The organism is Serratia sp. J2, assembly GCF_046269175.1.
GTDB lineage: Bacteria > Pseudomonadota > Gammaproteobacteria > Enterobacterales > Enterobacteriaceae > Chania > Chania fonticola_C.
This window is the reverse complement of the sequence record NZ_JBKABN010000026.1, coordinates 1-57671: the sequence shown is the minus strand read 5'-3', so window position 1 is coordinate 57671 and position 57671 is coordinate 1. Positions and strand designations below refer to the sequence as shown.

At 55.2% G+C, this 57671-nt stretch carries 47 protein-coding genes and 1 riboswitch (1 of these 48 running past the window's edge); of the genes, 17 read left to right on the top strand and 30 right to left on the bottom strand.

Features of this window, described 5'->3' with window-relative positions:
- Positions 1-625, top strand: the 3' portion of a protein-coding gene (locus ACKWMY_RS22285; protein WP_202728323.1) for a transporter substrate-binding domain-containing protein. It extends 143 nt beyond the left edge of the window; only the last 625 of its 768 coding nucleotides appear in the window; its start codon lies off the left edge, out of view; it ends in the stop codon at positions 623-625.
- 49 nt (positions 626-674) lie between these two features.
- On the opposite strand, the gene alr is transcribed toward ACKWMY_RS22285, so the two are convergent.
- Both alr and dnaB read right to left on the bottom strand, forming a co-directional pair.
- Positions 675-1754, bottom strand: a complete 1080-nt coding sequence (alr, locus tag ACKWMY_RS22280; protein ID WP_409487052.1) for an alanine racemase — start codon at positions 1752-1754, stop codon at positions 675-677.
- Positions 1755-1771: 17 nt separating this feature from the next.
- The gene (gene dnaB, locus ACKWMY_RS22275) at positions 1772-3184 is read right to left on the bottom strand and encodes a replicative DNA helicase (RefSeq protein ID WP_024483977.1); all 1413 of its coding nucleotides are present in this window, start codon (positions 3182-3184) and stop codon (positions 1772-1774) included.
- 168 nt (positions 3185-3352) lie between these two features.
- On the opposite strand from dnaB, the gene ACKWMY_RS22270 reads away from it, so the two are divergent.
- Positions 3353-4342 (top strand): quinone oxidoreductase, encoded by a 990-nt coding sequence (locus ACKWMY_RS22270; RefSeq protein ID WP_071681596.1) that lies wholly within the window; start codon positions 3353-3355, stop codon positions 4340-4342.
- Between the two features lie 297 nt (positions 4343-4639).
- On the opposite strand, the gene pspG is transcribed toward ACKWMY_RS22270, so the two are convergent.
- The 3 genes from pspG to ACKWMY_RS22255 all read right to left on the bottom strand — a co-directional run bounded on the left by pspG (position 4640) and on the right by ACKWMY_RS22255 (position 6753).
- A complete protein-coding gene (pspG, locus tag ACKWMY_RS22265; RefSeq protein WP_024528007.1) occupies positions 4640-4858 on the bottom strand; it encodes an envelope stress response protein PspG in 219 nt (72 codons plus the stop codon).
- Between the two features lie 158 nt (positions 4859-5016).
- On the bottom strand, positions 5017-6027 hold the full coding sequence (dusA, locus tag ACKWMY_RS22260) for a tRNA dihydrouridine(20/20a) synthase DusA (protein ID WP_024528008.1): 1011 nt from the start codon (positions 6025-6027) through the stop codon (positions 5017-5019).
- 153 nt (positions 6028-6180) lie between these two features.
- Complete coding sequence (locus ACKWMY_RS22255) at positions 6181-6753, bottom strand: sugar O-acetyltransferase (protein WP_024528009.1); 573 nt, start codon at positions 6751-6753, stop codon at positions 6181-6183.
- A gap of 220 nt (positions 6754-6973) precedes the next feature.
- On the opposite strand from ACKWMY_RS22255, the gene zur reads away from it, so the two are divergent.
- Complete coding sequence (zur, locus tag ACKWMY_RS22250) at positions 6974-7483, top strand: zinc uptake transcriptional repressor Zur (RefSeq protein ID WP_065684847.1); 510 nt, start codon at positions 6974-6976, stop codon at positions 7481-7483.
- 115 nt (positions 7484-7598) lie between these two features.
- Here zur and ACKWMY_RS22245 read toward each other — a convergent pair whose 3' ends face one another.
- From ACKWMY_RS22245 to ACKWMY_RS22230, 4 genes are all read right to left on the bottom strand, one after another.
- Positions 7599-7808 (bottom strand): CsbD family protein, encoded by a 210-nt coding sequence (locus ACKWMY_RS22245; protein WP_024483982.1) that lies wholly within the window; start codon positions 7806-7808, stop codon positions 7599-7601.
- Between the two features lie 306 nt (positions 7809-8114).
- Positions 8115-9455, bottom strand: coding sequence for an MATE family efflux transporter DinF (gene dinF, locus ACKWMY_RS22240; protein WP_074031516.1), 1341 nt, complete (start codon positions 9453-9455; stop codon positions 8115-8117).
- 111 nt (positions 9456-9566) lie between these two features.
- Positions 9567-10175, bottom strand: a complete 609-nt coding sequence (gene lexA, locus ACKWMY_RS22235) for a transcriptional repressor LexA (RefSeq protein ID WP_021180815.1) — start codon at positions 10173-10175, stop codon at positions 9567-9569.
- A 123-nt stretch (positions 10176-10298) separates the two neighbouring features.
- The gene (locus ACKWMY_RS22230; protein WP_021180816.1) at positions 10299-10667 is read right to left on the bottom strand and encodes a diacylglycerol kinase; all 369 of its coding nucleotides are present in this window, start codon (positions 10665-10667) and stop codon (positions 10299-10301) included.
- 322 nt (positions 10668-10989) lie between these two features.
- On the opposite strand from ACKWMY_RS22230, the gene plsB reads away from it, so the two are divergent.
- Positions 10990-13455: a glycerol-3-phosphate 1-O-acyltransferase PlsB gene (gene plsB / locus ACKWMY_RS22225; protein WP_098929639.1), complete on the top strand. Its 2466-nt coding sequence runs from the start codon at positions 10990-10992 to the stop codon at positions 13453-13455.
- A 69-nt stretch (positions 13456-13524) separates the two neighbouring features.
- Here the strand turns inward: plsB and ubiA are convergent, their stop codons facing one another.
- The 6 genes from ubiA to ACKWMY_RS22195 form a co-directional block, all read right to left on the bottom strand.
- Complete coding sequence (ubiA, locus tag ACKWMY_RS22220) at positions 13525-14391, bottom strand: 4-hydroxybenzoate octaprenyltransferase (protein WP_024528013.1); 867 nt, start codon at positions 14389-14391, stop codon at positions 13525-13527.
- A gap of 17 nt (positions 14392-14408) precedes the next feature.
- Entirely contained in the window at positions 14409-14930 is a 522-nt protein-coding gene (gene ubiC, locus ACKWMY_RS22215; protein ID WP_021180819.1) for a chorismate lyase, read from the bottom strand.
- Positions 14931-15231: 301 nt separating this feature from the next.
- Positions 15232-16134 (bottom strand): maltose operon protein MalM, encoded by a 903-nt coding sequence (malM, locus tag ACKWMY_RS22210; protein ID WP_409487051.1) that lies wholly within the window; start codon positions 16132-16134, stop codon positions 15232-15234.
- Between the two features lie 113 nt (positions 16135-16247).
- On the bottom strand, positions 16248-17543 hold the full coding sequence (locus ACKWMY_RS22205; RefSeq protein ID WP_143182293.1) for a maltoporin: 1296 nt from the start codon (positions 17541-17543) through the stop codon (positions 16248-16250).
- Positions 17544-17572: 29 nt separating this feature from the next.
- Positions 17573-18688: a maltose/maltodextrin ABC transporter ATP-binding protein MalK gene (gene malK, locus ACKWMY_RS22200; protein ID WP_024528016.1), complete on the bottom strand. Its 1116-nt coding sequence runs from the start codon at positions 18686-18688 to the stop codon at positions 17573-17575.
- On the bottom strand, positions 18681-19655 hold the full coding sequence (locus ACKWMY_RS22195) for an alpha-amylase family glycosyl hydrolase (protein ID WP_409487050.1): 975 nt from the start codon (positions 19653-19655) through the stop codon (positions 18681-18683). The genes malK and ACKWMY_RS22195 overlap by 8 nt, the downstream gene beginning before the upstream one ends.
- A gap of 354 nt (positions 19656-20009) precedes the next feature.
- On the opposite strand from ACKWMY_RS22195, the gene malE reads away from it, so the two are divergent.
- From malE to malG, 3 genes are all read left to right on the top strand, one after another.
- Positions 20010-21206: a maltose/maltodextrin ABC transporter substrate-binding protein MalE gene (malE, locus tag ACKWMY_RS22190; RefSeq protein WP_024528018.1), complete on the top strand. Its 1197-nt coding sequence runs from the start codon at positions 20010-20012 to the stop codon at positions 21204-21206.
- A gap of 93 nt (positions 21207-21299) precedes the next feature.
- Positions 21300-22877, top strand: coding sequence for a maltose ABC transporter permease MalF (malF, locus tag ACKWMY_RS22185; RefSeq protein WP_409487049.1), 1578 nt, complete (start codon positions 21300-21302; stop codon positions 22875-22877).
- A gap of 12 nt (positions 22878-22889) precedes the next feature.
- Positions 22890-23780 carry a maltose ABC transporter permease MalG gene (gene malG / locus ACKWMY_RS22180; protein ID WP_024528020.1) on the top strand — a complete coding sequence of 297 codons (891 nt, stop codon included), beginning with the start codon at positions 22890-22892 and terminating at the stop codon, positions 23778-23780.
- An 88-nt stretch (positions 23781-23868) separates the two neighbouring features.
- Here the strand turns inward: malG and psiE are convergent, their stop codons facing one another.
- Positions 23869-24276 carry a phosphate-starvation-inducible protein PsiE gene (psiE, locus tag ACKWMY_RS22175; protein ID WP_021180827.1) on the bottom strand — a complete coding sequence of 136 codons (408 nt, stop codon included), beginning with the start codon at positions 24274-24276 and terminating at the stop codon, positions 23869-23871.
- 223 nt (positions 24277-24499) lie between these two features.
- Between psiE and ACKWMY_RS22170 the strand changes: the two genes are divergently transcribed.
- Positions 24500-25936 carry a capsule assembly Wzi family protein gene (locus ACKWMY_RS22170; RefSeq protein ID WP_409487048.1) on the top strand — a complete coding sequence of 479 codons (1437 nt, stop codon included), beginning with the start codon at positions 24500-24502 and terminating at the stop codon, positions 25934-25936.
- Between the two features lie 62 nt (positions 25937-25998).
- Here the strand turns inward: ACKWMY_RS22170 and pgi are convergent, their stop codons facing one another.
- Positions 25999-27645: a glucose-6-phosphate isomerase gene (gene pgi, locus ACKWMY_RS22165; RefSeq protein ID WP_024528022.1), complete on the bottom strand. Its 1647-nt coding sequence runs from the start codon at positions 27643-27645 to the stop codon at positions 25999-26001.
- A 337-nt stretch (positions 27646-27982) separates the two neighbouring features.
- Positions 27983-28176: riboswitch (Lysine riboswitch) on the top strand.
- 110 nt (positions 28177-28286) lie between these two features.
- Here pgi and lysC point away from each other — a divergent pair.
- On the top strand, positions 28287-29654 hold the full coding sequence (gene lysC, locus ACKWMY_RS22160; protein WP_024528023.1) for a lysine-sensitive aspartokinase 3: 1368 nt from the start codon (positions 28287-28289) through the stop codon (positions 29652-29654).
- Positions 29655-29893: 239 nt separating this feature from the next.
- Entirely contained in the window at positions 29894-30814 is a 921-nt protein-coding gene (panS, locus tag ACKWMY_RS22155; RefSeq protein ID WP_024528024.1) for a ketopantoate/pantoate/pantothenate transporter PanS, read from the top strand.
- A 90-nt stretch (positions 30815-30904) separates the two neighbouring features.
- Here panS and ACKWMY_RS22150 read toward each other — a convergent pair whose 3' ends face one another.
- Positions 30905-32554 carry a Na/Pi cotransporter family protein gene (locus ACKWMY_RS22150; RefSeq protein WP_024528025.1) on the bottom strand — a complete coding sequence of 550 codons (1650 nt, stop codon included), beginning with the start codon at positions 32552-32554 and terminating at the stop codon, positions 30905-30907.
- Positions 32555-32862: 308 nt separating this feature from the next.
- On the opposite strand from ACKWMY_RS22150, the gene ACKWMY_RS22145 reads away from it, so the two are divergent.
- Both ACKWMY_RS22145 and ACKWMY_RS22140 read left to right on the top strand, forming a co-directional pair.
- The gene (locus ACKWMY_RS22145) at positions 32863-34116 is read left to right on the top strand and encodes an FAD-dependent oxidoreductase (protein WP_409487047.1); all 1254 of its coding nucleotides are present in this window, start codon (positions 32863-32865) and stop codon (positions 34114-34116) included.
- Entirely contained in the window at positions 34113-34385 is a 273-nt protein-coding gene (locus tag ACKWMY_RS22140; RefSeq protein WP_024528027.1) for a 4Fe-4S dicluster domain-containing protein, read from the top strand. The genes ACKWMY_RS22145 and ACKWMY_RS22140 overlap by 4 nt, the downstream gene beginning before the upstream one ends.
- Here the strand turns inward: ACKWMY_RS22140 and ACKWMY_RS22135 are convergent.
- The 5 genes from ACKWMY_RS22135 to ACKWMY_RS22115 form a co-directional block, all read right to left on the bottom strand.
- A complete protein-coding gene (locus ACKWMY_RS22135; protein WP_409487046.1) occupies positions 34382-35320 on the bottom strand; it encodes an electron transfer flavoprotein subunit alpha/FixB family protein in 939 nt (312 codons plus the stop codon). The two genes, ACKWMY_RS22140 and ACKWMY_RS22135, sit on opposite strands and share 4 nt — an antisense overlap.
- On the bottom strand, positions 35317-36120 hold the full coding sequence (locus ACKWMY_RS22130; RefSeq protein WP_409487045.1) for an electron transfer flavoprotein subunit beta/FixA family protein: 804 nt from the start codon (positions 36118-36120) through the stop codon (positions 35317-35319). The genes ACKWMY_RS22135 and ACKWMY_RS22130 overlap by 4 nt, the downstream gene beginning before the upstream one ends.
- Positions 36121-36132: 12 nt before the next feature.
- Positions 36133-37467 (bottom strand): MFS transporter, encoded by a 1335-nt coding sequence (locus tag ACKWMY_RS22125; protein WP_409487044.1) that lies wholly within the window; start codon positions 37465-37467, stop codon positions 36133-36135.
- 55 nt (positions 37468-37522) lie between these two features.
- Complete coding sequence (locus ACKWMY_RS22120; protein ID WP_059199043.1) at positions 37523-38977, bottom strand: FAD-binding oxidoreductase; 1455 nt, start codon at positions 38975-38977, stop codon at positions 37523-37525.
- Positions 38978-39047: 70 nt separating this feature from the next.
- Positions 39048-39833: an SDR family oxidoreductase gene (locus ACKWMY_RS22115; protein WP_199062691.1), complete on the bottom strand. Its 786-nt coding sequence runs from the start codon at positions 39831-39833 to the stop codon at positions 39048-39050.
- A 464-nt stretch (positions 39834-40297) separates the two neighbouring features.
- On the opposite strand from ACKWMY_RS22115, the gene ACKWMY_RS22110 reads away from it, so the two are divergent.
- Positions 40298-41578, top strand: a complete 1281-nt coding sequence (locus ACKWMY_RS22110; protein ID WP_409487043.1) for an MFS transporter — start codon at positions 40298-40300, stop codon at positions 41576-41578.
- A gap of 20 nt (positions 41579-41598) precedes the next feature.
- The gene (locus ACKWMY_RS22105; protein WP_098929619.1) at positions 41599-43047 is read left to right on the top strand and encodes an FGGY-family carbohydrate kinase; all 1449 of its coding nucleotides are present in this window, start codon (positions 41599-41601) and stop codon (positions 43045-43047) included.
- Positions 43048-43081: 34 nt separating this feature from the next.
- Here the strand turns inward: ACKWMY_RS22105 and ACKWMY_RS22100 are convergent, their stop codons facing one another.
- A complete protein-coding gene (locus ACKWMY_RS22100) occupies positions 43082-43648 on the bottom strand; it encodes a glycerol-3-phosphate responsive antiterminator (RefSeq protein WP_065684828.1) in 567 nt (188 codons plus the stop codon).
- Between the two features lie 37 nt (positions 43649-43685).
- Positions 43686-47366 carry a methionine synthase gene (gene metH, locus ACKWMY_RS22095; protein ID WP_409487042.1) on the bottom strand — a complete coding sequence of 1227 codons (3681 nt, stop codon included), beginning with the start codon at positions 47364-47366 and terminating at the stop codon, positions 43686-43688.
- 275 nt (positions 47367-47641) lie between these two features.
- Here metH and iclR point away from each other — a divergent pair, with 275 nt between their 5' ends.
- The 3 genes from iclR (at position 47642) to edd (ending at position 51150) form a co-directional block, all read left to right on the top strand.
- A complete protein-coding gene (gene iclR / locus ACKWMY_RS22090; protein WP_409487041.1) occupies positions 47642-48472 on the top strand; it encodes a glyoxylate bypass operon transcriptional repressor IclR in 831 nt (276 codons plus the stop codon).
- Positions 48473-48730: 258 nt separating this feature from the next.
- Positions 48731-49270, top strand: a complete 540-nt coding sequence (gene gntK / locus ACKWMY_RS22085) for a gluconokinase (protein WP_074031488.1) — start codon at positions 48731-48733, stop codon at positions 49268-49270.
- 65 nt (positions 49271-49335) lie between these two features.
- Entirely contained in the window at positions 49336-51150 is a 1815-nt protein-coding gene (edd, locus tag ACKWMY_RS22080; protein ID WP_309048258.1) for a phosphogluconate dehydratase, read from the top strand.
- A 33-nt stretch (positions 51151-51183) separates the two neighbouring features.
- On the opposite strand, the gene aceK is transcribed toward edd, so the two are convergent.
- From aceK to ACKWMY_RS22055, 5 genes are all read right to left on the bottom strand, one after another.
- A complete protein-coding gene (gene aceK / locus ACKWMY_RS22075; RefSeq protein WP_409487040.1) occupies positions 51184-52929 on the bottom strand; it encodes a bifunctional isocitrate dehydrogenase kinase/phosphatase in 1746 nt (581 codons plus the stop codon).
- Positions 52930-52989: 60 nt separating this feature from the next.
- A complete protein-coding gene (gene aceA / locus ACKWMY_RS22070; protein ID WP_021180852.1) occupies positions 52990-54297 on the bottom strand; it encodes an isocitrate lyase in 1308 nt (435 codons plus the stop codon).
- 46 nt (positions 54298-54343) lie between these two features.
- Positions 54344-55942, bottom strand: coding sequence for a malate synthase A (aceB, locus tag ACKWMY_RS22065; protein WP_309048250.1), 1599 nt, complete (start codon positions 55940-55942; stop codon positions 54344-54346).
- A gap of 375 nt (positions 55943-56317) precedes the next feature.
- On the bottom strand, positions 56318-57247 hold the full coding sequence (metA, locus tag ACKWMY_RS22060; RefSeq protein ID WP_024528042.1) for a homoserine O-succinyltransferase: 930 nt from the start codon (positions 57245-57247) through the stop codon (positions 56318-56320).
- A gap of 104 nt (positions 57248-57351) precedes the next feature.
- The coding region (locus ACKWMY_RS22055; protein WP_409487039.1) for a hypothetical protein at positions 57352-57671 on the bottom strand (320 nt) is incomplete at its 5' end.

Below are 57671 nucleotides of genomic sequence, written 5' to 3'. Positions count from 1 at the left end.
TGGCAGCTACGAAGGCATTGATATCGCCATGGCCGAGTCGCTAGCCAACAGCCTGGGGGCCAAAGTGAAATGGGTAAAAACCACCTGGAAAACCCTGACGCCTGACTTTGTGGCCGGGAAGTGTGACATCGCCATGGGGGGGATCTCAGTGACGCTGGAGCGCCAAAAGCAGGTGTTTTTTGCCGAGCGGCTTGATACCGATGGCAAAATCCCACTGGTGCGTTGTACCGACGTGAAAAAATACCGCACCATTGAGCAGATTAACAAACCTGCGGTGCGGCTGATCGAGCCTGCCGGTGGCACCAACGAAGCCTTTGTCCGTGCCCATCTACCCAAGGCCAACCTAACGCTGTCCCACGACAATATGGGCATTTTCCAGCAGTTGGTGGACCGCAAGGCCGACGTGATGATCACCGATGCCTCCGAAGCCCTGTACCAGCAGAAACGCTATCCCAAGCTGTGTGCGGTGAACCCGGATAAGCCGATGCAATACGGTGAGAAGGCCTATATGCTGCCGCGTGATGATATGAGTTGGAAGCTGTATGTCGATCAATGGCTGCACTTGAGCAAGGCCAGCGGGGAGTACCAGAAGATTATCGGCCAGTGGCTGGCGGTGAAGAAGTAAGCTGACGAATGCCTCCTCATCTTCTCCCACAGGGAGAAGATGAGGGAAATTACTCGCCGATATATTCCATCGTGACGCGCTGGGTCAGCTTGGTGATCAGCTCATAGGCGCTGATGCCGCTAAAGGCAGCCACCCGTTCAACCGGCAGCTCATTGCCCCACAGCACCACTTCATCACCCACTTTATCGCCGGCATCCGGCCCCAGATCGACGGAAATCATATCCATAGAGACACGGCCGACAATCGGTACTTCACGCCCGTTCAACCATACCGGCGTGCCAGAAGGCGCACTGCGTGGGTAACCGTCGCCATACCCCATCGCCACTACGCCCAGGCGGGTATCTCGTTCACTCACCCATAGCCCGCCGTAGCCAACCGGCTCTCCGGCACGATGCTCACGCACGGCTATCAGACTGGATTTAAGCGTCATGGCAGGTTGCAGCCCAAAGTGATCGGCATAGGGCTCCTCCAACGGGGATACGCCATATAGGATAATCCCTGGGCGTACCCAGTCAAAATGAGCCTGTGGCCACAGCAAGATCCCGCCGGAGGCCGCGATCGACTTCATGCCCGGCTTATCGTTGGCGAAGCGCTCAAAGCAGCTGATTTGCTTTTCGGTCGCATCCACCAGCGGCTCGTCGGCACGGCTGAAGTGGCTCATGATATTGACCGGCTGCACCACGTTGCGACAGGCGCTCAAACGCTGGTAGAACGCCTCTGCCTGTTCCGGACGCACGCCCAGACGATGCATACCGCTATCCAGCTTCATCCATACCGACACCGGGTGCGCCAGTTCAATCTGCTCCAGCGCCTCGAGCTGTTCGATGCTGTGAACGGCGGTTTCGATATTATTCGCCACCAGCGCGGGCAGATCTTCAGCACAGAAGAACCCTTCCAACAGCAGGATCGGTTTAACGATGCCACCGGCACGCAGCATCAACGCTTCGCCGATACGCGCTACGCCGTAACAGTCAGCATCTTGCAAGGTGTGAGCCGTTTCCAACAGGCCATGTCCATAGGCGTTGGCTTTCACCACGGCAATAAGGCGGCTTTGCGGCGCCAGGCGACGGATCTGTTGCAGGTTATGTCGCAGAGCGCGGCGATCGATAACAGCAGTTGCCGCTTTCATTTCAATTCCTTAGCTGATTATTCATCATCATATTGTGGCCCCGCATAGTTATCGAAGCGCGACCACTGGCCGTTAAAGGTCAGGCGTACGGTACCAATAGGGCCGTTACGCTGCTTACCCAGAATAATTTCGGCAATCCCTTTCAGATCGCTGTTCTCGTGATAAACCTCATCACGGTAGATGAACATAATCAGGTCGGCATCCTGCTCGATGGAGCCAGATTCACGCAGATCGGAGTTAACCGGGCGCTTATCGGCACGCTGCTCCAAGCTACGGTTCAACTGCGACAGCGCCACCACCGGCACCTGCAGTTCTTTCGCCAAGGCTTTGAGCGAGCGGGAAATTTCGGCAATCTCCAAGGTACGGTTGTCGGAGAGTGACGGCACGCGCATCAACTGCAGGTAGTCGATCATGATCAGGCTGATCCCGTCATGTTCACGGAAAATACGCCGCGCGCGGGAGCGCACTTCGGTGGGCGTCAGGCCAGAGGAGTCGTCAATATACATATTGCGCTTCTCCAGCAGGATCCCCATGGTGCTCGAGATCCGCGCCCAATCCTCATCATCCAGTTGGCCGGTACGGATACGGGTCTGATCCACGCGCGATAGCGAGGCCAGCATACGCATCATGATCTGGTTGCAGGGCATCTCCAGGCTGAAGATCAGCACCGGTTTATCCTGCGTCATCGCAGCGTGTTCGCACAGGTTCATCGCGAAGGTGGTTTTACCCATTGCCGGACGGGCCGCGACGATGATCAGGTCAGATTTTTGCAGACCGGCGGTTTTCTTGTTGAGATCGTGATAGCCGGTGTCTACGCCGGTAACACCGTCGTGCGGCTGTTGATAGAGCTGCTCAATGCGGGCGACGGTATCTTCCAGAATACGTTCGATGCCTTTGGGGCCTTCATCTTTGCTGGCACGGTTTTCCGCGATCTGGAATACCCGTGATTCGGCCAGATCGAGCAGATCTTCACTACTACGCCCTTGCGGATCGTAACCCGCATCGGCGATTTCGTTGGCGACGGAGATCATTTCACGGACGACCGCACGCTCACGCACGATATCGGCATACGCACCAATGTTGGCCGCGCTAGGGGTGTTTTTCGATAATTCTGCCAGATAGGCAAAACCGCCCACCGTCTCCAGATCGCCCCTCTGTTCCAACGACTCGGACAGCGTGATCAGGTCGATGGGCCGGCTCATCTCCAGCAGACGCTGCATTTCGGTAAAGATCAGGCGGTGTGGGCGGCTGAAGAAGTCGTTGGCGACTACGCGCTCCGCCACGTTATCCCAGCGTTCGTTATCAAGCATCAAACCGCCCAACACGGACTGCTCCGCCTCCAGCGAATGTGGCGGCATCTTCAGCCCTTCCATCTGGCGGTCTCTGGGTTCGTACGTGTTTGTCTTGTTGGTTGGTTTTTTGCCTGCCATGAAGCCTATTCTTTATTCAGTTGCGAATGGGGGGTAGCTGACGCAAGAGTATACGTGATTTTCAGTCATGATTCCCTGCGCAAAAAAGGATTAATCACTGCGCAACGGGCTAGATAGTCTGGGCTGATAAGCGTAGGGTGAAAACAGCCATTTAAACGAGGTAGCGACATGTCAAAACGCATCCAATTCTCCGCCACCGGCGGCCCGGAAGTGCTGCAGTATGTTGATTTTACTCCTGTCGATCCCGCCGCGGGGGAGGTTCAGGTCGAGAACAAGGCGATCGGTATCAACTATATCGATACTTACGTACGCAGCGGCCTGTACCCACCGGCAAACTTCCCAAGCGGGTTAGGTACCGAAGCGGCCGGGGTGGTCATCAAGGTCGGGGCAGGTGTCAGCGCGGTCAAACCGGGCGATCGCGTGGTTTATGCCCAGTCCGCACTGGGTGCCTACAGCGAAGTTCACAACGTCCCGTTGGAAAAGGTGGCTATCTTGCCGGATAACCTCACTTTCGAACAGGGTGCAGCCTCGTTCCTCAAAGGGTTGACCGTACATTATCTGCTGCGCCAAACCTATGAGGTCAAGCCGGGCGAGGTATTCCTGTTCCATGCCGCCGCCGGGGGGGTTGGGCTGATCGCCTGCCAGTGGGCCAAAGCGTTGGGTGCCAAACTGATCGGCAGCGTGAGTTCTGACGAGAAAGCCGAGCAGGCATTGCGTGCCGGCGCCTGGGCCACCATCAATTATCGCCAGGAAAACATCGCCCAGCGCGTAGCTGAACTGACCAACGGCGAAAAGGTTAACGTGGTCTATGACTCCGTAGGGCAAAGTACCTGGCAGGACTCATTGAACAGCCTGAAGCGCCGCGGACTGATGGTGAGCTTTGGTAATGCCTCCGGCCCGGTTACCGGCGTCGATCTGGCATTGCTCAATCAGAAAGGCTCACTTTACGTCACCCGTCCTTCGCTCAATGGTTACATCACCAACCGTCAGGAATTGCAGTTTGCCAGTAACGAGCTGTTTTCGCTGATTGGCAGCGGTGCGATTAAAGTTGATGTGAAAGCGACACAGAAGTTTGCTCTGGCAGATGCCCTGCGGGCACACCAGACCCTGGAAAGCGGCCAGACCAGCGGCTCCAGCCTGCTGATCCCTGGTCTGTAACGCCAATAAAGAAAGGGCCCCATCAGGAGCCCTTTCTAGTTTACTGCGTTTTGTAGGGGTAGAGCAGAGTCCGCCAGAGATGGGGGTTGCTTTAAGCAACACTCTTGTCAGCTCTCGCGGTGATGAAAATGATTAGCATCACTGCTGCGGGAGTCATCCTAGCAGCCTCGATAAGTAAAAAATATGTTTAATGTGCCGTATTCACATTTAAAACATCAAGCTGTGATCACCACCACACTGGCAAGCAATCTGCAGGGTGAGTTTCAGCGTGACTGACTGATATTTCGGCAAAAAATATTAATAGCGCCGTATCTGTGGTTTCTGCATCGAGCGGTATATCCACACGCCAATCACCGCCAGGATCAGCCACGGCAGCAGTTTAAACACCATGGCAAACAGCCCGCCCAGCAGCATAAAAGCCGCGGCCACAAATAACGCAGCCATCACGCCCAGCAATGAAATACCGGTTACCAGCAGCATGGCGACAAAGCCGATCAGAAAGAAGAGTTCTAACATGGGTTGCTCCTTGGCAAAACAATAGGTCTATCTTGTTCTTTACAAGAAACGTGCCAACTTGAAGTTAATGATAACTTATTGAAATGATGAAAAAATAGCGCCACACCCCGTGACGCTATTAGTCAAAAAAACCAACTTTTAGTCAAGTTTTTTGTCGATTATGCCATTTCAGTACGCGGAGAACGCACCAGAGCCAAAGCCTGTTCGACGGTGCGCACATCAGCTCCTGGCTTATGGGCATTTTCACTCAGATGACGGCGCCACTGCCGCGCACCAGGGATCCCCTGGAACAAACCGAGAATATGGCGAGTGATGTGGCCCAGATAGGTGCCGTTCGCTAGCTCGCGCTCGATATACGGATACAGCGATTCGATAATCGCCACGCTGTCCATCACCTCACTCTGGCGGCCGAAAATCTCGCTGTCCACCCGCGCCAGAATACCTGGATTTTGGTACGCCTCGCGCCCCATCATCACACCGTCCAGATGTTGCAGATGCTGTTGGGCTTCTTCCAGCGTTTTCACGCCGCCGTTGATCGCAATGGTCAACGCCGGGAAGTCACGTTTCAACTGATAAACACGCGGATAGTCCAACGGAGGGACTTCGCGGTTTTCTTTCGGGCTCAGGCCGGAAAGCCAGGCTTTACGGGCATGAATGGTGAACATATCGCATTCCCCGCGCCCAGCAACGGTAGAGATAAAATCGCACAGGAACTCATAGCTGTCCTGGTCATCGATGCCAATACGGGTTTTTACCGTCACCGGGATCGACACCACGTCGCGCATCGCCTTGATACAGTCGGCCACCAAGGTCGCCTGCCCCATCAGACAAGCACCAAACATGCCGTTCTGTACTCGATCCGACGGGCAACCGACATTGAGGTTGATCTCGTCATAGCCACGCTGTTCCGCCAGTTTGGCACAGTGCGCCAATGCTGCCGGATCGCTCCCCCCTAACTGCAATGCCACGGGGTGTTCTTCCTCGCTGTATGCCAGATAGTCACCTTTACCGTGGATGATCGCACCGGTGGTCACCATTTCGGTGTACAGCAGCGTTTCCTTGCTCAGCAGACGATGGAAGTAACGGCAATGGCGATCGGTCCAGTCCAACATAGGAGCAATGGAGAAACGATTGGCGGCGTATTGGGTGTTGTTAATATCTTTCGTCATGCTGAGTTACTGGCTACCTGATAAGTCCGGGACTCGACAACCGACGCGCTGTGCCGATGCCGCAAACGGCTATTATAACGACAATCCACGCTCTTGGGAAAATCGTCGTTCATCCTGATTAGGATCTCAGAGCGGTAACGTTTTCACACAGCCCTATTCCAATTGTCGGATCACGCGGCACGGCTGCCCAAGCGCCAACACGTTAGCTGGAATATCCTCGGTCACCACGCTGCCCGCGCCGATGGTGGTACCATCACCAATGGTGACTCCAGGCAGGATCACTACGTTGCCGCCAATCCAGACGTTACTGCCAATCACCACCGGCCTGGCTGAGGTATGGAACGGAAAATCAGCATTGCCGGTAAACCGCTCACTGGCCTTGAGAGGGTGGCTTGGCGTGTAGATTTGCACGTTCGGGCCAATCAGCGTGTTATCGCCAATGGTGATGGTGTTGCAGTCAAGAAACACCGCATTGACGTTGATAAAACAGTTCCTGCCAATGCTGATATGCTGCCCGTAGTCGCACCAGAACGGTAATTCAATCCAGCTGTCATCCCCCCAGGCCGCAAGCAGCTCACGCAACAGACGCTGTTTCTCTTCAGACTGATGTGAATCCAATGCTGCGAGCTGTTTAGTCAGGCTCCGCGCCCGATGGTACATGGCAATCAGCTCATCATCACGACTGTTATAGACCTCGCCGCGCAGCAATTTCTCTCTTTCTGACATCCCAGGCTCCTGAAAGGTTTGGCTCCATATGGGTTATACCGCCATGCCCGAGTGGAACCTATGACATAAAGCGGCAAACCGTGACCCGCATCTCATTCTGCCTAGTCTTGCTGCGGAAAATCGCCCTATTAGCCGCGTTATCCAGGGAAAGCGGGGCAACTCTCGGCGATTGCGTTGAAACATGATAAAATCGGCTTCTTTGCATAGCCGGATACTTGCCATGAACTCAACCAACCAGGAAAAGCTGCTCGCGCAGGCTGAACAACTCTGTCAGCAACGCAACGTGCGACTGACCCCGCAACGGCTGGAAGTGTTACGCCTGATGGCTGAGCAACCCGGCGCCATCAGCGCTTACGATTTGCTGGATTTACTGCGTGTGGCAGAGCCGCAGGCCAAACCACCTACCGTCTATCGTGCACTGGATTTCTTGCTGGAACAGGGGTTTATCCACCGCGTTGAATCGGCAAATAGCTATGTGCTGTGCCACCACTTCGAACAACCTATGCATACCTCTGCCCTGTTTATCTGCGATCGCTGCGGACAGGTCACGGAGCGTACTACCGAAGGGGTAGAAGAAACCTTGCAGAAACTGGCTCAAGAATCAGGATTTGTGCTGCGCCACAGCGTAGTGGAAGCCCACGGTCTGTGTTCTGGCTGTGTGGTGGTAGAAAATTGTGAGAACCAACACGATTGCGATCATGACCACAGCATTGTGGTAAAGAAAAAATAAGCGGATTGGATTGCAGGAGGGAGCGGGTACATCCTTGTTCCCGTGGCCGTGGCAGGGGGGAAATCTGCCAGGCCGGATGGTGTCGTAGCGCCGCAATACTCAGCGGCTCATCGCGCTACCAACGATACTTGCTGTGTTCTTCCCAGGCTTTGACTTCTTTTTCGGCTGCCTCTTTCTGGTAGCCATAGCGTTCCTGGATTTTACCGACCAGCTGTTCGCGTTTCCCTTCGATCACGGTGATATCGTCATCGGTCAGCTTGCCCCATTTTTCCTTCACTTTACCTTTAAACTGCTTCCAGTTACCGTCGGCTTGATCTTTGTTCATAATCTCTCCGTTACTCTTGGTTGTCAGTTTTAGATAAATCTGGCTGGACTTAACTGAGTCAAATTTAAGGTTATCTAATGCGTCCGTTGCCAATTAAGCGCGGGCTTAATTCGCCAGCCACGTGATTAACTATAGTCACCCATCACGAAAAGTGCTCGAAAAGCAGCATGAAATAGGGTTAGGAAAAGTCTTAATAGCAAAAAACGCCATTAAAACAGTAAGCAAGCGAACTAAAACAGCCCCGAGCACATGTAACTAAATGTGAAAAATCATCCCATATCATCAACGAGCCTGGCCTATCCATCGCTAATGGGGGGATGAAAACCAGGTGCCCTGCACGCTATGACGATGCCATACCCAGCCCAAAGCCGCCCCGCGCAGTGCCAGGAATACCGCCAGAGCCAGCCATAAACCGTGGTTGCCCAATACCGGCAGGGTGAACAACGTCAGCCCGTAGCCCACTGCGGCTACCGCCATGCTGTTACGCATTTCTGCACCACGGGTGGCGCCGATAAACATGCCATCCAGCAGGTAGCACCAAACCCCCACCAGGGGCAGCACTACTTGCCAAGGCAGATAATGATTTGCCAGCGCACGCAATTCCGGCAGCGAGGTTAAGCCCGCCACGATCTGCTGCCCGGCAAACAGATAAATAACGGCAAAACCACAGGCAACCAGGCAAGCCTGCCGACAGGCTGCACGCCATACTTTATGCAGTTGCCGCCCGTCCCGCGCACCATAGGCGTGGCCGGAATGGGCTTCCACCGCGTAGGCAAAACCATCCAGCGCGTAGGCGGTAAAGGTCAGTAAATTCATCAGCACCGCATTCACCGCCACCACTTCTCCGCCCATACGGGCTCCCAGAATGGTTAACGAGGCGAAACACAGTTGCAGTAATAACGAGCGCAGCATAATGTCGCGGTTAAGTGCCAGCAGGCGGCGCAGATCCCCACGCCAGGCGGTACGCAGCATCGCCAGCGAAATCCCCCGCATGCGTAGTACCCGCCATGCTAACCACAAGCCCAGCAACAGCGTGGCGTATTCAGCAATCACCGTGGCAGCCGCGGCCCCCTGCACGTTCCAACCCAGCCCCATCACCAGCCAGATATCCAGCACGATGTTCAGCAGGTTACCGACGATCAGCAAGATCACCGGTGCCCGCACGTACTGAACTCCCAGCAACCAGCCGAGCAGCACCATATTGGCTAATGCCGCCGGAGCGCTGAGCCAGCGGATCTCCAAAAATAGCCTGGCCTGTACCAATACTTCCCGATCGCCCCCCACAATGTTCAGCGCCAAGGTGATCAATGGGGCTCGCAACAGCACAATTGCCAGCCCGGCCACCAGCGCCAACAATAACGGCTGCATAAAGGCGCGAGCCAGCCGGTAGGGATCTTGCGCCCCCAGCGCCTGCGCAGTCAGCCCGGTGGTGCTCATACGCAGGAACAGCAACAACATAAACAGGAAGCTGGTGGCCATTGACCCCACCGCGACCCCGCCAAGGTAGCTAGGGCTATCGAGATGGCCGATAACGGCGGTATCCACCAGGCCAAGCAAGGGCACGGTAATATTGGAGAAAATCATCGGCAACGCCAGGCGCCACAGAGCTTTGTCGGTGTCACTGGTGAAGGCAGAAAGCAGGCGCATGGCGATATGTTCCCGTACAAACATGGATTTTAGCGTAGCTTAGAAATGACATCGCCCCAGAGTTGGGGCGAGGTTGGCCGTTTTAAAGGGCTGTAATACGTGGTAAAGCGGTTAGATCCAGTCGCCGTTGCGGATCACACCCACCGCCAGGCCTTCGATGGTGAAGTTCTGCTGACGCAGATCGACCACAATCGGTTGGAATTCACTGTTTTCTGGCAGCAGTTCGACGACGTTACCGTGTTTCTTCAGGCGCTTGACCGTGACCTCGTCTTCAATACGGGCGACGACAACCTGGCCGTTGCGCACGTCTTGAGTCTTATGTACCGCCAGCAGATCGCCATCCAGGATACCGATATCGCGCATCGACATGCCGCTAACGCGCAGCAGGAAATCGGCATTAGGCTTGAACAGAGAAGGATCCACCTTATAGTGTCCTTCAATGTGCTGCTGAGCCAACAGAGGTTCACCGGCAGCCACACGGCCCACCAGAGGTAACCCCTCTTCATCTTCCATCAGCAGGCGGATACCGCGTGATGCGCCGGAGATGATCTCGATGACGCCTTTGCGAGCCAGCGCCTTCAAGTGCTCTTCTGCAGCATTTGGTGAGCGGAACCCCAGGCGCATTGCGATCTCGGCACGCGTCGGTGGCATGCCCGTTTGCGAAATATGATCGCGAATCAGGTCGTAGACCTCTTGCTGTCTGGTAGTTAGTGCTTTCATTCCGCCCCCTGTTTGTTTATACAGTCTTGCTGTGAGTATATACAGCTAAGTCTGGATTGGGAACCGAAGAATAAATAAAAATCAGCAGGTAGCGAGCGGGATCGCAACGATACCCGCAGGTTTTCACGCCAAATGCTGCCAAAGTACCGAAGCCCAAACGAACAGTGCCAGAATGATTGCCAGCGATACCGCCGCCGAGCCCATATCTTTGGCCCGCCCAGAAAGCTCGTGATATTCCGTACCCACGCGATCGACAACGGCCTCAATCGCGCTGTTGAGGATTTCGACAATCATCACCAGCAGCACCGAGCCGATCAACAAGATGCGCGCGATCGCCCCTACGTCCAGCCAAACCGCCACGATGATAGCCACTACCGTCGCCACCAGTTCCTGGCGGAAGGCGGCTTCGTTCTGCCAGGCGGCGGTTAAACCTTTATAGGAATAGCCTGCTGCTTTAATGATACGCGTCAGGCCAGTTGCTTGATTTGCCATAGTTAAGAACGCCTTTCTCCAAGATGAATCATGTACCCGCATGTCGCCAGCCGCAACGTTCCAGACAGATTTGCCAGCCCAATCACATTTTTATCGCATCGCAGTATACAGCAAGGTTGGAATACCTTAATCACCTAGCTATGTCATACCAATGCCGCGAGAGCATGAATGCGCTAGAGCGGTCAATTTGATATCCATCAGGTATAATTCAACTATGTACTTCCATTGCCGTGAACGGCCGTGGATTTCCCAACGCCACAGATCTGCTACCCGGTTTCTGGTATGCTTGCGGCGAATTGCTAACAAGAGGCTTCACGTTGTCATGTCAGGTTGGCGTAAAATCTATTATAAGATATTGAACTTACCACTAAAAATGTTGGTAAGAAGTAAGGTTATCCCTTCAGATCCGGTCACGGAGTTAGGGTTGGATCCCTCACGACCGATTTTGTATGTTTTACCTTATAATTCCAAGGCGGATTTACTCACCTTGCGCACCCAGTGTCTGGCGCAAGATCTGCCCGATCCCCTTAACCCGTTGGAAATCGATGGCACCGTACTGCCAAGCTACGTGTTTATCCACGATGGCCCACGCGTATTCCGCTATTACACCCCCAAAGAAGAATCGGTAAAACTGTTCCACGATTATCTGGATCTGCACCGCAGCAACCCGGATCTCGATATTCAGATGTTGCCGGTTTCGGTGATGTTTGGCCGCTCCCCAGGGCGCGAAGGCCACGGCACGCCGCACCTGCGCCTGCTGAACGGCGTACAGAAGTTCTTCGCCGTACTGTGGCTGGGGCGCGACAGCTTTGTCCGTTTCTCCAACACCGTGTCCCTACGCCGGATGGCGACCGAACATGGCACCGATAAGACCATCGCGCAAAAACTGGCCCGTGTCGCCCGCATGCACTTCGCTCGTCAGCGCCTGGCCGCCGTTGGGCCAAGCCTGCCTGCCCGTCAGGATCTGTTCAAAAAGCTGCTGTCCTCCAAGGCGATTGAAAAAGCGATCGAAGACGAAGCGCGCAGCAAAAAGATCTCCCACGAAAAGGCCCAGCAGAACGCAATTGCGCTGATGGAAGAGATTGCCGCCGATTTCTCCTATGAAACGGTGCGCCTGTCCGACCGCGTGTTGAGCTGGACCTGGAACCGGCTGTATCAGGGTATCAACGTCACCAACGCCGAGCGTGTGCGTCAGTTGGCGCAGGATGGCCACGAGATCGTCTATGTGCCGTGTCACCGCAGCCACATGGACTATCTGCTGTTGTCCTATGTGCTCTACCATCAAGGGCTGGTGCCACCGCATATCGCAGCGGGTATTAACCTGAACTTCTGGCCTGCCGGGCCGATATTCCGCCGCCTGGGCGCGTTCTTTATCCGCCGCACCTTCAAGGGCAACAAACTCTATTCAACCGTGTTTCGTGAATACCTCGGTGAGCTGTTCACCCGTGGTTACTCGGTAGAATACTTTGTTGAAGGTGGGCGTTCCCGTACCGGCCGCCTGCTGGAACCGAAAACCGGCACCCTGTCGATGACCATTCAGGCCATGCTGCGCGGCGGTACCCGTCCGATCACCCTGGTGCCGATTTATATCGGTTACGAGCACGTGATGGAAGTGGGTACTTACGCCAAAGAGCTGCGTGGTGCGACCAAAGAGAAAGAGAGCCTGCTGCAAATGGTGCGCGGCTTGCGCAAGCTACGCAACCTCGGCCAGGGCTACGTGAACTTTGGCGAACCGCTGCCGTTGACTACCTACCTGAACCAAAACGTCCCGCATTGGCGTGAATCTATCGACCCGATCGAAGCACAGCGCCCAAGCTGGCTGACGCCTGCGGTCAACGATCTGGCGGCTCAGATCATGGTGCGTATCAACAACGCTGCCGCCGCCAACGCCATGAACCTGTGTTCTACCGCGCTGCTGGCCTCACGCCAACGTTCGCTGACCCGTGAGCAGTTGCTTGAGCAGTTGGAATGCTACTTACAGTTAATGCGTAACGTGCCTTATGCACCGGACGCCACCGTACCAACACAAACGCCAGACCAGTTGCTGGATCACGCTTTAAACATGAACAAGTTTGAAGTGGAGAAGGACAACATCGGCGACATCATCATTCTGCCGCGCGAGCAGGCGGTGCTGATGACGTACTATCGCAACAATATCCATCATATGTTGGTACTGCCTTCACTGATCGCGTCTATCGTGATGCATCACCGACGCGTGTCGCGCGTTGAGCTGCTGCGTCAGGTCAGCCTGATCTATCCGATGCTGAAGGCCGAGCTGTTCCTGCGCTACGACAAAGAACAGCTAGCCGAAGTGCTGCAACCGCTGATCGAAGAGTTGATACGTCAGCAGCTGATTTGTAGCAAAGGCGATGAACTGGTGCTGAATCCTGCGCGCATCCGTCCGTTACAGCTGCTGGCCGCCGGGGTTCGTGAAACCCTGCAACGCTATGCCATCACCATGTCGATCCTCAGCGCCAACCCAAGTATCAACCGGGGTGCCCTGGAGAAAGAGAGCCGCATTATGGCCCAGCGTTTGTCGGTGCTGCACGGCATCAACGCGCCGGAGTTCTTCGATAAGGCGGTGTTCTCCACCCTGGTGGCGACGCTGCGTGAAGAAGGCTTTATCAATGATATTGGCGATGCGATCCGCGAGCACACCATGGAGGTTTACACCATGTTGAGCGATCTGATCACCCCGGAAATCAAACTGACCATCGAAAGCGTCAGCATGCCGGAAGAAACCAATACCCCAGCGCTGGCGGCTGAAGTAGTAAAAGAAGACGAGTAACTTGCAGGCCAGTTACCACGAAAAAGGCATCCGATAATGGATGCCTTTTTACTTTCTGCATTGGGCAAATCAAACGTAGCTAAGCGCAATACCGATGAACAACACCAAACCAACGTAGTTGTTATTCAGGAAGGCACGGAAGCAGGCATCGCGCTCGCGGCCAGCCACCTGCTTTTGCTGATGGATAAACAGCGCTCCCGCCAGCAACAGCGACCAGTAAAACGCGCCTCCCAGTTGCACTAGATAACCCACCCACAGCATCAGCAACAGCGTAGCAAACTGCAACAACCCGACGATCAACTTGTCATGGCGGCCAAACAGCACCGCGGTGGACTTGATACCAATCTTCAAATCATCATCACGATCGACCATGGCATACAAGGTATCGTAAGCCACCGTCCAGCAGATATTGGCCAGAAACAGCAGCCAGCAGCTCAGTGGCAGCGACTCGCTGACAGCAGCATAGGCCATCGGGATCGACCAGCCAAACGCCGCCCCTAGCACCACCTGTGGCAGATTGGTCACCCGCTTCATAAACGGGTAAACCCAGGCCAGCGCCAGAGCCGCCAGCGACAGCCAGATGGTCATGGCGTTCAACGTCAACACCAGCGCAAAGGAAACCAGCACCAGCGAGACAAACAGGATCTTGGCCTCTTTTTCGCTGACGCGGCCGCTCGGCATCGGGCGGCCAGCGGTGCGTTTCACATGCCCATCGAAAGCGCGATCGGCATAGTCATTTACCACGCAACCCGCAGCACGCATCAGGAAAACGCCAAGCACAAAGACCAGCAATACCGACGGCGAAGGAACTCCCCCCCCTGCCAACCACAATGCCCACAAGGTGGGCCACAGCAACAATAGCGTGCCAATCGGCTTATCGATACGCATCAGATGGCAATAGGCCTGCCATTTGCTTTGAATCACGCTCCCTTCCAAAGTTCTTTCTCCCCTAATTATGCCGGAGTGCCCTTTTCCACCGCATACAGTGGAGAGGCCGGTAGAAACAGTTCCGTCAGTAACAATGGCTTTCCCGCCAGACGGAGGCGAGAACGCCGCGCCCACAGATCCTTCTGCTGGCCAACATGGATATAATCACGAGTCAGGCTTTCACTGCTGAACAGATAACGGCCCAGTGGCAACGTCCCCAGATCGACCAACGCCAGATCCGGCCCGGTCAGTGTTTCCTGTGGGATCACCGTACGCCCCAGCAACCAAGGCTCGCCGTCACCCAGTAAGACGATCTCACGCAGCCAATAGCGCTCGCTATGTGGCAGATGAACCGCCTCTTCGGCAAGCTGGTCACGAGTGATGAAGCATTCACGCTGAGGTTCTACCTGCACGCGGCCACAATGGCGCTCAAAACGGCGGGTCATGGAACCTAACTCCATCAGCCAATCGCTAACGGCGGCAGGTATTGAGGAATGTTCAGACAGCCACTCAATAGGCGGCAGGATGGGCTCCCTAATGTCAGACATTATGCTACTCCAGGCCGGAGGCTACGTGCCGCGCCAAGCCATACAAACTGTTAACAGAAATTCATTGTAACGCAGAAATGCAAAAGCGGCAGGCAGATTCGTGACGTAACGCGCCCCCCATTATCAGGGGGTAAAACGGCAGGCTGCCGTAGTGGAAGATATCATAACGCGAGGGAGTTCGCGCTGTTGGCGCCAAGCTTGAGCAAGAAAGCCCCCGCCTGCTGGATGTAAGTGACTTGCAGATGAAAAAAGGTGCGCCAAAGCGCACCAATCATCAAGCCAGCATCAGTAGCGTGGGGGATTACCCCTTGCCTTTCACGCTGCCAATAAACGTTTCACGAGCGGTGGTGGAACCCAGTTTTTCGGCCTCATTCATCAGTTTCAGCGCTTTATCGATATCCCCCGCCTTGACCGCCTGTTTAATGCCGTTATTGAAGTAAGCCTCGGTGTCATTGAGCATCGGCTCTGCCGGTGCGGTAGCAACCGGTGCTGGAGCCGCAATTGCCGGAGCGGTGGCCCCCACTACGACCGGTGGCGTTGCCGGAGCCGATTGCAGCATGCCGATCATGATATTGCTGGCGCCTTGTTCTGCCGTCACCTTCAGCTTCAACGTGCCGCTGGTGCTGTGGCTGGCGATCGGATCCGGGATGTCCGGTACCGCGTTACCCACCCCTTGGGCGTAGGCTTTGGCTGGGTTGGTCAGGGTGGTGGTTTTAGCCAGATCCTGCTGAGTGGTGTACACCAACAGATAAATCTGTTTTTGCCCCAGCGCCGGAGTCAGTTTCAACGTGCCCTCCAGCCGATCGGCAGACATCACGCCCGGTGGCTGGTAAGCGAAATAGCTGCTCGGATAATAGGCCGCCGGGCGCATATGTTCATCCAGCACCAATACGCTTGGGGCATAGATTGAGTTTTTATTGGCCAGACTGCTCAGTTGGATTTCCAGCGATCCCCGATCGGCTGGCAGCGCAAATGCGGCAACGGCCCCCTGGATCTGGCCCTGATTGATCTGTGGGCTGACGTTATTGAGTTGGACATCCTGGCTAACCGGCGGCACCAGCGGCTGCCAAGGCAAACTTTGCAGGGTGGCGGCACTGATGGCCGGAGCGACGGAAACATTGGCCGGGGTATCGGCATAGGTCGCCAGCGATGCGCCGACGGTCAACGCCAGAGACAGGCAGAATGACAGTAGATTTTTTTTCATTGTTATTACCCTCTCGCTTTGAGCGTGTATCCCGGCAGCGGGCAGGCAAGCGCACTACTGCCGGTTAAACGGTAAGAGGGAGGGCGTACAGGTGCCCTCCCGTCAAGCCAGTATTACCACCAGATTTCCATCTGGGCACCGAAGGTGACTTCGCTGTCTTTACCACGGCTGAAGGTATGCATGCTGGTATCGTTATAAGCCGTACCTGCGTTGTAGCCCGCACCGGAATCGTTGTTTGCGTAGCCCCACTTCTCATCCCAGTTGGCGTAGGTCGCGAAGACACGGATCGCCGGACGTGACCAGATGCTGTTACCCGCTTGCCACTGTTGTGCCAGGGTGACTTTGTATTGGCCGTTACGATCGCCAGTACGTTGAGACTTCACGTTGTCGTAGCCAACTTCCATCAGGGTGCTCATGATTGGCGTCCATTTGTACATTGGGCGCACGCCCACGGTGTACCAGGTGGTGCCGTTGTCATTATCGCGGTTAACGTCCTGATACATGGCAACGTACATCATTGCCCAATCATCGTTGAAGTCGATGGCACCGTGATCCAGCACGCGGATCATCTTGCCGTTGTCATCAATGGAAGCCCCTTGGCTACGGCCGTTGTTCTGCGCAGTCATGGAATCGGTAGCGTACTGCACCACAAACTTGTTGTAGCCGCCCAGGATGCTCTGGGTATGCTCCGCAGTAAACATCCAACCGTCTTTGCTTGCCCCGTCGGCCAGGTGGTAATGGTCTTGCGCGTTTGCACGGCCATAATCCACACCCAGTTCCAACGTACCGCCCGGGTTCAGCTCAAGGCCAGCCAAACGCAGATCGTAGGTATCGTTGACGGTTGGACGCTCATCACGTTCATTGTCGATATAACCTAAGGAACCACCAGATTCGGTGTTACGAGTCACGGCAGCAGACAGCTTGCCGAAGCCCAGATCGATATTTTCCAGACCGGCACCAGGACCTGAAATGTCCCAGTAGTAGAAGTCGATCATATGGACGTCATGACGTTGATAGAAGCGTTTACCGGCCCACATGTTGGCACCTGGCAACGCGTCGATCAGGTTTTTACCCTGCACGTTAACTTCACGGAAGGCCGGGCTGGTAGATTCCCAGTCAGACTGTTGCGACACGGAATAGGCCACGTTAGTGTCGAAGTAGAAGCTCTTGTCGCCCTCTTTCCACACTTCCTGGCCCAGTTTCAGTTCCGCATAGGTTTCACATTCGTTACCCAGACGGTACTTGCTGCTGGCTCCGGTTGCCTGGAAACACTGTTGTTCACCACCGCTGCCGGTCCAACCGATACCGGAACGTGCGTAGCCGTGGAAATCCACCGCCATCGCTGATGAGGATAAGACACCGGCGGCGACAGCCAGAGTCAGAGGAAGTTTGCGCAGAGTAGTCATCATTATTCTCCTGTTATACAGACCTTGATGCTTTAAACACCCGGTTCCTGATGCAGCCGTTTACACGCCGTCCCATCCTCACGGAACAGGTGGCAGCGGTGTGGCGGCAGGCCGATGGCGAATGTTGCACCTTCTTCTACCAGCACCACGTCGTTCTGGCGGTAAACCAGGTTTTGACGAATTGCCGGAATTTGGATATGGATTTGCGTCTCGTTGCCGAGCTGCTCCACCACCTGTACTTCACCCATCAATGTCACTTCAGATTCGGAACTCGGTAACAGATGTTCTGGGCGGATACCCAACGACAGGTTGGTCCCCACCTCAATGCCCTGCCCTTCAACCGGCAGCCATACCAATTGACGATTAGGCATCGGCAGTTCGATCTGTACCCGCAGCGCTTCCACACCGGTCACTTTCACCGGCAGGAAATTCATTTTCGGCGAGCCGATAAAGCCCGCGACAAAGCGGTTGGCCGGGTAGTGATAGAGTTCCAGCGGCTTACCGATCTGGGCCACACGCCCGGCGTCCAGCACCACGATTTTGTCGGCCAGCGTCATCGCTTCGACCTGGTCGTGAGTGACGTAAATCATGGTGCGCTGCAGCCGCTTGTGCAGACGTGAGATCTCAATGCGCATCTGCACCCGCAGTGCGGCATCCAGGTTGGAAAGCGGTTCGTCCAGCAGGAATACATCGGGTTCAGCCACCAGCGTACGGCCAATCGCCACACGCTGACGCTGTCCACCGGACAGGGCTTTTGGGCGTCGGTCCAGCAAATGCGCTAATTGCAGCACTTCGGACACCTGATTAACCCGCTGATTGATTTCCGCTTTTTTGGCCCCGGCCAGCTTCAGGCCAAATGACATGTTGTCGGCCACGGACAGATGCGGATACAGCGCGTAAGACTGGAACACCATGCCGATACCGCGCTCGGAAGGCGGCACCTCATTCATCCGTTTTTCGCCGATGAACAGATCGCCAGAGGTAATATCCTCCAGCCCGGCGATCATGCGCAGCAACGTTGATTTGCCGCAGCCGGATGGCCCGACAAACACCACAAACTCGCCGTCATCGATAGTCAGATTGACGTCTTTGGAAATCACGACCTCGCCGAAGGCCTTATAAACGCTGCGCAGTGTGACGCTAGCCATGCGTTACTCCCCTGCTTTCGCAGTTAACATTTCGTGTGAAGATGGCGGAACCGAAGCCCGCCAAGACCCATTGATGACCCTCTTGCTGCGCACCGTACTGCCATGCCATAGGCTTGGTCGCCTCAGCCGGTGCGGCCGGCTGAGTATAAGGCTGTAGGTTGATCAGCGCTTCAAGGCATTGATCCTGATGGGTAATAAGTAAGCGAATAACGCCATTTTCCTGGCTGATCTGGTTCAGAACACCACATTGGATCACCGGGTGCTGACGCAGGGCCAACAGGGCCTGGCAGTAACGTAAGGTTGAATGGTGGTCGTGTTGCTGGCGGCTGATGGCCAGCGCACGGTGTTCTATCGCCACCTGTTGATACCAGTGGATTTCTCCTGCGGTGACCTGCTCCGGCGCTTCATGCCAAGGCATCGGGGTTTGTGCCCCCTGCGGCTCTTGCAGCTCCGCCGCGTGTGGCAAGCCCAACTCTTCGCCCTGATACAAACAGATAGGGGCGGGCAGCAAGGCCAACAGAGTCAGGAAAGCCTGCGCAGAACGCAGATCGCCTTGCCCCCAATGGCTGACCACCCGCGGCTGATCGATTTCGCCAGTGCTCCAGACTTTTTCGCCCAGTTGGTGGCGATGCGCATGCAATACCTCCACCAGCTTTTCGCAGCTAAACGGCACCACTTCCAGCGCCAGTGCGCTGCGGGCATAGTGCTGCTCGGGAGCGGCACTGCGGCAGATACGCTGAGTGCCTTCACTGTGCCAAAGTGACAGCCCGTGCCCGGCCACTTCCGCTCCAGCCTCAGGTGATAGCGCCAGCGGCAATAACAACCCGTCCACCGCCAGTGCTTTCAGATAGGGCAGCGCCGCCATCATGCCGTGTACGTCGCCCACACCATCGCCGTTTCCATCGCGGAAACTGACCGGATGGATCTGGTACAACGTGGGGTGAGTAGCGGTACGCACTGGTGACATAGGTCAGGGTTCCTGCAGCGTTAGGCGGTAAAAATCAATGTTGCCAATAGTGAGGTAATGGCAAGGAGGGGTAATCATCCGTAACAGGATTTTTCATGGGGGAGGAGATGGGAGGATGAGAGAACGACGATGCGCGGCGAAAGTTCCCGGCATAAGGCAAATCTGTGATCTTCCTTGCAAAAATAGCCCTGCCTTTTAGTGTCCGACACCACAGAATAGGGCGGTTTGCTAGCTGGATCACACTACTCAGGCATGGGGCGTAGACGGGGGGAGGATGAGAACACAGCGGGTTGTGACCCACTATTAGCGCGTAACCGCTCTCCTTACCGCAGTCCCCACAGAAGGATTGGATTTATGAATCGCACAATGACAACAACCGTACGCACGCTGGCGCTTTCAGCATTAACGACGCTGGTGCTCTCCTCCTCCGCTTTCGCCAAAATAGAAGAAGGCAAACTGGTTATCTGGATCAACGGCGATAAAGGCTATAACGGCCTGGCCGAGGTAGGTAAAAAGTTTGAGAAAGACACCGGCATCAAAGTGACCATCGAACACCCGGACAAACTGGAAGAGAAGTTCCCGCAGGTTGCCGCTACCGGTGACGGCCCGGATATCATCTTCTGGGCTCACGACCGTTTTGGGGGCTACGCGCAATCGGGCCTGTTAGCAGAAATCCATCCTTCCAAAGCCTTCCAGGAAAAAATCTATCCGTTCACCTGGGATGCGGTACGCTTTGACGGCAAGCTGATCGGTTACCCGATCGCGGTGGAAGCCCTGTCGCTGATTTATAACAAAGACCTGATCAAAGAAGCGCCAAAAACCTGGGAAGAGATCCCGGCGCTGGATAAAGAGCTGCGTGCCAAAGGCAAAAGCGCCATCATGTGGAACCTGCAAGAACCCTACTTCACCTGGCCAGTTATTGCCGCCAATGGCGGTTATGCCTTCAAGTTTGAAGATGGCAAATACAACATCAAAGACGTGGGCGTAGCCAACGCCGGTTCACAGGCTGGCCTGCAGTTCATCGTCGATCTGGTGAAAAACAAGCACATCAACGCCGATACCGACTACTCGATTGCCGAAGCCGCCTTCAACAAGGGCCAGACGGCGATGACCATCAACGGGCCTTGGGCCTGGACCAACATCGAGCAAAGCAAAATCAACTATGGCGTCACGCTGCTGCCAACCTTCCAGGGCAAACCGTCCAAGCCGTTCGTTGGCGTGCTGACCGCAGGCATCAACGCCGCCAGCCCTAACAAAGAACTGGCGACCGAGTTCCTGGAGAACTACCTGATTACCGATCAGGGCCTAGCTGACGTTAACAAAGATAAACCGTTGGGTGCCGTGGCGCTGAAATCGTTCCAGGAACAGCTGGCAAAAGATCCGAAGATTGCCGCCACCATGCAGAACTCGCAAAACGGCGAAATCATGCCAAACATCCCGCAGATGAGTACCTTCTGGTATGCGATGCGTAGCGCCGTGATCAACGCCATCACGGGCCGCCAGACGGTGAAAGCCGCACTGGAAGATGCTCATACCCGTATCACCAAGTAATACCCTGGCCATTGGCGGGCTGTGATGCCCGCCTTTGCCCTGCTGTGTGAGAGGCCGTTGGCCTCTCGCGGTAACACCTGAAAGGAAAGCCCTATGCAACTTGCTCACGCCGGAACATCCGCGCGAAAAAAATCGAAGTGGTGGCAGAGTGACATACTGAAATGGCTGATTGTCGGCCTGTTCAGCCTGGTAACCTGCTATCTGATTGTGGTGATGTATGCACAGGGAGAATATCTGTTCGCCATCCTGACGCTGGTGTTGGTCAGTGCCGGGCTCTACGTGTTCGCCAACCGCCGTGCCTATGCCTGGCGCTACGTCTATCCTGGCGTCGCCGGAATGGGGCTGTTCGTCCTGTTCCCGCTGATTTGCACCATCGCCATCGCCTTTACCAACTACAGTAGCACCAACCAGCTGACCTTCGAACGCGCTCAGTCGGTGCTGATGCAACGCCAATTCCAGACCGGTAAAACCTTCACCTTTGGACTGTATCCGGCAGAAAACCAACAGTGGCGTTTGCAGTTAACTCATCCAGATAGCGGCCAACTACTGATATCCGCGCCGTTTAGCCTCAACGCCAGTGAGCCACAAACGTTGAAATTGGCGGTTGAAAGCGCTGAACCCGCCGGTGAGCGCGCTACGCTGCGCGTGATCACCCAGAATCGCCAGACGCTGAGCCAGATTGTTGCCATCCTGCCAGAAGGTGGCGAGTTGCGCATGAGCTCCCTGCGCCAGTTCTCCGGCACCAGCCCGTTGTACACGCTAGCCAAAGACGGCAGCACGCTGACCGATAACCAGACCCAGGTACAATATCGCCCTAACCCGGAGATCGGTTTTTATCAGGCCGTTAACGCCGAGGGCCATTGGGCGACCGACACCCTCAGCCCGGGTTATACCGTCACCATCGGCTGGAAAAACTTCTTACGGGTGCTCAACGATGAAGGCATCCAGAAGCCGTTTATCTCCATCTTTGTCTGGACCATTATTTTCTCGGTGATGACCGTGATCCTCACCGTGGCCGTAGGCATGGTGCTGGCCTGCGTGGTGCAGTGGGAAGCGCTAAAAGGCAAAGCGGTGTATCGGGTATTACTGATCCTGCCCTACGCGGTGCCTTCGTTTATTTCCATTCTGATTTTCAAAGGGTTATTTAACCAGAGCTTCGGTGAAATCAACCTGATGCTCAACGCGCTGTTCGGCATTAAACCGGCCTGGTTCACCGATCCACTCACCGCCAAAAGCATGATCCTGGTCGTCAATACCTGGCTGGGTTATCCGTACATGATGATCCTGTGTATGGGCCTGCTGAAAGCCATTCCCGACGATCTGTATGAAGCCTCGGCAATGGACGGCGCCAGCCCGATGCAGAATTTCTTCCGTATCACCCTGCCGCTGCTGATCAAGCCGTTGACGCCGCTGATGATTGCCAGCTTTGCCTTCAACTTTAACAACTTCGTGCTAATCCAACTGCTGACCCGCGGCGGACCAGACATGATCGGCACCACCACACCGGCCGGCTATACCGATCTGTTGGTGAGCTACACCTATCGCATCGCGTTTGAAGGCGGTGGGGGTCAGGACTTCGGGCTGGCGGCGGCCATTGCCACGCTGATTTTCCTGTTGGTTGGCGCACTGGCGATCCTGAACCTGAAAGCCAGCAAAATGAACTTTGACTAAGGGAGAACGACAATGGCCATGGTGCAACCCAAATCCCAGCGCGTACGCCTGTGGATCACCCATATTCTGATGCTGAGCTTTATTGCCCTGATCATGTTCCCGTTGCTGATGGTGGTGGCGATTTCGCTACGCTCCGGTAACTTTGCCACCGGCAGTCTGATCCCGGATCAAATCTCTTGGGATCACTGGCGGCTGGCGCTAGGGATGAGCGTTACCCAGGCGGATGGCAGCGTCACTCCACCGCCTTTCCCTGTACTGTTATGGCTGTGGAACTCGATTAAAGTCGCGGCGATCACCGCAGTGGGGATCGTGACGCTCTCTACCACCTGTGCCTACGCCTTTGCCCGCATGCGTTTTCGTGGCAAAAGTACCCTGCTGAAAAGCATGCTGATCTTCCAGATGTTCCCGGCAGTGCTGTCTTTGGTTGCACTGTATGCCCTGTTCGATCGTCTGGGGCAGTACATTCCGTTTATCGGCCTCAATACCCATGGCGGTGTGATATTCGCCTATATGGGCGGTATTGCGCTGCACGTCTGGACCATTAAAGGCTACTTCGAAACCATCGATAACTCGTTGGAAGAAGCCGCCGCCCTGGACGGTGCCACGCCTTGGCAAGCGTTCCGCCTGGTGCTGCTGCCCCTTTCAGTCCCGATCCTGGCGGTGGTGTTTATTCTGTCGTTTATCGCGGCAATCACCGAGGTGCCAGTAGCTTCACTGTTGTTACGCGACGTAAACAGCTACACGCTGGCCGTCGGCATGCAGCAATATCTGAATCCGCAGAACTATCTATGGGGTGACTTTGCCGCCGCAGCGGTGTTGTCCGCCATTCCGATCACTGCAGTATTCCTGCTGGCGCAGCGCTGGTTGGTCGGTGGCCTGACGGCGGGAGGGGTGAAAGGTTAATTTATGCCACTGCAATACGTTTGATGTACTTTGTTTCTCTCTATGAACTGTGTCTTTGGCGGCCTTCGCTGGGCCGCCATTTTTATGGTTACTCCCGCTTCAGCCGATCGGTATTGGCCAGATACAAGGTCACCACCAGTAATAATATGGCGCCGGAATAAACCAGCGTGTCGAAAGGGTTCTCATGATCAACGATGATCAAACGAATAATCGCGGTGATGCCAATATAGATAAAGTAGCGTAGCGGGAAGTGATAGCCCGACTCAAAGTATTTAACAATCAAGGCAATAAATTCGAAGTAGAGGAAATAAATCACGATCCCCTCAATCAACTGGTACGAAGAAGACTCCTCGTTACTGACGAATAATACTTTCGCCAAATGAAAGGTTTCTTTGACCAAAAAAACTACCAGAATCGCCGCCAATAGCAGCAACCCCACGTTTAGTACCCGCTGTAGCCCTTTTGCGATCATCAATGATCGTGATGTTTTTGCCATGACTTCTCCCGTCGTTCGGCCAGTTATAAGTGCAGAAATGCCTAATGGGCTTTTTCCTAAAGTTGCCCTGAGGGTTTATCTTCAGGCGAACCACCCTATTTTCAATCAGTTGCATGAATTGATTACGCTTGTATATATTTGTAGCAAATTGAAATGTCCTCTATCATGGGCGCAGTCTCAGGCATTATGCCTCTAAATTCCCGTAATCTAGAAAGGAACTTTCATGCGAGCTAAACTCCACGCACTGGTCGCGGCAGGCCTTTTCACCTGTTCGTTTGCCAGCTACGCCGGCGGACTGGTGACTCCTGATAACGATCTGCGCAATGACCTCGCCTGGTTATCCGATCGCGGTGTGATTAACGTCAGCCTGTCTACCTGGCCGCTAAGCCAGGAAGAGATCAACTCGGTGCTGGCGCAAGCCAAGCCGGTGACCAACACAGAAAAAACCGTCATTGACCGCGTACAGCGCCGGGTGGGTGACTTAAAAGCCAATATTACCGTCACCGGTTATACCTCTACCGACAAGCCTGGCACGCCGCAGGGCTTCGGTCAGAGTCACTATGCCGACAGCAGCCTGACCATCGGCGCTGGCGCCAACGGTGAGTTCTGGGACGTGCGTCTGCAAGGTGCCGTGGAAGGCGATCAGCGCGTCTCCGATGGTTCCAAATTCAACCTGAACGGCTCATACGGTGCCATCAAAGTGTGGAACCAGTGGCTGTCATTCGGTGAAGTCTCTCAATGGTGGGGTCCTGGCTATGACGGCAGCCTGATCCGGTCCGACGCGGCACGCCCGGTGGCTGGCTTTATGCTGCAACGTGCCGATCAATCCCCGTTTGAAACGCCTTGGCTGTCCTGGATTGGTCGTTGGCAATATCAGATCACCGCAGGTCAACTGTCACAATATACCGCAGTACCTAACACCAAACTGATCGGTGGCCGTCTGACCATGATGCCAACCGACTTCCTGGAACTGGGTGCCTCACGCATTATGCAGTGGGGTGGCGATGGTCGTCCGCAATCCTTCAGCTCATTCTGGGACGCCTTTGCTGGCCGCGATAACGACGACTCCGGCCAAGGTAACGATCCGGGCAACCAGCTTGCCGGTTTCGACTTCAAGCTGAAAATGCAGCCGTTGATCGGTATGCCGGTCAGCCTGTATGGCCAGTTGGTGGGGGAAGATGAGGCCGGCTACCTGCCATCACAAAACACCTACCTGCTCGGCCTGGAAGGTCACCCAGAGTGGGGCCCAACCGTTATCAACTGGTATATCGAAGGGGCTGATACTCGCGCCGATATGAGCCGTAAGGGTTATGTTTATACACATCATAACTATAAAGACGGCTACTACCAGCAGGGTTACCCGCTGGGTCACGCTATGGGCGGTGACGGGCAAATGCTGTCCGGCCGTGTCGAACTGGTGCTGGACGATGGCCAGCGCTGGAGCACTCGCCTGGTGTATGCCAAGGTGAACCCGCTGAACCAGAGCATCAACCAGGCATTCCCGAAATCTGACACGCTGAAAGGCATTCAGTTGGGTTGGGGTTATAACTTCGCTTCACAAGTGAAGTTTGATACCAGCCTGTGGTACACCGATAACAACAACAGCACCGCCGATGACGTGGGTGCCGGTGTCAGCATGGCAGTACCAATCAATCTGTAATCCCTACAGATATCAAAAAACCCGCCGCGGCGGGTTTTTTATTGGCGGCTATTCAGAGCAACTTAACGCCAGGCTTTAAAGCGATTGATCAAGCCGTTGGTTGAGGTGTCGTGGCTGGTCACCGCTTCTTTACCCGCCAGTTCCGGCAGAATACGGTTAGCCAGCTGTTTACCCAGCTCTACGCCCCATTGGTCGAAGGTGAAGATATTGAGGATCGCGCCCTGGGTGAAGATCTTGTGCTCATACAGGGCAATCAGGCTACCCAGGCTGAATGGGGTGATCTCACGCAGCAGGATGGAGTTGGTTGGGCGGTTGCCTTCAAACACTTTGAATGGGGCAACGTGCTTGACCTCTTCCGGCGTTTTACCCTGTGCGGCGAACTCTTCCTCAACCACGTCCAGAGATTTACCGAACGCCAGCGCTTCCGTCTGTGCGAAGAAGTTCGACAACAGTTTGGCATGGTGGTCGCTCAGCGGATTATGGCTGATGGCCGGAGCGATAAAGTCGCAAGGCACCAGCTTGGTCCCCTGATGGATCAGCTGATAGAACGCATGTTGGCCGTTGGTGCCTGGTTCACCCCAGATAATCGGGCCGGTCTGGTAATCTACCGGATTGCCGTTACGGTCAACGTATTTGCCATTAGACTCCATGTTGCCCTGTTGGAAATAAGCGGCAAAACGGTGCATATACTGGTCGTACGGCAGGATCGCTTCGGTCTCTGCACCGAAGAAATTGTTGTACCAGATACCGATCAGCGCCAACAGCACCGGCAGGTTTTGCTCGGCAGGCGTCTGGGCAAAGTGCTTGTCCATCTCATGCGCGCCGCTCAGCAACTGCTCGAAGTTTTCAAAGCCCAAAGACAGCGCGATAGACAGGCCGATTGCCGACCACAGAGAGTAACGGCCCCCCACCCAGTCCCAGAATTCGAACATATTGTCGGTGTCGATACCAAACTCGGCCACCGCTTTACCGTTGGTAGACAGCGCGGCGAAGTGTTTCGCGACGTGCTGCTGATCGCCAGCGGTGCTCAGGAACCAGTCGCGCGCGCTGTGGGCGTTGGTCATGGTTTCCTGAGTCGTGAAGGTTTTAGACGCCACCAGGAACAGCGTAGTCGCCGGATCCAACGGTTTTAGCGTTTCGGCGATATGGGTGCCGTCTACGTTGGAAACAAAGTGCATGTTCAGGTGGTTTTTATAGGGGCGCAGCGCTTCGGTTGCCATATAAGGGCCGAGATCTGAGCCGCCGATGCCGATGTTGACCACGTCGGTAATCGGTTTGCCGGTGTAACCTTTCCAGTCACCACCGATGACACGGTCGCAGAACTGTTTCATCTTCGCCAGCACCGCATTGACTTCTGGCATCACGTCCTTGCCATCAACAATGATTGGCGTGTTGCTGCGGTTACGCAGGGCAACATGCAGCACGGCACGATCTTCCGTACGGTTGATTTTCTCACCGGAGAACATCGATTTGATCGCGCTTTGCAGGTCAGTTTCTTTCGCCAGTGCCTGCAGCTTCTCCAGGGTTTCTGCGGTGATGCGGTTTTTGGAGTAATCCACCAGCATCTGATCGTTGAAAGTGGCAGAGAACTTGGAGAAACGCTCACTATCCTGAGCAAACAGGTCACGGATCTGGACGTCTTTGATTTGTTCGAAATGTTGCTGCAGGGCTTGCCAAGCAGCGGTTTGACTAGGATTGATATTTTTCATAGCGGCGCTCTTATGCTTGAGAATGAATATGAGGTGATGGACCGATTGTAGCCTGTTCGCCTGTGATTATGATCTCTTTTCTTGCGATAGGCGTTAACTCTCAGACCGCCGCACCCCATTTTTACCTTTCCACAACAATCTGCTGATATTTCACCTAACAGCCTGTTATCACAACGCTGAAACGTCCCTCTCACCACGCTTTTCTCTTGATGCGCAGTCCGCAATATTCGGTCGCTCTGCTCCCCGCTGAGCGCAGATGAAAATCCCTCAGCGTCTTCCCGTTGACAGTAGCCAATAAACCCGTTATTCCTAACAGCCTACTTGCACATCCACTGTGCAAGCCAGAAGAGGCGCGTCGCCCAGGTAGAGTGTCAGAGGAGCCATTATCCGATGACGGCACTGGAGGGGGAGCGACGCCGAGGCGAGATGCTTACGGCAACCATCACGTCGGCTACAGGGGCTGAATCCCCTGAGTTGTCACCATGGGCTGCTCTGAATGAGCAGTCAGCAAGGTGGGGCGCTTCTGGGTGTATCGTAGCCTCAACCTCTACGCCTGCTCCCTGTTTACCGCTCTTCCCTTGTGCCAAGGCTTATGGAAATTAAATGCCAATTTGAATGGCGTCCCTGACACGAGGTTTTACATGACTCAAGCAGCACCCCAAAACGCAACCGTAGTAGCCAAATTCGGCGGCACCAGCGTGGCCGATTTCGAGGCGATGAACCGCAGCGCCGACGTGGTTCTTTCCAATCCCGATGTCCGCTTGGTAGTTCTGTCCGCCTCTGCCGGTATCACCAACCTGTTGGTGGCCCTGGCCGAAGGCTGCGACACCGACAAGCGCAACGAACAACTGGCCGAAATCCGCCGCATTCAATACGCCATTCTCGATCGCCTCGATAACCCGATGGTGGTTCGCGAAGAAATCGACCGCATGCTGGAAAATATCACCACGCTGTCGGAAGCCGCTGCGCTGGCCACCTCAGCCGCACTGACCGATGAACTGGTTAGCCATGGCGAGCTGATGTCTACCCTGCTGTTTGTGGAAATTCTGCGCGATCGTAAGGTACAGGCAGAATGGTTCGATGTGCGTAAAGTGATGCGTACCGACGACCATTTCGGCCGCGCCGTACCGGACAGCGCCGCGCTGACCGAGTTGGCTCAAACCCTGTTGAAGCCGCGCCTGCAACAGGCGTTGGTGATCACCCAGGGCTTTATCGGCTGCGAACCCAAAGGCCGTACCACTACGCTGGGCCGTGGTGGCAGTGACTTTACTGCGGCCCTGCTGGGTGAAGCATTAAACGTCAGCCGCGTGGATATCTGGACTGATGTTCCGGGTATTTATACCACCGACCCACGGGTGGTGCCTGCCGCCAAACGTATCGATAAAATTGCCTTTGAAGAAGCGGCGGAAATGGCCACCTTCGGTGCCAAAGTGCTGCACCCGGCCACTCTGCTACCTGCCGTGCGCAGCAACATCCCGGTCTTTGTCGGCTCAAGCAAAGATCCTGCCGCGGGTGGCACGCTGGTGTGCAATACCACGGAAAACCCGCCGCTATTCCGCGCGCTTGCCTTACGCCGCAAGCAAACCCTTCTGACGCTGCACAGCCTGAACATGTTGCATGCACGCGGCTTCCTGGCCGAGGTGTTCAACATTCTGGCCCGGCATAATATCTCGGTCGATCTGATCACTACTTCTGAAGTCAGCGTGGCATTAACCATGGATACCACCGGTTCCACCACCACTGGCGGCAGCCTGTTAACCACCTCTCTGCTCACCGAACTGTCCTCGCTGTGCCGGGTGGAAGTGGAAGAAAATCTGGCCCTGGTCGCCCTGATCGGCAACAAGCTGTCACAGGCCTGCGGCGTCGGTAAAGAGGTGTTCGGCGTACTGGATCCGTTCAATATCCGCATGATCTGTTACGGAGCCAGCAGCTATAACCTGTGCTTCCTGGTGCCGGGCGATGATGCGGAGCGCGTGGTACAAACGCTGCATCACAATCTGTTTGAGTAAGCTCCTCACCCTAACCCTCTCCTTTAGTGAGAGGGCACTGAACGTGCCACAGGTTAATATCTGCACCTACCTGTAGCCCCCTCTCCCCACCACAGTACAACAGGCATCCCTGGACGCCATATCGGGAGAGGGCCGGGTGAGGGGAGATCGATTGGCCTGAACTGAATCTACAGAGGCCCAGCGCACTGGGCCCACCACAACACACACCCGTTCAATATTGGCAAAGGATAACCCCTCTCATGCTGGCAAAAATCACACGCTTATTCCCATTATGGGCCGTGCTGCTGTCCATTGCGGCCTACTACACCCCGTCGACCTTTACCGGTATCAGCCCTTACGTCAGTACGCTGCTGATGCTGATCATGTTTGCCATGGGCGTCACCCTGCGCCTGGATGACTTCAAGCGTGTTCTGTCGCGTCCCGGTCCGGTAGCGGCGGGGATCTTCCTGCATTACCTGATTATGCCGCTGGCCGCCTGGCTGCTGGCGATGCTGTTCCGTATGCCGCCGGATCTCTCCGCCGGTATGGTGCTGGTAGGCAGCGTAGCCAGCGGCACCGCCTCCAACGTGATGATCTATCTGGCTAAAGGCGATGTCGCCCTGTCAGTGACCATTTCGGCCGTTTCTACGCTGGTTGGTGTCTTTGCCACCCCACTGCTGACACGCCTGTATGTCGATGCAAAAATCAGCGTGGATATCATGGGGATGTTATTCAGCATTCTGCAGATCGTGGTGATCCCGATTGGGCTGGGCCTGATCGTCCACCACAGCTTCACCAAAACCGTCAAGCGGGTTGAACCCTATCTACCAGCCCTGTCGATGGTGTGTATTGTGGCGATCATCAGTGCGGTGGTCGCGGGTAGCCAGAGTCATATTGCCTCGGTAGGCTTTGTGGTGATTATTGCGGTGATCCTGCATAACGGGATTGGGTTATTGAGCGGCTACTGGGGTGGGAAACTGTTTGGGTTCGATGAGTCCACCTGCCGTACGCTGGCCATTGAAGTCGGTATGCAAAACTCCGGACTGGCGGCAACGCTGGGCAAGATCTACTTCTCACCACTGGCCGCGCTGCCGGGTGCATTGTTCTCGGTGTGGCACAACCTCTCCGGCTCACTGCTGGCAGGTTACTGGTCAGGTCGCCCGATCAAGAAACAGGATTAATAGCAAACAGGCTCACAAGGGGCGTAGCATGCGGCGCCCCTACGGTCGACTTTGTCATCAATCTGAGGGCCATTAACGGCCCTTCATTCACTATGGCGTTCTAGGACTTTCCTCCCAGTCACGGTCATCGTCTTTCTCATCCTGATCAAGCGCGTTATAGGCCACCGCGCAGAACAGTGAGTTAAGCCGCTTCATATCCCCCAACAACGCCAGATGCAGCGAGCTGGTTTCGATACTTTGCACGTTTTGCTGATGCAGGCGATCGACGTGCGCATGGGCATAACGACGATCCAGAATGCGGAAACGGTGCTTGGAGCGGCGTAACCGCTTGGCACTGGTGATATCACCGGAGAGAAACACCGACAGGCTAAGGCGCAGATTGTCAGTCAACTTTTCATGCAGTTGGTCCAGTTCGGCCAGGCCTTCGGCGGAGAACGAACTGCGCGCGCCATGTGATTGATCCGCCACGTCACTAGCCATACGTTCGATAATATCGCCAGCCTGCTCCAGGTTGAGGGCCATTTCGATGATCTCTGCCCAACGGCGCGAATCCGCCTCTCCCAGGTCTTCCTTCTGGATCTGCGCCAGGTAGAGTTTGATGGCGGTATACAACACGTGAACGTCATCGTCCAGACGGCGAACTTCTTTGGCCTGGATGCGCTTACCATGCAATACCTCATGGTGCAGGATCATCATATGTTCTATTACGTCCCCCATCCGCAGGGTTTCGCGCGCCGCATTAGCCAGTGCCAAACTTGGCGTATCCAGGGCACTGACGTCGAGGTGGCGTGGCCGCAAACGGGGATCTTCCGTAGGAGCATCGACGATCCACGTTTCGCACAAGCGCGCCATCGGCCCTGACAACGGCACCTGTAGCAGACAACGCACCAGGTTGTAGAACATGTGGAAATAGATCACCAACTCTTCTGCATTACCAGGCAGCCGCTCAATACCGTGCGCAATCAGGGAAACAAACGGCAGCACCAGCGCACTGCCCAACAGTTTGAACAACAGGCTACCCAGCGCCACGCGACGTCCTGCGGCATTCTGGCCGCTGGTGTTCAACATCACCAACAGGCCGCTGCCCAGGTTGGCACCAATCACCAGGCACAGCGCCACCTGTAGAGAAATCACGCCCGAGGCGGTCAACGTCGCGGTTAACAGCACCGCTGCCAGGCTGGAATAGCTGATGATGGCGAACAAGGCACCGATCAGCGCGTCAAGCATCACATCGCCGGTCAATGACGAGAAGATCACTTTGACGCCATAGCCCTGTGTGATCGGCGTAGCGGCGGCCACAATCAGTTCCAGCGCCAATACAATCAGGCCAAGACCAATGGCGACTCGGCCCATCTGACCTACGCGGGTTTGCTTGCGGCTAAGGAATAAAATCACGCCGACAAAAATCAGCAGCGGCGAAAGCCAGGAGAGATTGAACGTCAGCACCCGCGCCATGATCGCCGTGCCAACATCGGCCCCCAGCATAATCACCAGCGCAGGCCCAAGACCCACCAGCCCTTGAGCCACAAAAGAAGAAACCAGCAACGCCGTCGCATTACTACTTTGCACCAACGCGGTTACGCCAATACCTGCCACAAAAGCCAGCGGTTTTTTCTCTATGCTGCTGCTCAGAACCTGGCGCAAATTGGCACCATAGACCCGCATAATGCCGGTACGAACGATGTGAGTTCCCCATACCAGCATGGCAATGGCGGAAAGCAGATTAAGAAGGGTCAACACGGAAGGCTCACTCCATTGACGCCCGGCAGGCACCACAGGCTATCCCGCCTGCCAGACGCCAGTTAAGCAGGACAGCGGCAAATCGCTTATTGCTATCAAGAAGGAATATCCAGAGGGGGAGCTATCAATCATTGCGATAGCGAAATGATGCAACTACCCGGAATATAACAGTTTCCAATTGTAGCCTAATTTGGTTGCCCTCGGGCGAAAATTGGCCACAAACGCGCAAAAACTGTGCAATATCAATGAACTCTGACAGACGAGTGTTATTCTAATCGTCACACTTCAACCCTTGGTAAACAGAGCTGATGGAACACCCTGGTTTTGCAGCCATTATCGTTGGCGGCGGCGTTGCGGGCTGCACTGCAGCGCTATTATTGGCACGCGCGGGCATCAGTACTTTGTTACTGGAGCGGGGTACTCAGGCGGGCAGTAAAAACGTTAGCGGTGGCAGGTTATACTCCCATGTCCTGGCCAATCTGCTGCCGAATTTTGCCGCTACCGCCCCTCTGGAACGTCATATCACCCAAGAAAGACTCTCAATGGTGAGCGGCAATAGCGCGGTGACACTCGATTATCGCCATACCTTGCCCTGTTCCTACAGCCTGCTGCGCGCCCGTTTCGATCCCTGGCTGATGGCGCAGGCGGAGGCCGCCGGGGCGCAATGCCTGACCGGAACACAGGTCGATGAACTGATCGTGCAGCAAGGCCGGGTGGTCGGCGTTATGACGGCGGGTGAAGCGTTATACGCCAATACGGTGATCCTGGCAGAAGGGGCCAATACGCTGCTTGGCGAGCATGCAGGATTGCAGCCAAAGCCACCAGCAGCAACGATGGCGATCGGCGTGAAAGAGCTGTTGGCACTGCCGCGCGAACGGTTGGAAGAGCGTTTCGCACTGGAGAATAACCAAGGTTGCGCCTGGCTGTTCGCTGGCCAGCCCACGCAAGGGAAAATCGGCGGGGGTTTCCTGTATACCAACCGCGATAGCCTGTCGCTCGGCGTGGTGTGCAATCTTTCCAGCCTCACAGAAAGTAAAATCGCCCTGCCGCAGATGCTGCAACAGTTCAAACAGCACCCTGCCGTGCGGCCATTGCTGAAAAATACCGAGTTACGGGAGTACAGCGCCCATCTGATCCCCGAAGGGGGAGCGGAAAGCATGCCACCGCTGTTTGGCCCTGGCTATCTGCTGGTCGGCGATGCAGCCCGGTTATGTATCAATACCGGGCATACCGTGCGAGGTATGGATCTGGCAATGCTATCGGCACAGGCAGCAGCGGAAACCTTGATTGCCGGGCAAGAGTTGCAGCATTATCCCCTACGGTTACGGCAAAGTTCGCTCTGGGCGCTGGTCCAGCAGTATCGGCGTCTGCCGGAGATGATGTTGCAATCGCCCCATTGGTTTAGCCGTTACCCGCAGTTGGCAGCCGACGTGCTGCAAGAGATGTTTGAGATCAATGGAAATGCCCCTACGCCGTTGCGTAAGCTACTATGGCGCCACGCGCGCCGCATCGGCCTGAAGCAATTACTGAAAGATACCGTCAATGGAATGCGCAGCCTATGAACCAGCCCGATCTAAGCCACAACCATTATCAGGGGGATCACGCCGATCCACACATCATCCTGGCCGATGCACAGGATCGTACGATGCTGATGCGTTTGGTGATCGCCTGCCCCGCCGGGCTGTACCAGTTCCAGCCGGATGGCAGCCTGCGTTTCGACGTACAGGGTTGCCTGGAATGCGGTACCTGCCGCCTGCTATGTGGGGAAGAAACCATCACCCGTTGGCGCTATCCGCAGGCGGGCAACGGGATTGAGTTCCGCTTCGGTTAAAGGGCGTTGGCCAGAGCCTCTAGCACCTCGTGCATATCACCCACAATTCCTACGTCAGCCTGGGCAAAAATGGCCGCCTGTGGATCCTGGTTGATCGCCACAATCAGCTTGCTATGGCGAATACCGATGGCGAACGCCGGAGCACCAGAAACCCCAGCAGCAATGCACACTTCGGGAGCAATGATGGCACCGGACATGCCCAGCAAGCGATCCATCTCGCACCAGGCGTTCATCACTACCGGCCTGCTGGCGGCCAACTCTGCGCCCATGTTGGTCGCTAACTGCTGCATCTGGACAACCTGCTGGACACTGCCAACCCCTTCCCCGATGGCCAGTACATAGCGCGCCCGGCTCAGCGGTGACGCTGCGGGTTGCGGTGAACACGCCGAGGCCAGTATCCACTCGGCATCGGGTATATTGGCTGGCTTAAAGCGTTTGGCTACCACCGGGCCTGGCACTATTTCAACGTTTACCGCACTGCTTCGGGCCACGCTCAGGCACCAAGGCTCCCGTACCATCGCCAGCTCGGCGGTGAGATTGTTGCCATAGACGGCTTTGGTTACCCGGCATTCGCTGCCGTTAATTTGCGCCTGTTCCACCGCACAACAGGCAGAACCGCCACTCCGGCAGGCCAGACGCGTGGCCAACTCGCCACCTTCATCGCCAGCAAACAGCAGTAATCGCGGTGCGAAAGCTTGCCGCATCTGCTCCAATACCGCTAATCGCGTCTCTGCCAGCCGGGGAGCGCTAACCCAACGTATTTGAGCCACCTCGCCGTCCAGGCGTGGCAGACTCTGTGGCACCTCATCGCTGAATAGCCAGAGCTCCAGGCTCTCTGCAGCAAGCTCGCTCAGCCGCAAGAACTGATTAATCTGGCTGGCCTGCGTTGGAAAGTTGGGGGCATCCGCATCCAATATCAGTGCAATATTCATCATGGCCACCGTTCACCGAGATAATCCTGGCACAACCGCTGCACTTTCTGCTCCACGCTGTCCCCCTCAATCACTACCCCGGCGCGACGATGCTCCACATAGCTTAAGCCACACAATTGCACATCACTGACGGGTTGCTCCGCTATTGCCAGGTCGGTGGGTGACAGACGTTGGACCTGCCGTTTACCCGCCGCCAGCTTCTGCTTTAACGTGGGAACGCGTAACGCACTCGCCTGTTGCGAGTTCCCCACCACCAGCACTAAAGGAGGCATCACCGTCATCACCTCCTGCCCGTAAGCCGTTTGCCGAGTAACCCGTAAGGCCCTCACTTCTTCTGCCGCAGCTAATTGGCAAACGCCGGTGATACAGGGCCAGCCGAGGCGTTCTGCCAACAGCAAAGGCGTTTGGCTATTTTGCCCTTCCAGGCTTTGCGCCCCCATGACGATCACCTGTTGGGATCCCATATGCTGCTGATAGGACGCGATTAGGGCGGCAACCGTTGCAGGGTTAAAACGCAGATCCCACTCCGCAGGAGGCTCAATGCGTACCGCCTGCTGATATTCCAGTGCCATCAGTTGTTTCAGCGCCGGTTCGGCCATAGCATCGGCCACCGTCAAGACGCTCAGGTTAAGTTCCCTCTCATCACGTAGCATCAGCACCATTTCCGCCGCGCTTTCGTCATAGCCGCTTAACAGACGCCGGGCAAATCGGGTATCAATCTGCAACCGCTCATCGGGTTGCCAATCGCTTTTTGCCAACATGCCCAGATCTGGTGCGACCTTAATCGCCAACAGCAGGTTCATCCGTTTCTCCTGTCAGTGGGCGATTAACGGCTTTACCGAGGAGGCGCCCACCAGCGTCATATCCTTGGTTTCCGGTGCCCACATGATTGAGACCACCGCCCCCAGTACCAATACGCCCGTCAGGATCAGCATGGTGCCTTGCAGCCCCAACGAAAGCATCGACAGCGGCAGCAAAGCGGTGCCGATGGCCGAACCAAGCCGGCTCATTGAAGTGGCAAAACCCACCCCCAGTGAACGAATATCGGTTGGGAAACTTTCTGCCGGGAACACCCCAACCAGATTACTGACCGCCGAAATCGTCAGCGTAAAGATGGCAAACAGCAACAGCATCATCCCCTGCCCCGGCGGCACAAAGGCCAATGCCCCCAGGCTGGCAGCCAGGATCCAGAACGCACCGATCAGGAAGCGACGACGCGGTAGCCATTGGGTAAAGCCAATCCCCATCAAGGCCCCCACCATCAGCAGGCCATTGAGCAGCAGGTCGGTAGCAAAGCTTTGGTTCTGCCCCAGGGAGGTAAGGATAGAAGGCAGGAAGGTATAGATAGCGAAATAAGGGATCACCAGACAGACAAAAAACAGGCTGTTGAACGCGGTGCGTCGCCAGTAACGCGGCGAAAATAAGGTGTGTATATGACGTGCGGTTTCGACCGGAATTTCGTCATTAAGGATCACATGTGGACCAAAGCAGCGCTGCACCACCAGATGAGCCTCGGCGATGCGCCCTTTGCGCATCAGCCAGCGTGGCGACTCTGGCGTTCCAATGCGTAATAGCATAATCAATAACGCAGGCACCGCGCTTGAGGCCAACAGCCAGCGCCAGGACTCCGGCCCCAGATCGGCAAGGAAATGGCCAGCAAATCCGGCGGCGACGTAGCCTAACGTCCAGATCACGCTAAAGGAACCCAGCAGGACGCCACGATGCTTACGCGGAGCAAACTCGGCCAGCATGGTATGGCCTACGGCATAATCGCCCCCTAGCCCGATCCCGACCAATACCCGTAGCCAGAACAGCTGTTCCGGCGTAGTGGCGAAAAATTGCATCACGGAAGCCAACGTGATGATGACAAAACTGAAGCTGAAAATTTTCTGACGGCCAATATGGTCGGAAACCCAACCCAATACCAGGCTGCCAAGGAACAGGCCAATCAGTGCCGAGCTGCCGATCATTCCTTCCCAAAACGGCGTCAGCCCCATCTGCGGCTTGAGCTGGGCCAACGCAAAGCCGATCACTCCCAATACATAGCCATCGGTGAGGTGAGCGCCAAAGGTTAACCCCGCCATTTTGCAGTGAAAAGCGTTAAGCGGAATATCATCCATGCGCACTTGCCGAGGCAGCCGTGTTGTCATCGTTCCCCCCCAATGACTGTGCGAAAGGCCCGGCAAGCCGGGCCAGATAGGATTGTTATTTTTCAATCGGATAAATGGTGCCGGTGTTCATGATGCCATTCGGGTCGTACACCTCTTTCAGCGCCTTGAGGATGTAGTAGGCACTGCCGTGTTCATCCTTGGTCCAGTGCACGCGGTGTTTGCCGATGCCGTGGTGATGCACCATCGAACCGCCCTGCTTGATGGTCTCCTCCACGATGATTTTATTCAGTGGATTGTGATACTTGTCGATCTCTTCTTCAGGCTTGCAGTCCACCACGTTGTAGTCATACACAAAGTACATGTTGGTGCCGTTGATGTAGCTGTGTGACGAGTGGCCGCCCAGCATAGTGATATCACCGGCATGTGGGAACTCATCGCGGATGCGGCGGATCACATTCTCGTAAATCGCATTGATACAGCCCCAGTCGCCGGAAACCTCGGTAGTGAAGCCCATATTGTTGGTCTTCATGATCTGTACACGTTCCGCCGCCACTTTTTCCGGGCCCCAGTTCAGATTGTTGAACCAGGCTTCAATCAGCTTGCTGTCGACCTTTTTACATTCCGGATAGCGTTTAACGATCTCATCAATCCCCGCGCCGGTCGCCTGCGCAATCCCTTTGGCCCCTTCGGCCATAAAGATCAGCACACATTTGCCTTCGGCAAAGTGGGTAAAATGCTGGGTCCCGTCTTCTGCGTCATACAAGCGGGCAATGGAAGGGCGATAGCCTTCGACCATCACTTCCCGCAGGATATCGAAACCGGTTGGCATGTTATCGAGGATGTAACCGTAGAACAGGTTATTTTCCGGCATGTATTTGAAGATTTTCACCGTCACTTCGGTGATAAAGCACAACGCCCCTTCGTTACCGATAATCACATGGCGGATATCCGGGCCTGCGGCCCGGCGTGGCACGTTTTTAATCCGGGTGATGTTGCCGTTCGGGAATACCGCTTCCAGCCCAACCACCATGTCTTCGATCGCGCCGTACAGCGTAGAGAACTGGCCGATACTGCGTGTTGCCACCAGGCCGCCCATCTGGGCCAACGGTTTGGACTGCGGAGAGTGGCCGGTCGTATAACCCTGGGCACGCAATTGATTTTCCAACACTTCCAGCGGTACGCCGCACTGTGCCGTGGCCTGCATATTGCGGATATCAATGTTGATGACCTTATTCATTCCCGAGCCATCCAGCACCACGGAATTCTTCACTACCGTTTCCAGCCCGCCCTCGGTGGCCGAAGCCCCGGTGCGCGGTACGCCAGTAATGCCGTGCTTATTCATAAACGCCAACACATCGGACACTTGCTGAGTGTCGGCCAATTTAACCACGGCGGCAGGCAGTGGCTGGGTAAACACACCATGAATATCAGCATATTTTCGGAAACGGTCTACGCTGTTTTTCTGCAGCACTTTTTCGTCGGTAATCACCCGCTCTGGGCCAACAAGTTCTTTTAACTGAACAACAATTTCTTCACGGGACAGAGACATAAATAACCCTTCCTAAATTAAGAATAGATAAAATCGGCTTAAGTAAAATTAAAAGGAACCACCCATTAATTTAGCGAACCAAATAACCACCATCGACAACCAATAAATGGCCATTAACATAATCAGAGGCTCGACTGGCTAAAAATACCATCGCCCCCATCAGATCCTGCGTTTCCCCCCAACGATTAGCCGGAATATGGTCAAGAACACGCTTATTCGTTTCTGGATTTTTACGCGTTTCGACCGTAATATCTGTCGCATAATAGCCCGGTGCAATGCCATTCACCTGTATATTGTATTGCCCTAATTCATCGCAATAGGCCTTGGTAAAACCTGCCAACGCATGCTTAGTGGCCGAATAAGCCGGTGACCATTGGCCGCCCAGATAAGAGAACAGGGAACAGATATTAATTATTTTCCCCTGCTTTTTCGGGATCATGATTTTTGCCGCTTCATAGCTCAATTCAAAGGCAGCGGTCAGGTTGATATCGATCATCGGATCCCAGTCTGCGCGGCCAAAATCCAGCACCTTATTCAGCTTACAAATACCGGCGTTGTTCACCAGGATGTCCACCGAGCCGAAGGTCTCCAGACACTGGGCAATCACTCTGGCAGGCGCGCCTTTCTCAGTAATGTCCACCTGCATAAACTCAACTTTCACCCCTTGCTGCTCAATCATTTCGCGGGTTTGGCCCTTATCCATGATAAAGCTTGGAATGAACAGGTTGGCACCGGCTTTGGCCAACGCCATGGCAAATGCCTGCCCCAGACCGCTGTTGCCACCGGTGACGATCGCGGTTTTGCCTTTTAGCGAGAAGAAATCTAACGAGAACTCATTTAACGCGTTTATTGACATGATTTTGCCCCTTGGTCTGGAAAAAACGCAAAAAAAAAGAGAAAAGCAACCTCCCTGCACTTGGCAGAGAAGTTACTTTTCTCTTCATCTCTAGTAACTGGCAAAAAAAGTAACACATAGGGTCAAGGTTATTCCGTGACGCCTATCACAGTTTCATTTTTTCCAGGTCGGATTGATATTAAAATTTATTTATTTCGCAGTATCTCGGTGAATTACTACGCAATCAGATCCCACCTAATGTTCCCTACTTCAGTTTTGTGATAACTCTCACAGATGAATTATAGGTTGCCGTGCTATTTATTATCGCAGTTACTGAAAGAGACGAAGAGAAAAGTAACTTCCTGCACTGCGGGAAGCTTGCTTTTCTCTTTTTTTGTTTAACGCGATGTACTCAATAACGGTTAAAAGACGGGAATCACACCAAACATTAACCATTAATGGGTGTATTTATGCGGAACTTCACCATGGAAAAAAATAATTCCCACCGTTGGTTAACGCTGGCAATAATAAGTATCAGCGGCGGAGTAAGTTTCGATCTCGCCTATCTGCGTTATATTTACCAAATCCCAATGGCCAAGTTTATGGGGTTCTCCAATACCGAGATCGGCTTGATTATGAGCACCTTCGGTATCACCGCAATTATTCTGTATGCCCCTAGTGGGATCATTGCCGATAAATTCTCCCATAGAAAGATGATGACCTTCGCGATGATCGCCACCGGCCTGCTGGGGTTGCTGATGGCGGTCTATCCGCCCTTCTGGGTGATGATCCTGATCCAGGTCGCCTTCGCGATCACCACCATCCTGCTGTTGTGGTCGGTCTCGATCAAGGCGGCCTCGCTGCTCGGCAACCATGAAGAGCAGGGCAAAATCATGGGTTGGATGGAGGGGCTACGCGGTGTGGGTGTGATGGCCCTGGCCGTATTCACCATGTGGATTTTCTCGCTGTTTGCGCCGGAAAACCCCAACAGCCTGAAGGCAGTGATCCTGATCTACAGCGGCGTATATATCCTGTTAGGCATACTCTGCTGGTTCTTTGTCACAGATGGCTTTGTCACCAGTGACGAGAGCGAAAAGCCGCATAAATTCAGCCTGGGGGATATTCTCTCGGTGCTCAAAATCAGCACCACCTGGTATTGCAGCATGATTATCTTTGGCGTCTATACCATCTACGCCATCCTCAGCTACTCCACCAACTACCTGACCGAAATGTACGGTATGACCTTGGTCGCCGCCAGCTATATGGGGATTGTGATCAACAAAATCTTCCGGGCCATGTGCGGGCCACTCGGTGGGATCATCACCACCTACACCCGGCTGAAATCGCCAACGCGGGCCATTCAGTTGCTGGCGTTAGTCAGCTTGGCCACCCTGGCCGTCTTGCTGATCACCAACCAGAACCCGACCTCGGTCGCCGTGGGGATTGGCCTGATCCTGTTGCTGGCCTTCACCTGCTACGCCTCACGCGGGCTTTATTTCGCCTGTATCGGCGAAGCCAGAACGCCAAAATACATTATGGGCACCACCGTGGGGATCTGCTCGGTGATCGGCTTCCTGCCCGACGTGTTTGTTTACCCGGTTATCGGCCATTGGCAGGACACGCTGCCCGCCGCCGAGGCCTATCACAATATGTGGCTGATGGGGTTAGGGGCAACCTGCCTGGTCGTGGTGTTCACCTTCCTGCTGTTTAACAACATCAAGCGCGCCGGCGCCAAAAGCACAACAACACAGCCGGTCACCGAATAATTATCTCAAGGAGTTGCGACATGAAGAGCAAGTACCTGATGGGTGTGGACGTGGGCACCCAGAGCGCCAAAGTGGTGATTTTTGATCTGGACGGCAACGCAATTTGCGAAGGGAAACAGCAGTTACGCAAGATGGATATCCCGGCCCCGCTGCTGGCGGAACATCCGGACGACGATCTGTGGGATTCGCTTAAGGTGGCTTTCCGCCGCGCCATGCAGCGTTTTGGCGAACGTGGTGGCAAGCCGCAGGACATTCTGGCGATGGGCATTTGCATCGTACGCTGCTGCCGGGTGCTGTTGAAGGATAACGGTGAGCTGGCCTATCCGGTGATTAACTGGATGGACAAACGCCTGAACAAGCCTTACGAATATATCGATGCCTATCAGGGCGTGCGTTATGTAACGACAACTTCGGGTTACATCACTCATCGCCTGACCGGTGAGTTCAAAGACACCTGCGCCAACTACATCGGTTGGTGGCCGATGGACAATGACCGCCTCGATTGGAGCACCGATCCCGCCGCCTGGCAAAGCTGCAACCTGACGCGCGACATGGTGCTGGACGTGGTGAAACCCGGTGAAATCCTCGGCCACATCACTCAGCAGGTGGCGCAACAGCTTGGCATCCCCGCAGGTATTCCGGTGGTAGCTACCGCACATGACAAAGCGGTGGAAGCGCTGGGAGCCGGTTCACTAGATGAAGGCGTTGCGCTGATTTCCCTCGGCACCTATATCGGGGCCATGGTACACGGCCATGCCAACGTGAAGGACGCGCAAAACTTCTGGCCCTTCCAGGCTTCTATCCCAGGGCGCTACCTGTATGAGTGCATGGGCGTGCGCCGTGGCATGTGGACCATCAGTTGGTTCCGCGATCAGTTTGGCGCAGCCGCACTGTCGGATGCCCATGACGCCGGGACCAGCATTGAGGAGTTACTGAATCAGGAAGCAGAGCGCGTTCCTGCGGGTTGTGAAGGCCTGATCACCGTCCACGATTGGGCACCACCGTCTGAAGCGGAATTCCGTAAAGGGGCCATGATTGGCTTCGATGGCCGCCATACCCGTGCCCATATGTACCGTTCGGTGCTGGAGGGCATTGCCTTCACCATGAAAAACCATATGGACAAGATGGCGCTGGAGCTGCAAACCCCGTTCAAGCACCTGATTATTTCCGGCGGCGGGGCCAACAGCGATCTGTTTATGCAGATCTTTGCCGACGTGTTTGGCATCCCCACCAGCCGTAACGTGATGAAAGGTTCGGCAGCGGTGGGTTGTGCCATCAACGCCGGAATGGCGGTGAATGTCTTTAGCGATTACGAGCAGGCCGCGCAGAAGCTGGTACGAATGGGGGACAGTTTTGCACCGAATATGGCTAACCATCAGTTCTACAATCAGTTGAATCAGCAGGTATATCAACAGGTAAACAAACATCTGGACCCGCTGCTACAGGCACTCAGTCCGTTGGTCGACTAAAAGGCAGGGGCACCGGCATTCGGTGCCCTTACCCTTACAATTTCAACTTCCATACGTCGTGATTGGTGGTGGCAACGGCGATGGCCCCGGCATTCAGCGCGGTTTGCGCATCATCCTCATCACACACCAAGCCACCGGCAATGATCGGCAAGTCGATCTTTTCTGCCACCCAACCGAGCACCTTAGGCATGCAGCCCGGCAGGATTTCGATGCAGTCGGGCGTCGATTGCGCCACCTGTTTGTCGATATTGTGGAAGGAAATCGAGTCCATGATAAACAGCCGGTGAATGGTGTAGAAGCCTTGCTGACGCGCTGCCTTCACCATCGAGGCTTTGGTGCTGATAATGCCATCTGCCGCCGTGACGATTTTCAGGAAATTAATCACGATCTCCTTGTTGGAGCTGCCTTCCAGCAAATCAACATGCACAAAAGCATATTTGCCCGCGTCCTTCACCTGCTGCACGATGCGGCCAATATTGCAGATATTGCCGTACAGTACCGAGATGATCTGGCAGTCCGATTTGACCGCGATCTGCAGGCTTTCATTATCTTTTACCGCTGCGATCACCGGATGCAGCTTTAACAGTTCTTCGATAGACACGTTGTTCCCCTGTCTCTTTCAGCCTGCTGGCTGCAAATTAGTCCGCATCGTATCCCAGATTCGGGGCTAGCCAGCGTTCTACGTCGCCGATCTTCATCCCCTTACGCTGCGCGTAATCTTCGACCTGATCGCGCTGGATCTGTGCCACGGCAAAGTACTTGCTCTGCGGATGGCTGAAATACCAGCCGGATACCGCTGCCCCAGGCCACATGGCGAAGGACTCGGTCAGTTCCATGCCGGTATGGCGATTAACGTCCAGCAACTGCCAGATCTCCGCTTTTTCGGTATGCTCTGGGCAAGCAGGATAGCCGGGAGCCGGGCGAATACCTTGATAATTCTCACGGATCAGCTCTTCGTTACTCAGATTTTCATTGGCGGCAAAGCCCCAATGCCGCTTACGTACCTGCTCGTGCAGATACTCGGCAAAGGCCTCAGCCAAACGATCGGATAACGCTTTGACCATGATCTTGTTGTAGTCGTCATGCTTGGCATCATAGGCCGCCGCCAAAGCATCTTCTTCCAGCCCACCGGTAACCGCGAATGCGCCAAAATAGTCGGCTTTGCCGCTGCTTTTCGGGGCCACAAAATCGGCCAGACAGTAGTTCGGAAAATCGGTCTTTTCCGTTTGCTGACGCAGGTGGCGGCTAACCACCAGCACCTCTTCACGGCTTTCATCCCGGTAGACCTCCACATCATCCCCAACGCGGTTGGCCGGGAACAGACCGTAGACACCACGCGGGTTGAGGCTACCGTTAGCGGCCAACATATCCAGCATTTCGTTGGCATCCTGGAACAGGCGCTTGGCCTCTTCCCCTACCACGTCATCTTCCAGAATGCGTGGATACTTGCCTGCCAGTGACCAGGTCATAAAGAACGGCGTCCAGTCGATATAGTGGCGTAGCGTGTTAATGCTGGCCTCAACCGGGAACACCCCCAGCTTGTTCGGCACCGGTGGCTGGTAGTTTTCCCAATCCAGCACCATGGCGTTATCCCGCGCCTGTTGCAGGCTGACCGGCGGCGTACGCGGCTTTTTACGCCCGTGCTGGATACGCACGGTTTCGTACTCTTTGCGGGTGCGGGCGACAAACTCGTCCCGCTGGGTGTCTGACAGCAGCGCCGCAACCACGCCAACGGTACGCGAGGCGTTCTGCACGTAGGTAGTCGGGCCGCTGTAGTTCTGTTCAATCTTCACTGCGGTATGAGCCTTGGAGGTGGTCGCCCCGCCGATCAGCAACGGCAGAGTAAAGCCTTGGCGTTCCATCTCTTTTGCCACGTTCACCATTTCGTCCAGCGACGGGGTGATCAGGCCAGACAGGCCGATAATATCCACGTTCTGTTCGCGGGCGGTTTTCAGGATCTTGTCCGTTGGCACCATCACGCCCAGATCGATAATTTCGTAGTTGTTACATTGCAGCACCACGCCGACGATGTTTTTGCCGATGTCGTGCACGTCGCCCTTCACCGTCGCCAGCAGAATTTTCCCGGCGGTGGTGCCTTTCTGTTTGCTGGCCTCGATGTAAGGTTCGAGATAGGCCACCGCCTGCTTCATCACGCGGGCCGATTTCACCACCTGTGGCAGGAACATTTTGCCCTCGCCGAACAGATCGCCCACCACGTTCATGCCAGCCATCAGCGGCCCTTCGATCACTTCGATCGGGCGATCCGCCTGCTGGCGCGCTTCTTCGGTGTCTAACTCAATAAATTCGGTAATGCCTTTGACCAGCGAATATTCCAGGCGCTTCACTACCGGCCAGCCACGCCATTCAGCCTGCTGAACCGCCACTTCATTGTCTTTGCTGCCCCGGTATTTCTCCGCCAGTTCCAGCAGACGCTCGGTGCCGTCCTGACGGCGGTTGAGCACCACATCCTCAACGGCTTCACGCAGTTCGGTGCTGAGATCGTCATAGATCGCCAACTGCCCGGCGTTGACGATCCCCATATCCATGCCGTTGCGAATAGCGTGATACAGGAACACCGCGTGGATCGCCTCACGCACCGGATCGTTGCCACGGAACGAGAAGGAGACGTTGGACACGCCGCCGGAGATCATCGCGTGCGGCAGGTGGGTTTTGATGTCGGCGCAGGCTTCGATAAAGTCGACGGCATAGTTGTTATGCTCTTCGATACCGGTGGCGACAGCAAAAATGTTCGGGTCAAAAATGATATCTTCCGGCGGGAAACCCACGCGTTCGGTCAGGATCTGATAAGCACGGCGGCAAATCTCAAATTTGCGTTGGCGGGTATCCGCCTGGCCGACCTCATCGAAGGCCATCACCACCACGGCGGCACCGTAGCGGCGCACCAGTTTGGCATGGTGGATAAAGGCTTCTTCGCCCTCTTTCATCGAGATCGAGTTGACAATGCCTTTACCCTGAATGCATTTCAGGCCCTTTTCAATCACGCTCCATTTGGAGGAGTCGATCATGATCGGGACGCGGGCGATATCCGGCTCACCGGCGATCAGGCTGAGGAAACGCACCATCGCCGCTTCGGCATCGAGCATTCCTTCATCCATGTTGATGTCGATGATTTGGGCACCGCTCTCCACCTGCTGGCGGGCCACGGCCAGCGCCTCGTTATACTTTTCTTCTTTAATCAAACGTTTGAATCGGGCCGAGCCGGTAACGTTAGTACGCTCACCTACGTTGACGAACAGCGATTTGGCATCAATATTCAGCGGTTCCAGGCCGGACAGGCGGCAAGCCACCGGTAACTCTGGCAACTGCCGTGGCGGTACACCTTCAACCGCTTTAGCCATCGCGGCAATATGCGCCGGAGTCGTGCCACAGCAGCCACCGATGATATTGAGGAAACCGGCATGCGCCCATTCACCCACCTGTTTGGCCATCTCTTCGGCATCGAGATCGTATTCACCAAAGGCATTGGGCAAACCGGCATTCGGGTGGGCAGTGACATAGCTTTCAGAAATACGAGACAACTCCGCCACGTATTGGCGTAATTCATCCGGGCCGAGCGCACAGTTCAGGCCAAAGGTCAGCGGTTTGACGTGACGCAGCGAGTTGTAGAACGCTTCCGTAGTCTGGCCGGAAAGGGTGCGGCCAGAGGCGTCGGTGATAGTACCGGAAATCATGATCGGTAAGGTCACACCCAGCGCTTCAAACTCGGTTTCGACCGCAAAGGCCGCCGCTTTGGCATTCAGGGTATCGAAGATGGTTTCGATCATGATCAGATCGACGCCCCCTTCCACCAGCGCGCGGGTTGATTCGCGGTAAGCCTCTACCAACTGATCAAAAGAGACATTACGGAAAGCCGGATCGTTAACGTCGGGGGAGATAGAGGCGGTACGGTTGGTTGGGCCCAGTACACCAGCAACGTAGCGCGGTTTTTCCGGGGTGCGTGCCGTCCATTCATCAGCGCAAGCGCGAGCCAGCAAAGCGGCCTGGTAGTTAATTTCCGCGGACAGCGACTCCATATGGTAGTCGGCCATCGCGATAGTGGTCGAGTTGAAGGTGTTGGTTTCGAGGATGTCGGCCCCCGCCTCCAGGTAGCCGTTGTGGATCGCAGTGATCACCTCCGGCTTGCTTAGCACCAGCAGGTCGTTATTGCCTTTCAGATCGCTTTGCCAATCGGCAAAACGCTCACCGCGGTAGTCTGCCTCCTCCAGCCGATAGCTCTGGATCATGGTGCCCATACCGCCGTCCAACACTAAAATACGCTGCGATAGCTGCTGACGCAGTTGTTCCACTCGATTTATCACTGTAGCCCCTTCACACCCGATTATCCGCCCGACGACTTATTACCCCACATCCCAATGTTGTAGTGGCGCGGCACGCTGCGCCCGTCATGCATCCTGCAACTTGAAAGATGGAGGGTCTGACATCCTAGCACAGGTTATGGCGGCAAAGGTGCGAGCGGGTATTGAGAGTTTTTCAGGTTCGCCGAGCAACAGATCCGATGAGCGGAGAAGCAACTTGCAATTCATACACAAAAAACGAAAATGAATTCCATCATACGGAAAGCACAAGGTGAATCATGGCCACTCCCGTTCCCGCCAAGCGCGGTAAAAAACCCCGCGCCGCCGCCCCCGCCACCAGCACGGCGACCGGCCAGGTCCAGTCACTGACCCGTGGTCTGAAACTATTGGAATATATTGCCGAAGCGCAGGGCAACGTAGCGCTGACCGATCTAGCGCAGCAGGCCGGGTTGCCCAACTCCACCACCCATCGCCTGCTGACAACCATGCAGCAGCAGGGTTTTGTCCGTCAGGTAGGCGATCTTGGCCTGTGGACCATGGGGGCACATGCGTTTGTGGTGGGCAGCAGCTTCCTGCAAAGCCGTAACCTGCTGGCCATGGTGCATCCTACGCTGCGCCGCCTGATGGAAGAGTCGGGTGAAACGGTCAATCTGGCGGTGATGGATAAAGCCGAAGATCAGGCGGTGATTATCGATCAGGTGCAATGCACCGCGTTGATGCGCATGTCGGCCCCAATTGGCGGCAAGCTGCCGATGCATGCTTCTGGTGCGGGCAAAGCCTTTCTGGCCAGCATGCAAGACGATGAGGTAACCCGGCTGCTGCATAAAAAAGGCATGCACACCTACACTCCGCATACGCTAACGCCACATAACCTGAAAGAAGGGTTGGCGGTGATCCGCAAACAGGGATTCTCGTTCGACGATGAAGAGCATGCCCTTGGCTTACGCTGCCTGGCAGCCTGTATCTTTGACGAGCACCGCGAAGCCTTTGCCGCCATCTCCATCTCCGGCCCGGTATCACGCATTGCCGACGATCGCGTTACCGAACTGGGTGCGCTGGTGATCCATGCGGCGAAAGAAATCAGCCTGGAGTACGGCGGCGTACGGTGATTAGACGGGCGCAGCATTCGGCGCCCGACGTCATGTGCAAATCCCCGCTGTTATTTTTCTGTATCGCGCTGTAGAGACTTTGTTTCGCATCCTGCGAAAAGTATGAATTCGATCACAATTAGCGATCTTGCCACCGAAAGCCGATTGCAACCTTTGGTGCTTCCCTCGACAATGTTACCGATAACATGTTACCGGTAACAATTATCCATAAATAATATAGCCGCAGCAAACTATGACTCGCAGGTGGGGAACCAAACCATGATCAATAATCAGAATCGTGTTTACGTCATTATGGGCGTTTCCGGCAGCGGCAAGTCTGCCGTCGCCAGTGCCGTGGCCCAACGGCTATCTGCCAACTTCCTGGACGGTGATTTTCTCCATCCTCGCTGCAATATCCAGAAAATGGCCTCAGGTGAACCGCTCAATGATGACGATCGTGCCCCCTGGTTGGCTGCCCTGAACGACGCCGCTTTCGCCATGCAGCGTACCAATGCGGTCTCCATCATCGTCTGCTCTGCGCTGAAAAAACATTATCGCGATCGGCTGCGTGCCGGTAACGACAATCTGTCATTCATCTATTTGCACGGCGACTTCCCAGTGATCGAAGCTCGGCTGGCTGCCCGCAAGGGGCATTTCTTCAAACCCCAAATGCTGGTCACCCAGTTCGCCACGCTGGAGCAGCCGGGCCAAGATGAAAGTGACGTCCAGGCCATCGATATCGATCAGCCGCTGGATGCAGTGATTGCCGACACAGTGCGACATATCCAGAGCTTTCTGCCGCAAGAAGCCTGTGCATAACGAGATGTTCTGAACAACATAACTAGCCCTCGCCGCGCGCATTAGGGCTGCATTGTGAGGATGGTATGATTAACAGCACCCTGGCACGTGTAACACAACGCATCATTGAACGCTCAAAACAAACCCGAGCCGCCTATCTGGCGCGCATTAATGAAGCCCGTACGCAGACGGTACACCGCTCGCAGCTAGCCTGTGGCAACCTGGCCCACGGCTTTGCCGCCTGCCAGCCCGACGATAAAGCCGCCCTGAAAAACATGGTGCGCAGCGATATCGCCATCATCACCGCTTACAACGATATGCTCTCTGCCCACCAGCCTTATGAAAGCTATCCACAGCGGCTAAAGCAGGCGTTGCACAGCGTTGGCGCCGTTGGCCAGGTCGCAGGTGGTGTGCCAGCAATGTGCGATGGCGTGACTCAGGGGCAGGACGGCATGGAGCTGTCGTTGATGAGCCGCGATGTGATAGCCATGTCTGCAGCCATAGGCCTCTCCCATAACATGTTCGACGGCGCGTTGTTCCTGGGTATCTGCGACAAGATTGTGCCAGGGCTGGTGATGTCTGCCCTGTCCTTCGGCCATTTGCCTGCCATATTTGTGCCAGCCGGGCCGATGAGCAGCGGCCTGCCAAATAAAGAGAAAGTACGTGTGCGCCAGCTGTATGCCGAAGGCAAAGCCGACCGCCATGCGCTGCTGGAAGCCGAAGCCGCCTCTTACCATGGCATTGGCACCTGCACCTTCTACGGCACCGCCAACACCAACCAGATGGTGATGGAAGTGATGGGCCTGCATCTGCCCGGCGCTTCTTTCGTTCACCCAGACACGCCGCTACGCGATGCGCTCAATGATGCTGCCGCTCGCCAAATCACCCGCCTGACAGAAACCGCCGGTAATTACCTGCCGATAGGCCAATTGGTGGATGAAAAAGTGGTGGTTAACGGCATCGTATCGCTACTGGCCACCGGAGGATCGACCAACTTGACGATGCATATGGTGGCCATGGCTCGAGCAGCGGGCATCATCATCAACTGGGATGACTTCTCTGAGCTTTCCGACTCGGTACCACTGCTGTGCCGCATCTACCCCAACGGCCCGGCGGATATCAACCAGTTCCAGGCGGCGGGCGGTGTGCAATTGGTCGTGCGTGAGCTGCTGAACAACGGCCTGTTGCATCAGGATGTGCATACCGTCGCCGGTTTCGGCCTGGAGCGCTACACCCAGGAGCCTTGGCTGGATAATGGCCAGCTAGCCTGGCGCGAGGGAGCGGCAAGTTCGCTAGACGCGAACGTGATTGCCAGCCTAACCAAACCGTTCGAGCACCATGGCGGCACCAAGGTGCTGGCCGGTAATCTGGGCCGGGCGGTGATGAAGACGTCGGCGGTGCCTGCTGATAATCAGATTATCGAAGCCCCGGCGATCGTATTCGACAGTCAGCACGATATCGTCCCCGCCTTCGAAGCGGGCAAGCTGGATCGGGACTGCGTAGTGGTCGTACGTTTCCAGGGGCCACAGGCCAATGGCATGCCTGAACTGCATAAGCTGATGCCACCGCTCGGGGTATTGATGGATCGCGGCTTCAAGGTAGCGCTGGTGACCGATGGCCGCCTGTCCGGTGCTTCTGGCAAGGTTCCTTCCGCAATCCATGTCACCCCGGAGGCGTACACCGGCGGCATGCTGGCCAAAGTACAAAGCGGCGATATGCTCCGGGTGAATGGCCGCACCGGCGAGCTGCAACTGCTGGTCTCGGAACAAGAGCTGGCCCAGCGCACTCCCTATCAACCCGATCTGAGCGCTGAAAGGATCGGCTGTGGCCGTGAACTGTTTGGTGCGTTACGCAGCCAGCTTTCCGGGGCCGAACAAGGTGCCTGCTGTATCACGTTTTAATCCTGGCCATGGCCCAGTTTGCTGGGCCTGCTATCAGCCAGCCTGCGCGTACCCCGAAGGCAGACGCTGGCTGAAACGCCGCTTTTTACGGTAGGCAAACACATCCTCGACGTGCCCCTCCTTGATACGCTGCTGCAATCCTCGCCAGTAGTCCGCCTCGAACAGATCGCTGTGCATCTCCTCAAAGACCTTGCGGATACGCCGGTCGCCACACAGGAAATGGCGGAATTCTTCGGGGAAAACGTCGTTGGGTGAAATGCTATACCAGGGTTCACTGGCCAGTTCATCTTCCGGGTAGCGCGGCGGCGGAATATTACGGAAGTTCACTTCGGTCATGTAGCAAATCTCGTCGTAGTCGTAAAACACTACGCGCCCATGACGCGTCACGCCGAAGTTTTTGAACAGCATATCACCGGGGAAGATATTGGCCGCAGCCAGCTGTTTGATCGCATTACCATATTCTTCGATGGCGTCATGCATTTGCCGTTCATCAGCCTGTTCCAGATACAGATTCAGCGGTGTCATCCGCCGTTCCATATACAAGTGCTTGATGACCACCCGGTCGCCGAGATCTTCCAGCTTTTCCGGCACCTCGCGCTGCAACTCCGCCAGCAGTTGCGGGCTGATGCGCGCCTTATCCACTACAAAATTCTCATATTCCTGGGTATCGGCCATCCGCCCGACGCGATCGTGCTCTTTTACCAATTGATAACAGGCCATCACCTGCGCCTGCGTAACCTCTTTCTGCGGCGCAAATTCGTCTTTGATCACCTTGAATACCCGATCGAAGGACGGCAGCGTAAACACCAGCATCACCATGCCTTTCACGCCCGGCGCAATAATGAATTGCTCCTGCGACTGGGCCATAAAATTCAGGTATTCGCGGTAGCATTCGGTTTTACCATGCTTCTGGCAGCCAATCGCCATATACAGTTCGGCGGTGGTTTTACCCGGCAGGATCTCCCGCAACCATTCGACCATCGCCGCTGGTAATGGGGCATACACCATGAAGTAGGAACGGGCGAAGCCAAACACGATGCTGGCTTCGGCCTTGCTGGTCAGGCAGGTATCAATGAACAACGCGCCGGACTCGCTGTGGTGGATCGGCAACAGAAACGGGTAAACCCCGTCGGCCACGCGCAGCTTACCGACCAACCAGGCCGCCTTGTTACGGTAGAACAGCTCATTACCAATTTGGAACGTCGCTCCCGCTAACTGTTGGTAGCTGAAGGTTTGCAGTAAGGCTTGAGTGATATAGCGAATATCGCGTGGCAGATCTTCCCATGGCAGACGCAGCGGTAAGTCGATCAACAGGCTGTGAAGCATGGCGGCCAAATCACCGTTGGGGGTAAAATCACGGGCTAATGGCCTGGGGATATCACGAAAGCGCCGTTCAGGCTGCGAACTGAAAACGAACAGTTTGTCCGGGGTTAAATCCCGATGTTTGAACAGCCGACAGTAAACCGAGTTAAAGAAGCTTTCGGCAATCTCAAAACGCGGGTAGTCGGGCAACAGTTCGGTATAAACCGCCTTCACCCTATTAGGGAAGTCCGCATCGTAATATTTCTGCCCGGTGATACATTTCAGTTGCTCGACCACCAGACCGACGTGGTGATCGTAAAGATGGATACGTCGTTTCATCGCCTGTTGTACGGCGGGCCAGTCTGCCTGCTCAAAACGCTGCTGCGCTCCGGCCGTGACTTCAAGAAAGCGGCCATATTGCGCATCAAAGCCCTGCAGGATCGTCTGTGCAATCAACAGCTCCAGTTTTTCCGCCATCTTTGCCTCTGCCATTCAGGAATGAAACAAGAGCCTGACACCGCGCCAGGCCCCTGGGGATCAGAACTGCTGTTCTTCGGTGGAACCGGTTAGTGCCGTTACCGAGGAAGCGCCCCCCTGAATAATGGTGGTGACTTTATCGAAGTAGCCGGTCCCCACTTCCTGCTGATGCGAAGCAAAAGTGTAACCACGCTCGACCGCGGCAAACTCTGGTTGCTGCACTTTTTCGACATAGTGCTTCATGCCTTCACCACGTGCGTAAGCGTGTGCCAGATCGAACATGTTGAACCACATGCTGTGGATACCGGCCAGCGTGATGAACTGGTATTTATAGCCCATGGCGGACAACGCGTCCTGGAAGCGGGCGATAGTCTGATCGTCCAGGTTCTTTTTCCAGTTGAACGACGGTGAGCAGTTATAGGCCAACAGTTTGCCCGGGAACTTGGCATGGATCGCATCGGCAAAGCGTTGCGCAGCTTCCAAGTCCGGCGTTGAGGTTTCGCACCACACCAAATCGGCATAAGGCGCATAGGCCAGCCCACGACTGATCGCCTGCTCAATACCGGCATGGGTACGGTAGAAACCTTCGGCGGTGCGTTCACCAGACACGAAGGCGCTGTCATACGGATCGCAATCGGAGGTCAGCAGGTCTGCCGCGTCCGCATCGGTACGGGCAATCAGCAGGGTTGGGACACCGAGAACGTCAGCAGCCAAGCGCGCCGCAACCAGCTTCTGGATAGCTTCCTGGGTCGGTACCAAGACCTTGCCGCCCATATGGCCACACTTCTTCACCGCCGCCAGTTGATCTTCGAAATGCACCCCGGCGGCACCGGCTTCGATCATCGCCTTCATCAGTTCAAAGGCGTTTAGTACGCCGCCAAATCCGGCTTCGGCATCCGCCACGATCGGCAGGAAGTAATCGGTATAGCCTTTGCTGCCGGGTTCAATCTGGTTTGCCCACTGGATCTGATCCGCCCGACGGAAAGTATTGTTGATACGCTCAACCACCGTCGGGACAGAGTCGACCGGGTACAGTGATTGATCGGGATACATGGCGGCAGCGGTGTTGGCATCAGCCGCTACCTGCCAACCGGACAGGTAGATCGCTTCGACGCCCGCTTTCGCCTGTTGCAGCGCCTGGCCACCGGTCAGCGCCCCAAGGCTGTTCACGTACCCTTTGCGGGATTTGCCGTGCAGCAACTCCCAGAGTTTCGCCGCTCCGTTTTGCGCCAGCGTGCAAACCGGATTGACCGAGCCACGCAGGTTGATCACGTCTTCGGCGCTGTAAGGGCGGGTGATGCCTTCCCAGCGTGCTGATTTCCATTCCTGTTCCAGCTGTTGGATCTGTTGGGTACGAGAGGTCGTCATATTTTTATCCTTTTCAATACTGTAGGGTTAAAGGTCAGGAACGGTTTCAGGCCAGTAATTCGTAGCCGGGTAAGGTCAGGAAATCGATTAATTCGTCTTGCGTGGTAATACGCTCCATCAGCTGTGCCGCCTCTTCGAAACGGCCTGCGTGATAACGCGCTTCACCCAGTTCTTTACGTACGACCTGCATCTCTTCCTGCAGCATCTGGCGGAACAGGGCTTTGGTTACCTGTTGGCCATTGCTGAGGCTTTTCTCGTGATGGATCCACTGCCAGATTGAGGTACGTGAAATCTCGGCGGTGGCGGCATCTTCCATCAGGCCATAAATCGGTACGCAGCCATTGCCGGAGATCCAGGCTTCAATGTATTGCACCGCCACGCGGATATTGGCGCGCATACCGGTTTCAGTACGCTCACCGTCACACGGTTCCAGCAGTTGCGCCGCCGTGATAGGAGCATCGTTCTCACGCAATACATCTAGCTGGTTCTGCCGCTCACCCAGGATGCGGTTAAACACTTCCATCACCGTATCGGCCAGACCTGGATGTGCCACCCAAGTCCCGTCATGGCCATTGGTCGCTTCCAGTTCTTTATCCGCGCGCACCTTGCCCAACACCACCGCGTTTTGCTCGGCGTCTTTGCTGGGGATAAACGCCGCCATTCCGCCCATAGCAAAAGCACCGCGGCGGTGACAGGTCTTGATCAGCAAGCGAGAATAAGCACTGAGGAAAGGCTGGGTCATGGTGACGGACTGACGGTCCGGCAGCACCCGATCGCCATGGTTCTTCAGCGTTTTGATATAGCTGAAGATGTAGTCCCAACGGCCACAGTTCAGCCCGACGATATGATCGCGCAGGTGATACAGGATCTCGTCCATCTGGAATACCGCAGGCAGGGTTTCAATCAACACCGTGGCCTTGATAGTGCCGCGCGGTAATTCGAAGCGATCCTCGGTAAAGCTAAAGACTTCGCTCCACCAGGCAGCCTCCTGCCAGGACTGGGTTTTCGGCAGGTAGAAATACGGACCACTGCCTTTTGCCAGCAGTTGGCGATAGTTATGGAAGAAATAGAGTGCAAAATCGAACAACCCACCAGGGATCGCTTCCCCCTGCCACTGCACGTGTTTTTCCGGCAAATGCAGGCCGCGCACGCGGGCAATCAACACCGCTGGGTTGGGTTTGAGCTGGTAAATCTTGCCGGCTTCGTTGGTGTAAGAAATGGTGCCGTTTACCGCATCGTGCAGGTTGATCTGCCCGTCGATAACCTTGTCCCAACTTGGGGCCAGCGAGTCTTCAAAGTCGGCCATAAACACTTTGACGTTGGCATTAAGGGCGTTGATCACCATTTTGCGTTCAACCGGACCGGTAATCTCAACCCGACGGTCGCGCAAGTCAGCGGGAACGCCGCGGATCTGCCAGTCACCCTGTCGAATGGAATCCGTTTCCGAAATAAAGCCAGGCAGCTCGCCGCGATCGATTTTCTCTTGCCAGCTGGCGCGTGCCGCCAACAGTTTATTGCGTTGTGGCGTAAATTTACTCACCAGTTCAGCCAGGAACTCGACCGCGTCATCCGTCAGTATCTGCCGCTCTGCAGAGCCGAAAGCCTGTGTAAACGCTAATTCTGTGCCTACCATCTGTTGCGTCATTGTCTTGATCCTTTCCATCATTCCACGCCACCATTGCAGGCCAGGCGAAGCATTGTTGTCGGAAATCGGGTGAAAAAAAGACCGCCAACTGGTCAGATGTCATCCCGCAGGATCCTAGAATAACCAACAAAAACTAAAAATCAAAAACGATTTCCATTTTTTTAATAAATATTTTATTAACCTTTTATTATCAATTAATTAGATTATTTATCATTTACGGCAAACTAGGAAACCGGTTCCATTGCGATACGGGAACGCCGGTAATATATTGTTTTTAAATGAGTTATAGATGCTGAAACGTTGCAGATTTGGCAGAAAAAACGGTGGGGTAAACCAGGGTGGCCTCGATTCAGCCACCCGGTACAGAGAAAAATGTTACTCGAGGGTAGGATTCATATGACGCAGATCGAACGGTGTGATCTGGTAAACGTAGTAGTTCAACCAGTTGGAAAACAACAGGTGACCATGGCTTCGCCATGAAGCTGCGGGGGTCAATTCGGGGTTATCATTGGGGAAGTAATTTAGCGGTACGCTCGGGTTGAGGCCTGCATCGTTATCGCGACAATACTCGCCCGCCAACGTCAGGGTGTCATATTCCGGATGCCCGGTGACAAAGGCCATGCGTTTATCCTTGGTGGCGAACAGATAGGCACCTGCCAGCTCTGATTCTGCCAGGATATCCAGATCGGTGTACTGCCGCAGGATCTCGGTTGGGAAATCGGCATAGCGGGAGTGAGGAGCCAAGAAGGTCTCATCAAAACCCCGCGTCAGCAAGGCATGTTGGTGCAGCGTACGATGCTGGTACACCCCAGAGAGCTTCACCTCACGCGTCTTCTTTGGAATGCCGTACAGGATGTTTAGCGCGGCCTGCACTGCCCAACAGACAAACAGGGTTGAAGTCACATGATCCTTGGCCCACTCGATCACTCGCTCGATCTGCGGCCAATAGGCAACATCACAGAAATCCACCAGGCCTAGCGGAGCGCCGGTGACGATCAGCCCGTCAAAGTTCTCATTCTGGATATCGTCAAAGTTACAGTAGAAATTATTCAGGTGCTCTGTAGGCGTGTTCTTCGACTCACGGCTATCGATGCGCAGTAGCTGAATATCGATCTGCAATGGCGAGTTGGAAAGTAAACGCAGGAACTGATTCTCCGTTTCGATCTTTTTCGGCATCAGGTTGAGAATAAGCACCTTTAACGGCCTGATTTCCTGTGTTTTTGCGCGTGAGGATGTCATGACAAACACGTTCTCATTACGCAAGAAATTGACCGCAGGTAACTCATCAGGAACACGAATCGGCATTGCTTATCCCTCACACATCCGTTTATACGTTTAGACTTCTAGATGCCCGAAGATAGCGCTTTTTTAGCGTCATGTCGAGGATTCAACGGGAAGGTGAAAATGTTTCATCGCCAGGCAGGGTGGGCTGTTCGTAAATAGTAAAGCAGGGAGTCTTTTGTCTGTTTAGTTGACAGTGGTCCCCTCACCCTCAGGAGAGGGAAGCGATCGAGTCCGCTGACATCCCTGCGTAATATCCCATCTTTCTTCTTACTCCCAGCGTCCTGAAGTGGCACGAGCTCACCCACAACGCCGGGCTGCTCACACTGGTGTTCCTGATGTTCTCGGTTGATACTGTGGGAGAAGGTTGAGGAGAGGAGTATCTTCTGTTTTTGACCCATAGCAAAAAGGCCATCCTTACGGATGGCCTCTTGGCTTAATTGATGCT

What these genes read in the sequence shown, in the direction of transcription:
- alr (WP_409487052.1), bottom strand. Translation starts at nt 1,754, where the DNA reads ATGAAAGCGGCAACTGCTGTTATCGATCGCCGCGCTCTGCGACATAAC.
- dnaB (WP_024483977.1), bottom strand. Translation starts at nt 3,184, where the DNA reads ATGGCAGGCAAAAAACCAACCAACAAGACAAACACGTACGAACCCAGA.
- ACKWMY_RS22270 (WP_071681596.1), top strand. Translation starts at nt 3,353, where the DNA reads ATGTCAAAACGCATCCAATTCTCCGCCACCGGCGGCCCGGAAGTGCTG.
- pspG (WP_024528007.1), bottom strand. Translation starts at nt 4,858, where the DNA reads ATGTTAGAACTCTTCTTTCTGATCGGCTTTGTCGCCATGCTGCTGGTA.
- dusA (WP_024528008.1), bottom strand. Translation starts at nt 6,027, where the DNA reads ATGACGAAAGATATTAACAACACCCAATACGCCGCCAATCGTTTCTCC.
- ACKWMY_RS22255 (WP_024528009.1), bottom strand. Translation starts at nt 6,753, where the DNA reads ATGTCAGAAAGAGAGAAATTGCTGCGCGGCGAGGTCTATAACAGTCGT.
- zur (WP_065684847.1), top strand. Translation starts at nt 6,974, where the DNA reads ATGAACTCAACCAACCAGGAAAAGCTGCTCGCGCAGGCTGAACAACTC.
- ACKWMY_RS22245 (WP_024483982.1), bottom strand. Translation starts at nt 7,808, where the DNA reads ATGAACAAAGATCAAGCCGACGGTAACTGGAAGCAGTTTAAAGGTAAA.
- dinF (WP_074031516.1), bottom strand. Translation starts at nt 9,455, where the DNA reads ATGCGCCTGCTTTCTGCCTTCACCAGTGACACCGACAAAGCTCTGTGG.
- lexA (WP_021180815.1), bottom strand. Translation starts at nt 10,175, where the DNA reads ATGAAAGCACTAACTACCAGACAGCAAGAGGTCTACGACCTGATTCGC.
- ACKWMY_RS22230 (WP_021180816.1), bottom strand. Translation starts at nt 10,667, where the DNA reads ATGGCAAATCAAGCAACTGGCCTGACGCGTATCATTAAAGCAGCAGGC.
- plsB (WP_098929639.1), top strand. Translation starts at nt 10,990, where the DNA reads ATGTCAGGTTGGCGTAAAATCTATTATAAGATATTGAACTTACCACTA.
- ubiC (WP_021180819.1), bottom strand. Translation starts at nt 14,930, where the DNA reads ATGTCTGACATTAGGGAGCCCATCCTGCCGCCTATTGAGTGGCTGTCT.
- malM (WP_409487051.1), bottom strand. Translation starts at nt 16,134, where the DNA reads ATGAAAAAAAATCTACTGTCATTCTGCCTGTCTCTGGCGTTGACCGTC.
- ACKWMY_RS22205 (WP_143182293.1), bottom strand. Translation starts at nt 17,543, where the DNA reads ATGATGACTACTCTGCGCAAACTTCCTCTGACTCTGGCTGTCGCCGCC.
- malK (WP_024528016.1), bottom strand. Translation starts at nt 18,688, where the DNA reads ATGGCTAGCGTCACACTGCGCAGCGTTTATAAGGCCTTCGGCGAGGTC.
- ACKWMY_RS22195 (WP_409487050.1), bottom strand. Translation starts at nt 19,655, where the DNA reads ATGTCACCAGTGCGTACCGCTACTCACCCCACGTTGTACCAGATCCAT.
- malE (WP_024528018.1), top strand. Translation starts at nt 20,010, where the DNA reads ATGAATCGCACAATGACAACAACCGTACGCACGCTGGCGCTTTCAGCA.
- malF (WP_409487049.1), top strand. Translation starts at nt 21,300, where the DNA reads ATGCAACTTGCTCACGCCGGAACATCCGCGCGAAAAAAATCGAAGTGG.
- malG (WP_024528020.1), top strand. Translation starts at nt 22,890, where the DNA reads ATGGCCATGGTGCAACCCAAATCCCAGCGCGTACGCCTGTGGATCACC.
- psiE (WP_021180827.1), bottom strand. Translation starts at nt 24,276, where the DNA reads ATGGCAAAAACATCACGATCATTGATGATCGCAAAAGGGCTACAGCGG.
- ACKWMY_RS22170 (WP_409487048.1), top strand. Translation starts at nt 24,500, where the DNA reads ATGCGAGCTAAACTCCACGCACTGGTCGCGGCAGGCCTTTTCACCTGT.
- pgi (WP_024528022.1), bottom strand. Translation starts at nt 27,645, where the DNA reads ATGAAAAATATCAATCCTAGTCAAACCGCTGCTTGGCAAGCCCTGCAG.
- lysC (WP_024528023.1), top strand. Translation starts at nt 28,287, where the DNA reads ATGACTCAAGCAGCACCCCAAAACGCAACCGTAGTAGCCAAATTCGGC.
- panS (WP_024528024.1), top strand. Translation starts at nt 29,894, where the DNA reads ATGCTGGCAAAAATCACACGCTTATTCCCATTATGGGCCGTGCTGCTG.
- ACKWMY_RS22145 (WP_409487047.1), top strand. Translation starts at nt 32,863, where the DNA reads ATGGAACACCCTGGTTTTGCAGCCATTATCGTTGGCGGCGGCGTTGCG.
- ACKWMY_RS22140 (WP_024528027.1), top strand. Translation starts at nt 34,113, where the DNA reads ATGAACCAGCCCGATCTAAGCCACAACCATTATCAGGGGGATCACGCC.
- ACKWMY_RS22135 (WP_409487046.1), bottom strand. Translation starts at nt 35,320, where the DNA reads ATGATGAATATTGCACTGATATTGGATGCGGATGCCCCCAACTTTCCA.
- ACKWMY_RS22130 (WP_409487045.1), bottom strand. Translation starts at nt 36,120, where the DNA reads ATGAACCTGCTGTTGGCGATTAAGGTCGCACCAGATCTGGGCATGTTG.
- ACKWMY_RS22125 (WP_409487044.1), bottom strand. Translation starts at nt 37,467, where the DNA reads ATGACAACACGGCTGCCTCGGCAAGTGCGCATGGATGATATTCCGCTT.
- ACKWMY_RS22120 (WP_059199043.1), bottom strand. Translation starts at nt 38,977, where the DNA reads ATGTCTCTGTCCCGTGAAGAAATTGTTGTTCAGTTAAAAGAACTTGTT.
- ACKWMY_RS22115 (WP_199062691.1), bottom strand. Translation starts at nt 39,833, where the DNA reads ATGTCAATAAACGCGTTAAATGAGTTCTCGTTAGATTTCTTCTCGCTA.
- ACKWMY_RS22110 (WP_409487043.1), top strand. Translation starts at nt 40,298, where the DNA reads ATGGAAAAAAATAATTCCCACCGTTGGTTAACGCTGGCAATAATAAGT.
- ACKWMY_RS22105 (WP_098929619.1), top strand. Translation starts at nt 41,599, where the DNA reads ATGAAGAGCAAGTACCTGATGGGTGTGGACGTGGGCACCCAGAGCGCC.
- iclR (WP_409487041.1), top strand. Translation starts at nt 47,642, where the DNA reads ATGGCCACTCCCGTTCCCGCCAAGCGCGGTAAAAAACCCCGCGCCGCC.
- gntK (WP_074031488.1), top strand. Translation starts at nt 48,731, where the DNA reads ATGATCAATAATCAGAATCGTGTTTACGTCATTATGGGCGTTTCCGGC.
- edd (WP_309048258.1), top strand. Translation starts at nt 49,336, where the DNA reads ATGATTAACAGCACCCTGGCACGTGTAACACAACGCATCATTGAACGC.
- aceK (WP_409487040.1), bottom strand. Translation starts at nt 52,929, where the DNA reads ATGGCGGAAAAACTGGAGCTGTTGATTGCACAGACGATCCTGCAGGGC.
- aceA (WP_021180852.1), bottom strand. Translation starts at nt 54,297, where the DNA reads ATGACGACCTCTCGTACCCAACAGATCCAACAGCTGGAACAGGAATGG.
- aceB (WP_309048250.1), bottom strand. Translation starts at nt 55,942, where the DNA reads ATGACGCAACAGATGGTAGGCACAGAATTAGCGTTTACACAGGCTTTC.
- metA (WP_024528042.1), bottom strand. Translation starts at nt 57,247, where the DNA reads ATGCCGATTCGTGTTCCTGATGAGTTACCTGCGGTCAATTTCTTGCGT.